This window comes from Bacillus cereus (assembly GCF_015071065.1).
Classification (GTDB): domain Bacteria; phylum Bacillota; class Bacilli; order Bacillales; family Bacillaceae_G; genus Bacillus_A; species Bacillus_A cereus_BA.
Window position 1 is genome coordinate 57,672 of record NZ_VOVA01000013.1, and the last position, 57,671, is coordinate 115,342.

Here is a 57,671-nt window from a genome sequence, read left to right on the forward strand (position 1 = left end):
CTAATTGCTGTGCAAGAATTTCAGTAACTACATCCATTAAATTATTTAGCTTATTCATATACTTAACCCCCGATTATTTAATTATTAATTAATTCCTAGTAGTTCTTGAGCAACTTCCCGTTTATGAATATTTGTTGATCCTTCCATAAACTCTATCATTCTTCCATCCCTTAGCCATTTTTCTAATAATGGATGGTCAATAATAGCTTCCGATCCTACAACCTGATTAATTCGTCTGGTTACTTCATATACCAAATTATTTGCCATCCATTTTCCCATGGAAGAAGTACCTGCATTATAAATACCCCTATCAACTTCTTTAGCTGCCCGATAAACTAATCTCCTAGTTCTTTCAATTTTCCACTGAAGTTCATCGAGTATAATTTCTTCATTTAAATTCAACTTAATATTTTCTCTCACGTAATCTACCATGGCTCTCGATGTTCCAATTGCAATCGAAGATGTCGAAGGTCGCATTCTAAAAAACACTTTCATAGCTCCCCGTAATCCTCTTTGAAGAGGTGGTTTATTTAAACCAATAATTTGAGATTTATCTACTTCTAAATTGTTATAGACTGTATGACCTAACCTAGCTGCATGCATTCCTAAAGTCCGACCATAATCTCTATTTACAGTATCCGAATTTTTAAATTGATCTTCATGTATTAAAAAACTTTGAATTGCAAACGTGTTATTTTTATGGCCCATCTTAGCAAAAGTAAGTGCCCATTGCGCTCTTTCTGCATTAGCTATATATTTTTTTTCTCCTTGTAATAGATACGTTCTATCATTTTTTTTGGTTGCAACCGTTTCAATAGCTGCTATATCTGATCCAGCATTAGGCTCCGTTAAATTGAAAGCCGTCCAAACCGGATTCCTCCCCATAAAGGAGTTGAAGAATTTATCCTGTTGTTCCTGAGTCCCTAGCTCTTTTAATATTGGTCCTAATAATTGTGGTCCAGGTAAAGATAACATCATCGCTGGATCTCCATATGCTAACTCCTCAGTCCATATCGCTAACTCCAAAGAGGAATCTCCATAATAGATTTGATTATCTCGTCCACTGATACCAGTATAACCATACTCCTTTGGGACACCTAAACGCCATAAAGGCTGGTAAAATGAGTCTTGCTGAAGATAAGTGGGTGGTAATCCTCGGCTCTTATCTGCTTCTAATGCAAATTCCCTTAATGATTCCCCGTATACTCTTAATTCAGTTCTAAGTGATTCAAACATATTAATTAGACCCCCTTCAACATTGAAATATGGTGTATTTTGAGAAAGTTTTTTATAATGAAAGGATCCTCTAATCCAAATGCCCCCAAAACAGGTAATATCTTATCTATAATTTGAGTACTATTTTCCAACATAAAATTAATCTGTTTAAAGAACTTACTATATTCTGCTTCATCTATACTAAATTTTGTTGATAGTTCCCTTAAAAACAGTATATTCCCTTCAATTTCACTACTTGCAATGACAAATGTATCATAAACCATTTGGTGTTTAGCTATTGGTACCCCAAAAGTTTTACGTTCTTTAATATAATCTTTACAAAATTGTAATATCAATTTACTGAATTTCAAAACAAAAGATGCTAAAATTATTTTATATCGAAGTCCATAAATCCATAGTTTCTTTTGTTGATGAGAGGGAACTTTTATAACGTTTTTATACTGTTCAACCTTTTTAAGGGACAACTCCTCCTCATCTAAACTGTAAACTTTCACACTATCTTCAAAACTCATTTTCCACCAGACATTGTTGTCTAGGTATAGAATAGAACCATCCTGATGCTTTCCGGCAAACAAATATAAATCTCGATTTTTCCATCCCAAGCTTACTTTGACTTCTTTTAATTCTTGTAATAATTTTTGTTCTTCTTTAAGTAGTTCATTATAAAGAGTATTTTCATCTATATTATCTATTATGCTATCTATTCTTGTTGAAAAAGATGGAGATTTCAGTGTTTTCATGTATAAACTACCTCCTATTAACTTTCAAATGTTTGTACTACTGGCAGATCATATTCTGTTTTCTTACGAATGACTATATACTTATCATCTTTCACCAATACTTCAGTAGGAAGGTGATGACTTAAAAATAATACAGGACTTGCAGTCAATCCATATGCTCCAGCATTCAAAATGCCAATATAATCACCGGGCTGGGATTTAGGAAGGCTTATCTTCTTTGCAATTAAATCGTTTGGGGTACATAAAGGGCCAGAAATATAATATTCGGTATTAGGTTCATCACTCCATTTATTAAGAACCTTGATTGGGAAATTTTTCTTTAGAGCATTCCCCATTCCACCAGCTGCCATATGGTGATGTGTTCCTCCATCTACCGTTAAAAAATCGCAATTTTTAGATTTTTTTTCATATAATACTTTTGTAACATAAATCCCACTTTCACCTACAACATATCTACCTGACTCTAAAAATATCGGGATTTCTTCACCAAAGCTACTATAAAACTCCTGAATCATAGCATGTAATCTATCAGAAATATCATCCAAATCAAGCGTACTTTCATTAGAAAAATACGGTATTCCCATTCCACCACCGATATCTATATAATCTAATTTAACATGAAATTGTTCTTGAACTTTCTTTGCCAAATTTAAAATATATGCTGTATTTTCTATGAACACATCACTAGATAGAATGCGTGTGCCATTATATACATGTATCCCTACAATCTTGAGATTTGATAATCTTTCTTCTAACTCAAATATATTTTCCAGCTGTTCTTCATCCATACCAAATTGCCTTGGTTTTCCACCCATAGTTAATTTTGAACCTTTTGCTGATACACTTGGATTAATTCTAATACCAACTCTAACGGTTACTTCTTTTTCTTGAGCTATATTATTTACTTTTTGCATCTCTTGTAGTGACTCTACAATAAAATATTTAACTCCGTACTCAAATACTTTTCTAATTTCTTCTTCAGTTTTTCCTGGTCCCAAATATAAAACTCGTTCAGGAGAAACTCCTATTTTTTTTATTATCTCTAATTCCTTTAGTGAACAAATCTCTAAATTGGCCCCTAAGTCATAAATTAACTTTACAATAGATGGATTAGGGTTTGCTTTTAGGGAATAAAATAGTTGAATTGCCTTGTGAAGGTTCAAGAGCTTGTATACTTGCTCTTGAATAACACTAGCATCATATACATAAGCTGGTGTACCTATCTTTTTTACCACTTCTAAAAGGTTATTTTTTTCAATATTCAGTTTGTTTGTGGTAATCATTTATATTAAACTCCCTTCTTCAACTGCAATAATTTTTCTGCATTTTTATAAAAAATCGGATCCCATTCTTCTTCTGTGATATGAACTCCTTGTTCTTCTAAGCGCTTTTTTATATTCTTAAAGCGATCAATGCTTTCCTCCATTGTACACATTGGATAATCCGTACCCCAAATTAACTTATTAATAACCCCCTGTTCTTTTGCCATCTTAAAAATATTACACATTTCATCAATTGGTTGATAAAAAGATACAATTGATAAATCAGTATATACATTTTTATAATTTTTAAGAAGAGATAATGTATCGTTAATCCACGGCCATCCCATATGAGCTATTATAATATTAAGATTTGGAAATTTAATTAGTACATCATTTAGTAGCATAGGGTGACAATAACGTAAACTTGCTTGTTTTATCGGAGTAAACCCCATATGAACTAAAACTGGTAGGCTACGCTCCTCTGCATCTTCATACAGAGGATACCAGCCCGGATCATTAGGTGAAATGCCCAAGTATCCAAAAGCTAATTTATATCCATGTAGGTTATAATTAGTTAACTCTTGTTCTAGACTCTTTTTACACAAGGATTTTTCATAAGCATCAAAGGAAGCAAAACCTACAAAATATTTTGGATATTTTGCGCACAATTTTGAAACATACTCATTTGTAACATGTACTCCTAATGTGCGTTTAGCATTAAAAGCAAGTAATACCGCTTTTTTTACTCCTACTCCTTCCATTTCTTTGATTAAATTTTCTATTCTTACTTCCATATTTGTATGAGATTTATTACATGAATCCATCATTTGTTGGGCAAACTCTTCAGTGTACTCACTTTTTAATTCTCCAACATGAACATGAAAATCAATCAAACAATCACCCCCTTTCCAAAAATATTTATTAATTATGTTCTAAAAATCCCTTTAAAAATTCCCCTGTAAGCGAACGGGGTACATTACATATTTCCTCAGGAGTCCCTGAAGCTACTACCTGTCCTCCATTTTTCCCTCCATTAGGCCCCATATCAATAATATAGTCTGCTGTTTTAATAACTTCTAAATTATGTTCTACTATCAAGACTGATGATCCCTTTTCTACTAGTTGATGTATAACTTTTAAAAGTCGGTTTATATCTTCTAAATGTAGACCTGTAGTAGGTTCATCAAGGATATATAAGGTTTTACTAGTAGATGTCCTTGATAATTCTGTAGCTAGTTTAATACGTTGTGCTTCTCCACCTGACAAAGTTGTTGCTGGTTGTCCAATTTTCATATAACCTAAACCAACTTTATTTAAGCTGTTTATATATTTTATTATTTTAGGATGATCTTTAAAAAATTCTGTTGCATCTGCTACAGTCATATTTAAAATATCGGAAATATTATTATTTCGATATTGAACATTTAAGGTTTCTTGATTATATCGATGCCCTTGGCAATCATCACAAACAACATAAACATCAGGTAAATAGTGCATTTCAATCTTAACTACCCCATCGCCCTTACAAGTATCACATCTTCCTCCAGGTACATTAAAACTAAATGCCTTTTTAGTTAATCCCCTTACTTTAGCATCTGGTGTCTTTGCAAATAAATCTCTAATTTCATCAAACATACCTGTATACGTCGCTGGATTAGATCTAGGTGATCTTCCTATCGGTGATTGATCAATATTAATTACTCTATCAATGTGCTCTAAACCACTTATCTCATCAAAATCACCTGGCAGCAATTTATATGCTCTGTGAATTTTTCTAGCTAAATGCTTATATAATATTTCATGGATTAGGGTACTTTTCCCTGAACCTGAAACACCAGTAATACAAGTCAGTAGCCCTAAGGGAATATCGACGTCAATATCTTTCAAATTATTTTCTTTAGCACCTCTAATAGATAAATATTTCCCATTTTCTTTTTTTCTTTCTTTAGGAATCTTTATTTCTTTAGCACCAGATAAATATTGACTAGTTAACGAACCATTTCCTTTTTTAAACGCTTCAGGAGTGTCGGCTGCTACAATTTCTCCACCTTGATTCCCTGCTCCAGGTCCTAGTTCAACTATATAATCCGCTGCTAACATTGTATCTGTATCATGTTCTACAACTATTACCATGTTACCTAATTCTCTTAACTTTTTTAGAGTATTTATTAAACGAATGTTATCTCTTTGATGCAATCCAATGCTGGGTTCATCTAAAACGTATATCACTCCAGATAAAGCCGACCCTATTTGAGTAGCTAATCTAATACGCTGAGCTTCTCCACCAGATAGTGTTTTTGCTTCCCTATCTAAGGTTAAATATTCTAAGCCTACATCCAATAAAAACTGTAATCTACTATTAATTTCCTTAAGTAACCTTTCGGAAATTTCTATTTGTTTTTCAGTAAGAATTTGATTGATATGCTTAAAAAAATTAGCTACATTATCAATAGACATGCTAGATAATTGTGCAATATTTGTATCACCAATATATACAGCTAAACTTGTTTGTTTTAATCTCTTACCACTACAAGATTGACATGTAATGCTAGACATTACTTCTTCTAATTTTTCCTTCACACTGTCCGAATTACTAGCATTGTATCTACGATTTATATTAGGAATTACTCCCTCAAAAGGCGCTGAATGTGTTCGTTGTTTACGCTCTGACTCATATTGAAATAGGATTTCCTCTGTTCCACTTCCATAAAGAAGAATATTCTTATGTTGATCAGAAAGGTTTTTAAATGGCGTTTCTTTAGAAATACCATAATGATTACACACGATATCAATTATATTGTGATACCATTTTGCAGTACTCGTAGCCCAATTTTCAAACACGCCTTCATTTATAGACTTATTCCAATCTGTTATTAACAGCCTTGGATTCACTTGTAAAGTAGCCCCTAACCCATGACATTGTTCACACGCGCCATATGGACTATTAAACGAGAAATTCCTAGGTGTTAGCTCATCAATAGAATAACCACATTCGGAACATGCTTGTAAGCTATTAAAAAAGTATCTGTTTGTTTTTCCATTTTGTTCTAACGTCTCTATTAATACTTGTCCTTTTGCTTCTAACGCAGCTTTTTTGATCGAATCTGTAACCCTTCTTTTATTAGCATGTGAAAAAGTGACCTTATCAATAAGAGCCTCTATTGTATGTTGTTTATTTTTATCTAAAACGATGGGACTAGTAATCTTTAATAATTCGCCATCAACCCTAATTCGAATAAATCTCTTCTGAATAGCTCTCTCAATTACACTCTTGAACTCTCCCTTTTTCCCCTTAATGAGAGGGGCATATATATACAACTCTGTCCCATCTTTTAAATCTTTAAGCTGATTCATCATTTGATCTATTGATTGGGGTTGTATAGGAATATTATGTTCTGGGCAATAAGGAATACCAATAGAAGCGAACAATATTCTCATGTAATCATATATCTCAGTTATCGTTCCAACTGTAGATCGAGGATTCTTATGTATAACTTTTTGCTCAATAGATACTGATGGTGTAAGGCCTTCAATAGAATCTACATCTGGTTTTTCCATTTGTCCTAAAAACTGCCTCGCATACGATGATAAAGAGTCAACATACCTACGATGTCCCTCTGCAAAGATTGTATCAAATGCTAAGGATGATTTTCCTGAGCCACTTAAACCTGAAAACACAGTAAGGCTATTAAAGTCTAAATCTATATCTACACTCTTAAGATTATTAGCCCTTGCTCCCCGAACTTTGATTACCCGGTCAGACATACCTTAATCCTCCTTGTTCCCACTTAACGCTCCTCAGGGATACCTAATAAATTTTTCAAAGAAACAGGTTCTTTTTTTACAATTGTTTTAGGTACAATATTGTTATCTTTGTTATATTGTATTTGAATATCTCTCCTACGCTCGGTCTCCTCAATAGCACCTTCAATATTATCTTTTATACTATCGGCAAACAGAAGTGCTCTTCCATTAATATTTCTAGCAGCACGACCAATTAGTTGTAATAATGCACTTTTAGATCGAAGGAATCCCCTTTGATCTGCTCCAATTACAGCTACTAGCGATACCTCTGGTAAATCTAACCCTTCTCTTAAAAGATTAATTCCTACAAGCACATCAAAATTACCCATTCTAAAATCTCTAATAATTTCTGATCTCTCTATATTCTCCACTTCAGAATGCAAGTATTCTGCTTTTATTTGTAAGTTATTAATTTCTTTCGTTATTTCTTCTGCTTGTTTTTTGGTTAACGCAATAACTAATACCTTTTCATTTCGACTAATAGTATTTTTTATTTCATTTATTAAAGTCTCAAAGTAATTTTCGCTACTCTTCACTTCAATAACTGGATCGATAAGCCCAGTAGGGCGTATTACTTGTTCCACAAAAACCTCTTTAGAATCTACTTCATGTTTTCCAGGAGTTGCCGACATAGACACCATACATTTCGTATTGTTCATAAATTCTTCAAACTTAGGTGGTCTATTATCTAGTGATGAAGGTAAACGATATCCATAGTCAATTAAATTTTTCTTTCTAGACTGATCTCCAGCATACATAGCGTGAAACTGCGGTAATGTTACATGAGATTCATCAACTACTGTTAAATATCCATCTTCAAAATAATCCGTCAAGTTAAAACATCTCGACCCTTTTTCTCTATTTTGCATATATAAAGAATAATTTTCGATTCCCATACAATGACCTGTATTCTTTAACAATTCCAGATCATATAATGTACGTTGTTCCAACCTTTCTGCCTCATGAAATTTACCTAAACCTCTTAAAAACTTTAACTGCTCAACTAAATCCTTTTTAATTAAAGGTAGAGCTGTTTCAATTTGTTTTGTTGTAGTAATAAAACTTGTAGCAGCAAAGATATGAACTTCCTCTAGACTATCCACTATCTCTTCAGTAACAGGATGAATAGTAAGGATCTCCTCTAGTTCATCTCCAAAAAATTGTAACCTGATAGCTTCCTGTTTACCCATCGGATAGATATCAATTGATCCCCCACGGATTCTAAATGTTCCAGGCTCAAACTCTATATCATTTCTTTTGTACTGATTATCAATTAGATGCTTAATAACTTGCTCATATGTGTAAACAAAATACCCATCTGGTTTTACAGATAAAACGAAAGAAGTACTATTAAAGTCCTCGGGGGCACTCATTGGATACAAACATGAAATACTGGCTACTACAATGACATCTGTTCGTTTTAATAGACTGGCCATAACAGAATGCCTCATTCTTTCAATTTCACTGTTAATTTTAGAGTCCTTTTCTATAAAGAGATCTTTATGTGGAACATAAGCCTCTGGTTGATAATAATCATAATAACTTACAAAATACTCTACTGCGTTATTAGGGAATAATTCCTTTAATTCGCTCCATAGTTGAGCCACTAATGTTTTATTATGAGCGATAATTAAAGTTTGACGATTAAGTTGATGAATTACATTAGCAATAGTAAATGTCTTTCCGGTACCTGTAGCCCCTTTTAATAACAACCTACTTTTGCCATTCTTTACTCCCGTTACTAGCTTTTCAATGGCTTGTGGCTGATCACCCATAGGTTCCATAGATGATTGGATCTGAAAATCTATCGATTTTCTCATATGTTATCTCCTTTTATTTCTCCTCTAAGTAACATTTAAATTTCCTAATTTATTCTTCAAAATTTTCACCATATCTTCACATTGATTGATAGTTTCACCAAATATAATTGTATATAGCCTCCCTTTCTTATTAATTCCCAAATTCAACGTAGAAAAACCATTAATAATTACACCATGCTCTTTTTCCTTGGTATATAAAATATCTTTTAGCTCCTCTTTAATTATTTTGAAAGGTACTGTTTTTTCCAAGACAACCTCAAAAGGTATAGCCATAAAGAACGCATGGGGATTGAAAAATCTTTCAATAATATTATTTTGGTATGTTGCCATGTTGAATCTAGCATTTATTTCGACACAAGGGTACAAAAATCCTTTCCTATCAATCATTGCATCAACACCAACTACACCATAAAATCCATCTCTCGCTAATGTTTTCCCAATAATTTCATAACTTTCTAGAAGTTCTTTTTCCTGAACTTTTGTTAATTGAACTGGTAATTTATGCCCCAAATGTACACCTTTATGTACCAACGCTTCTCGAACTGATGTAAATTTGACATTCCCTTTTTTATCTATGATGAATTGATAGTTAAGGTCTCTTTCTTTTTCAATCCAATTTTCTAAAATCATTTCTATATTTTCATGTCCCTTTTTTACGGACATCCTTTTTAATAAGTTTAAAATATTTTCAAATTTACTATCTGAATCAATTAGAACCATTCCTTTTCCAGATACTCCCATAGAGTCTTTTAAAACTAATGGATTTTCTAAATATCTTTTTCTAATTTCATGATAATTGAACTCAAGTTCTGAGATAGTATGACTCACTTTTCCTGCTACTTGGCGAAGAACAAATTCATCTGCTAACTTCCAGCTATAAATCTTGCTATTAACCTCACGACATATAGTTGATGCAGGAGTACATAAAGAAATTGAAGTTTGTTGAGATACCTTTTCCTCAATGTTTGATGTACCATATGGTAGTAATGAATACGAATTATCTCTATTAATATTTTGAAGCCTATTAATATTTTTAGTGCTAGATAAAATTGTTTCCGAAATATTATCTGCCGAGTTATCAGAATAGAAATTCAATACATTTGGAACAAATCCTCGAGTTTCTTCTATATATTGTACATAATCTTCATCAATGTCTTCTTTAAGACAAACAATGTCTTCTTTTCCAGCAAGAAATAATGCCATTTCACCTATTTTATTAACCAATGGTTGCGCTTTCGAAATATTACTACCCGGTATTGTAATGATGTTTTCTTTTTTCCAATGCTGTTCTACTTCAACATTACCCAACCATATAAAATTTTTTCCCGATTCACTAAGACTGTTCTTTAGTTCCTTATAGAAAGACATAGTTTCCTCCTAGACTAAATTTTGCAGTTCATTTTTTAAAACCTTTCCATTATTATTACGGGGAATAGCGGATACAAATTTAACAATTTGTGGTATTTTGTAACTAACTAATCTTTCCTCACAAAATTTCACTACAGTTTCCCTTTTTAAATAATCATTAGCAACTACAACTGCTGCTAAAATTTCCGTTCTTTTTTCTAGATTTTTTTTCCCAAATACAGATACATCATATATTTCGGGATGTTGTCGTAGGACATCCTCTACTTCAACTGGATCTACTTTTTTACCTGCTACATCTACAACATCACTTTTTCTTCCTCTTATATATACTTTCCCATCTAGCTCCATTTCACCTAAATCCCCAGTCAAATAATAATTTTGAGATAACCTTTTTTCTAACTCTCCTGGAAGATTATAATATCCCTTCGCCCTTGACTCCGTATATAACGCTACTTCTCCTACTTCTCCTTTTTGTAACTCTTCACCATCATTACCCAAAATTTTCACTTTAACATTATGGAGTGGATATCCTACACTGTTATAGTCATCCGTTTGATTTAAGATTGATAGTCCAGTTTCAGCTACACCATATAAGTCTGAAATATTAATACTAAACAGCCTTTTGAATTTTCTTTTTATACTTTCATGAAGAATTGTACCTGAAGATACACACATTCTTACATTTTTAAATTGCTTTGTATTTTTTATTCTAGTCATTAAATCATACAAAACTGGAAAAGCCACAAATATAGTAGGTTTCTTATCTAATATAATTTCAACTACTTTTCTTGGGGTTATATTATCATGGAGTAAAATTGTAGCACCAACTCTCAATGGAGCAAGTATTGAGGTATTAAAAGCTAAGCCGTGCGTTAAATATGCGGCACAATATACTATATCATTCGAATTTAAATTAACTGATTCTAACCAATTTGTAGATGCTGCGATTACATTTTTCTCTTCGTACATCATACATTTTGGAATACCTGTCGTTCCCGATGAATAACGGCATGATATTATATTTTCTAATCTCTCCGTCGCAATCTCATTAGACAAATATTTTTGTTGAAGAATAATTAGTGATATATTTCCATATTTATAAATATGTTTTATCTTTTCTACTAAAGGAAAATCATCTATTTCTTCCGTCCTAACAATAAATCCGCCAAGATGAACATGCTTTATTAAGTTGTCTAACTCATTCTCTCGCCATTTATGATCGACTAAATGAGCTACTTTCTTAGCTTTAATAAGTGCATAATAAGAAATGATGAAATCTGGATGATTTTTAATATAAATACCAATTGGATAAGAAAAACCACTTATATCTTGCTCTATTTTTTCACCAATACTATCAAATTCATTTACAAATTGTTTATAGCTTAATTTATAATCTTTATACATTAAAGCTTCTTTATCCGGAAACTTCTCTGCAGATTTATATATGTATTCCAATATCTCCACTTTCTAATCACCTCTGTCATATAATAATGTTATTGCATACATTCTAGATGAAGCGTCCCAATAGTACCTTTAGAACCAGCAAAGATTAGTAGAATATGCATCCCTTTTTTGATTTGTCCTTTTTGATGCATCTCTTTTAGACTATAATACGGATCTGAAGTAGTTAAGTTAGCAGTATTTCGATATTCACGTTGATAAAAATAAAAACCCTTACAATCTAATTTAATTTTATCTATAAAGTTCGAAGAGAAATTTTGTAAAATCACATGGTAGGGCATAATATTTAATTTTTCTTCTTTTATGTGCTTTAACTGTTCTTGAATATGTACAATTAGCTCATCTTCACAATTATTTTCTTCCCTAACATGCCATGAATGAAGATCCCATGAAACAATCTTAAATTGTCCAGTAGTTCTAGAAATTGTAAACGAAGCAGCTCCGTCGCCATAAGGAAATTGATTATGTTTAACACGCATTTGTGGAAGATTACATTTATCAGCACATACTATTTGAAATTCCTGCTTATTATCTTCTATAAACACTTTTGCAATATTTATAGCTGTTAAAGATACAACGGATCCCTGATCTTTGATAGCATAAGGTAGCGCTTGAGATAAATCCCCATGTCTTTTTATATTCATTGCTACAGTTATAGGTTGTGGGAGATTTAAAAATTCATGGCAGTAAACGAGATGTTTAATATTCTCCTTAGATTTTCCGTTTAAAGATTTTCTCACCACATCCCCTGACATTTCCGCAATATTATTATCACTAATTGGGATTGTATACATATATTTTTTAAAGGAATCTAGTCCCAAATCTCTGCTGTCTTGACTAGACTTCTTTTTATACGCTTCAAACATTCCATTAAAATCTGGATTAACCTCTGCTCCTTTTATATCGCACAAATAATCCTTTACAGTCTTATATTTATCTAGATAAAGTACTTCTAAGTTAGAAATATATAACTCCATTCTATAGTCTCTCCTAATTATTATTTTTTTCACTTTCCATTACTTCTTTAATTAAAGACATACCAAAATTAAATGCAGATAATCCTTTAAATAAGAATGCTAGCTTAGCTACATCAAATAACTCGTCCCAACTAGCGCCAGCTCTTCTTGAGGCAATTAAGTGCACCTTAGCCCCAGGTGCAGCTAGCATAAGTAACATACCAAATAACATTATTTGTACATATTTTTCTGGAATATACTTTGATTCCATGCTATTTTTTCTAAACATTTCATGTAATTCAAGCTCTTCTGGCCTAACTTGAAGAGTCACCTCATGCCTAGCCTCAGTTGGAGCTGGAATAAAACCAAATAGATTTTGATAAATTTGATTAATATCATTCATATTCATATAAAACCCTCCAAATTTTTAATAATTAGAAATAGATGAGTTGTATTTTTTATTATATTGGTATTAAATATTAATAAAACTATTTTATAGTGTTTATTTTTGAATATAGATATTTTCATTAATTGACTTAATTGCTCTATGGAGCTGTTCTTCTTCAACATTTAAGGAAATCCTTATAAATCCTTCTCCATAACCTCCAAATCCTACACCTGGAGTCATCAAAACCCCCGCCTTTTCTAATAACATCTTACAAAATTCCATAGAACTATTATTATTTGGTACTTTCACCCAAATAAAGTACCCTGCTTTAGGCACCTGAATTTCCCAACCAAGAGGCTCTAATCCTCTTTTAAGGATATTCATACGCTCTAAATAACGCTCTTTGATTTCTTTAGGAACTTCGTTATAAGAATCTAGTGCAAATGAAGCTGCTTTTTGGATAGCTCCAAATACACCTGAATCTACAAATGCTTTCGTTTTGGCTATATTATCTATAACTTCTGCATTCCCAACCACCATTCCAATGCGCCAACCAGTCATACAAAATGTTTTTGAAAAGGAATGAAATTCCACCCCTATCTCCTTAGCTCCTTTTGCTTTTAAAAAACTAGGCGCTACATAATTACCAAAAGAAACTTCTGAGTATGCAGCATCATGTGCGACTATGATATTATTTTTCTTTGCAAACTCTACTGCTCGCTCAAAATCCTCAACACTTGCCACCGCACCAGTAGGATTATTAGGATAGTTTAAAAACATTAATTTTGCTTTTTTAGCTACCCTAGGAGAAACGTTAGAGAAATCCGGAAAAAAATTATTCTTTTCTAGTAAAGGTATCTCCTCTACTTCCCCTCCAGCAAGAGCCACTCCACCTGCATATGCTGGATAACCAGGATTAGGAACTAATGCTATTTCTCCCGGATCTATATATGAAAGCGATATATGAGATAATCCTTCCTTTGAACCCACTAAAATCAATACTTCTTTCTCCGGATCTATATCCACACCAAACCGCCTTTTATACCACTCGGAAATTGTGATTTTTAACTGATCAATACCGCGAAATGGAGGATATCGATGCGTTTCATATTCAGATAAAACTTCTTTCATTTTTTCGACAATGTGACTTTGTGTTGGAAAACTAGGATCTCCCACACTTAGATCGATAACAGGATATCCTTCCTTTACTCTCTTTTGTTTCATATTCTCAAGATGTGCAAATAAATAACTAGGTAAATTAGATACTCTATTCGAAATTTTGAAATTCATCTAACTCCTCCGAATTTTTAGATTTTTTATGTTATTTTAGTAAAATTATAATAGTATATTTTACCAAAATACATAAAATCTATGTTAATCCCACGTGATTTATATATTAATATTATTTTTTCATTAGAACACTACCATAAGCACCTCCAAGGCCCACACTTAACATTAAATAATATGAATCCTTTGGGATATCAAATTCATATAAGGAATCCTGAAGATTAAGTAATAAGTCACAACCGCTAACATGCCCTAATTTAGCTATATTGTTTGTATATATATTTTCAAACGGAATATTTAAAGAACGTGAGGCTAACTCCCAAGTATCAAAATTCACATTATGCGGGATTATGAGTTTAATATCTTGTAAATTAATATTGGATTTTTTCTCTGTCAATTTAAGTATTTTCTTTATACCCAAAAAATATGACATTTGAAACCAACGGTATGATTGATCATCCCATTCCCCAAAGCTTGATACTTTAGAGTCTACAAATTGATTAACACATATGATTTTATTACTATCACCCTGAGAAGATATTAAACATGCTGCTGCCCCATCGGAGAATACAGTCATGTCCTCAATTTTGCGCATTGAATCAGTATACATCTTCTCAGCAAATAGTAGCAAAATATATTTTTTGTTAGAATTTTCAAGTAATTTAGTCGCTATTTCAATAGCTGTTATTGGTGTTACACAATTCAAATCTGAAATTGTAAATGCTGGGATATCCCCTAAATCAAATTCTTTTTTTAACTTCTCTAAAAACACGTTACCATCAGGATGACTTTGCATGGCATGTCCATATATAATTCCCCCTAAATCATCAGGGATTATTTTGTTAGTTTCAAATAAATCTTTAACTGATTTTTTCACCATACTATATGACGTCTCTGTACCAGAATCCATAATATATCTTAACTTATGAAAATCCGTTATTCTCTCATATTCTTTATCACTTAGTCCAACTGATTCTTTAATATCATAAATATCTACTCTCTTTTCTGGTCTATACGTGGAAATCTTATGCAAATACATTTAATACACCTCTTTTAATAAATTTTAAACTTATAATAACTCAATAAATGTATTTTTTTAAGAATATTCAGTATTTTTAACATGTCATTAACTTTAGATTGATGTAGTTAAATATGGTATTTATTGTACCTTAGCTTTAATAATAAATACTATTAGGAGGAACTAGATGAGGATAGGCATTCAGGGAATCGGTATTTACGTTCCTAACAATCGCGTAAATTTAAAAGAATTAGCAAGTACCTTATATTTATCTGAAAATGAACTTGATGTACTAATGAATACTCATCACTTAAAAGAAGTAGCTGTTGAAACTGAAAAAAATGCTAATGAGATGTTAATTGCGGCTATAGAGAACCTTATGTTGCACAATAAAATTGATTCAACAGATGTTGGGTTAATTTTATTTACCCATACAATCTTGCAATTTTCACCTTTTCTATCTGAACCACTTCTAGCTATTAAAGATCAATTTGGCTTTCATAATGCACACAGTATGTCAGTAGCAAATCTGAATTGTGCAGGAATGGATTTTTTACTATCTCTCTCCCATAAATGGCTACTAAATAATAATCACGCAAAAAGTGTCTTAATTTTAACAAGTGATAAAACATTTGTAGAAGACTTTAGGTATCTCAAGGAAAGTTCTGTAATGGGAGATGCTGCTTGTGCCGTCTTGGTTTCAAAAGGTTCACAGCAAAATCAAATCATCGCATCTAATATTAATGTAGATGCTACTATTTTTAATGGGGAAGCATCTGCTCCAGAGGAATTTGATTGGTTTCTAAAAAGTGTCTCAAAAGGAATAATAAAAAATCTAAAGTCCCTTTTAAAAGACGCTAATTTCAATTCAAATGATATCACTCTAATTATTCCAAGTAATATAAACTTCCCAACTTGGAGTAACATAGGAAAAATTTTAAAAATACCTATTGAGAAATTCTATTTCCCTACTTTATCTAATACTGGACATGCACATAATTCTGATCCTATTCTTAATCTTCACCATGCAATATATTCAAAAAAAATTCATCCAGGAGATTATTATGTAACATTAACTGCTGGAATAGGTGGTACTTTTGGATGTACCTTATTCAAATGTTAATCAAGAGGTGTAATTCATGAACTCAAATATATTCATTTCGAACATAACAACTTATGTTCCCAATTCTCGCAAAATACAAAAAAACAATCTTATAAATCAAGAGAATACTATTAAGAAATTTGAATCTCAAAAACGGAAATTCCCATTATATTCTTTGAACAAAGAATACGAATTAGATAATAATTATGATGGAACAAATTTACAGTTTATTCTTCCAAATAATTCACTGCCAATATCTTTAAATGAAACTTCTTCTGATTTGGCATTAGAAGCAACAAAAAAATTAGTGGATAAAACATCAAAAAGAGACCCCTTATACTTTGCATATTGTCATGATACAAACGAGCCTAGTATCTATTTAACTCCTGCTTTAAAAGTGAAAAAAAAACTGAAGTTAAAAGGTTCTATACCCTTCTCGATAAGTCACCAAGGTTCTGCTGCTTTTACTAGTTCTATATTTCTGTTAGATACTTTGCACAAGCAAAATTCAAAAAAGTCATTTTCTATCATTACTACTACTGATCAAGTATGTCCACCCCACCCTAGAATTTTTTTCAACTCTTATCCTAAGGGAGATAGTTCTGCTTCCTGTATTTTTAGTAAAGACAATGGACAGTATCGCATTATTGACTACACTTTACATTCTTTTTCTTCAACTCCTACACCGCTAAGGTGGAGTATAACAGATTATAATTTATTTGAAGAAAAATTGATTTCTATTACAAGCAAATTATTAGATGAATTTATTAATACCCATGCTATAAAATGGATAATCGCACAAAATTTGAGTGAATATTTCATTGAAGCATTAGAAATGTATACTCAAAAAAACGAACTGAAACTCTTCAAAAGGACCATTGCTACTAGCAGTAATCTTCTGACTAGTGATTGTTTAGTTTCATTAGAGCAAGCTGAACAAACTGGCGTTTTAGATGCTAATGATAACATTTTATTACTACAAGTTGGTCCGCTTTCACATATTGGACTATTACTATTAAAAAAAGAGAGAGCTGATAATTTTGTCTATCTTAAATAATTTAGATTTAATTCCAATAGATTCTTTACGATTTCATGAAGATCACGACCCACATAGATTGAAACGTATTACAAATGACATTCATAGCCTAAAATATTTAAATAATCCTCCTATGGTAACTGTCTGTCATGATAATACCTATTTAATATTAGATGGATTACACAGGGCTAAATCTTTAATAGAGATGAATATCAATAACATTATAGTACAAAAAGTAGACTTGGATCATCCTAAACTTAAAATTCTATCATGGACACATGTCATACCTGATTATATAGAAATCATTAATAATAATTATTATGCTAAAGAGGTTCCGATGTTTACTTTATTTCGTTCTAATCAAACTACAGTATTTCTAGGACCAAAATCTTTAAAATTACGTTTAGAAATACTTCACAAAATATCTTCAAGTTATTTAAATAAAGATGAAATTGAAAGACTTCCAGAACCGCCAGACTTTTTAGAACCTGGTAAACAGTATCTTTCTTTTCAGCCTTTTACATTAGAAGAATTTAAGGAATTGAGAGACTATCATTATATTACCCCACCAGGAATGACTCGATTATTAATTCCAGATCGATTATTAAACCTAAAAATGCCCTTACATCTTTTAGATCAAAAAGATGACGAATCTTTCCAAAAGAAAATACTTTCTTATAAACATCGCCTAAGAAAATATACAGAAGATGTCTATATACTCGAATAGAATTACTTTTACATTTCTTAATTAAATAATACGCTAACGTTTTCTTAACAAATGATTTATGGTCCACATAGACAAAAGTATTATAAGCTCATGTTAATAACTATTGTAAAAAGTGAGGGATTTATATTGAAAGACTACCACCTTAATTTAAGTGATTTATTTAATAATCATGGTATTCTTGGTGAAAATGAACCTATTAATGATAGTAGTTTTAGCTTAGGAATTTCATTTTATCCAGCAGAACATCTCCCTAAATACGGAGAAAAATTCCATTGGGAAAATACTTCATTTCTTTTTCCAACGAAGACTAGTGAGGGTTTCGATAATTTAACTTTAGATTATCAAACTATTCAAGTTCCTAAAGGGAAATTTACTGACCTCTATATACTTGGTTCTTCAAATAATGGTAACTTTTATGATGATGTTCAACTCCTATTTAATAACAAAACAGTTTATACATTTAAATTAGCATTAACAGAATTTGTTTCAGAAACCTCCTGGTTTGGGGATCCAATTATTTTAGAATGTCCTTTTACTAGAAACAAAAATCTTGATTTATTCAGCTTACAACCCAAGATATATTGTCATCAGGAACAACTGCCTTCTAATATTGCTTTCGATGAAATTAAATTAGGTAGCAATCCCTTTATCCATATATTCTCAATTACATTAAGAGGTGAAACAATTGAATAAATCCAAACTATTTACTCATCCCTATCATAATTGCTTAACTATGACGGTTACAGGAGTAATTCATGAAGAGGTAGAAATTGAAGGCCTGTGGTTTCTTAGTCAACTCTATACTATTAAACGTCCAGATAACTCGGTAAGGTTTATACCTAGAATGAGTTTTTTTAACGAAGAGATTTCTGAATTTTCCAACCTAGTACCTGAACATAAAACATTTTCCAACTTTAATGATTACAGGGAAAGTTTAGATTCTACCCTCGATAAGGGGATACAAGTAATTGCGCCAGTCGATACTTTCTTTCTCCCTTACTCATCTAGATACCAAGTTCAACATAATTTTCACTGGATGGAAATTTGGAAAAAAGAAGAGTCTAATTATAAATTAATCGATCATTACTATCATTTCGTAGGCGATCTGAGTGAAGAAGATCTTCAAAAAGCTGTCGAAGGATCTAAAGAACTGTTACAACCATCAAGTTATCAGTATTATTCTTTAAGTACTAAAAATTATAAGTCTTTTGCTAAGCAATCATATCAAAAATCTATAAATATAAACCTAACGAGCCTTCTTTCTACTGACCAAGTTGGTTTGCCCGTGTCATATAAGATTTTTGATGAATCCTATATCTTCTCACAAGGATTAGACGTCTTTAAAGATATTTATCATAAGTTAAATTCAATCAATCAAGATATGGACGAAGAATTACGTCAAGCAACTCTCGAGGAGCTCTATGAAGACTTTAATGAATTGGGAAATTCTAGATATGTATTTGGAGAATTTCTCGAGAAATATGATACCTCAAAAGAAACAACTACTCTGGTACAAATCCTTACAGATTTAGCACAAGAATACAAGATTTGTGCTAACCTAGCACTTCGTAATGTTGTACGTAATGATCACTTCTCACAAAAGGTTTTTGATAGGGTATCTCAATTGAAAGAAAAAGAAGAACAATATATTAAACAGCTTATAAAATTATCCAGTAGTATTAATTAGTACTATATATTTGATTACTTAGTTCTCTATCCCTCTTCATTAAAACTATCTAATATGACTAAGCTGTAAAAGGAGTATAAAATGAAGAAATTAAAAATAGCACATATGGATAATCAGCTCGCAGATTGTATTACAGTATATTGTATGGCTGCCTTAAAAGGTTTGGGTAAAGTTAATTTTCAAGAAGTAACAGGATCTTTTTGGCGTTTTAATTATAAAAAAGATCCCCTGATTTTCTTCTCATTAAGTCTATTTAATTCACCATTTGAAAGAAATAGACTTCTTAATGATTATTTTAATATTCAACTTACGGCTATAGAGGAACCTATAGTAGACTATCATCAAATGATTATTTCCTCTCTTAGTAAAACTAAATTACCAATGGTTTTTATTGATAGGTTTGACTTGCCACATGATAATATATGCTTTCAAAAGTTTCATGAAAATCACTTTTTACTTATTAGAGGATATGATCCTATTAATCAGGAGTATCATATTGTAGATTTTTTCACTACACCTTCCTTTACTAAAGTTAATCGTAATATTATTGAAGAATCTATAAAAAAGGCATTCCATATAGAACACCCTATGATTATTGCTAGCATCGAAAAAATTGAACATACTTTTAACCAAAATACACTAACTGAATTAATTCAATCAAACTACAAACATATGACACAAAAAATTTCTAACTCTTCTGGCTTATTAGGAGTTGAAAGTTTATATACGGATTTGGAGAAAAGAGATGACTATTTGCAAGATTATATAAAGGTAATAAATCTTTTTTCTAAACTAAAGCATATGGGATCTTATAGAGCTCAACATGCAGATTTTATTAATACTTATTTTGGACATCCTGTATTAGAAAATGCATTCCACGAATTAGATCAAAAATGGAAATTGGTTGCAAATTATATATTAAAAGCCCATCTGACTAAGAACGATACACTAATTAGTCGTTCATTAAATACTTTGCAAGAAATCATCCAAATAAAAAAAGAAATATTACCCTTATATGAACAACTAACTAAAGGAGAGTAATTATAAATGAAGGATCTTATTATCATTGGAGCTGGCCCCTGTGGTCTTGCTGCAGCTGTAGAAGCTCATAAATCTAAACTTGATTACCTAGTTATTGAAAAAGGCTGTATTGTAAACACTATTTCTAAATTCCCTACATATGTTACGCTTTTTGGACCTCCTGAAGATTTTGAAATAGATTCTATTCCTTTCTCTTTAAAGTATGGTCCCCCAACAAAACAAGACTCGATGAGATATTACTATAAGGTTTCCAAATATTTTAATTTGAATATTAAACAATATGAAGAGGTTTTAGATGTCTCTTCAGTTAATAAAATGACTCAAACGTCTTATGAAATCCGTACGGATAAAGGAATCTATCATACAAAAAATGTTGTTTTTGCCACAGGCTTCTTTGATAATCCTAGAAATTTAAATATCCCTGGAGAAGACTTGAACAAAGTAAAAAACTATTTTACAGAATCTCATCCATATTCTAATCAAAATGTTGTTGTTGTTGGAACAGGACACTCTGGTTTGGAGGCCATAATGGATTTACTAACTGTGGATGCAAAGGTTACTCTTGTCCACAGAGGATCGAATCTCAGTTATACACCAAAAAGGTGGATGTTGGCATCTGTACGAAAGGCTATAGATGAAGGAAAAGTTACTGCCTATTTTAATTCTAACATACAAGAGGTTACAGAAAAAACTGTAACTATCAATACTCCAGATGGCGTAAAACATATTAAAAATGATTTTGTGTTAAAGCTCATTGGATTCCAACCTAACTATGTTCCACTCCAATCACTTGGGGTTGAGTTCGACGAAGTTACAAATATACCAAAATACAACAAAGACTCTTTAGAAACAAATATCCAAGGTATATATTGTTGTGGTGTGGTCGCTGGAGGATCCGATGTTAATACTATCACTATTTCAGACGGACGCTTTCATGGCGAAAAAATAATTCAGAGTATCTTAAATAAAAATAAATTATATATTTAAAATTAGGGAGAAGATTTTATGCGAGATTCTATTATTGAGTTGCTTCAAAAACAAATTCACATTGATAGTAATACAGACGATGATCAAGACTTATTATTCGTTGGTTTCAACTCTATTGCATTTATGCATTTTATTGTAGACTTAGAAGTTTATTTTGAATTTGAAGTATTTGATGAAGAATTAACACTAGATAATTTTACTACTATTAATAAAATAATAACTTTTGTACAAAATAAAAAAGGAGTTGTTTTGAAATGAATGAGCTAATTATTGATAATTTCACAAAAAATGAAGAAGAATTCCAACAATTCCAGTACCTGCTTCGTTTTTTAAATAATAATATTATCTCTTGTAAAATTGATCATGATAAAATTAAGATTGATCATACTGAAAAAATTACTATTCATCTAGAAAAACTAGTCCACAAGTTAACAGAAAGAATTTCAGGAGGAAGGAATCTTCCTTTTAAAAGTCAAATTATTCATGAGCATTCGGTACAACCACCTTATATAAATGACATATTTACACAACTTATAGATCAAAATATTATTGTGAAAAATCATGAGGGAATCTTCACATTCCGTCCCCCTTTCTCAGACTTAATCCTTTTTTTAGACCAATTAATTGTTGATTATGTTGCAAAACCACTAGGTGCTGTAAATGAATATTATCCTACATTAATTTCAATGGATACTTTAAATAAAACCAATCACTTCACTTCTTTCCCGCATCATGTACTATTTACTCAACATTTAGAAGAAGAGTTAACGAATATAGATAAGTTCACAGAAAATGTAAGAGCGAACGATGGTTTGAATGCAGATATGATTAAACCTAATGACGTCAGAACAACTAGCCTTGTTAAAAATCCAGCTGTTTGCTACCATTGTTATCAAAGTTTAGAAAATAAAGAAGTCCCTGATGAGGGGAGTACAATAACATCTGTTGGAAGATGTAGCCGATATGAATCAAATAATCATTCAGATTTTGGCAGATTACTTGATTTTTCAATGAGAGAAATTATCTTTATCGGTAGTGACGAATACGTAAAATCAATGCGTGAAAAATCAATTATATTATTGAAAGAATTTCTTAACATATGGGAAATTGATTCTTTCCTTGAAAATGCTAATGATCCATTTTTTACAAATGATTATAAAGTTAAATCTTTTTTCCAAAGAGATCTGGATATGAAGTATGAGTTAAAATTCAAGATTCCTTATCTAAATAGTTCTATTTCAGTAAGTTCATCTAATTACCATGGTAATGTTTTTGGACAAGCTTTTTCAATTAAAAATAATAATGAATTTGCCTCTACGAGTTGTATGGCATTTGGTTTAGAGAGATGGATATTTGCATTCTTGGCTCAGTATGGTTTAGATACCCAACTATGGCCCGAAAAAATTAAAGAATTATTTTCAAAGTATTTAAAGGGATAATAATGCATTTTAAATATTTATCATTACAACCTTATCATTCTCAATATAAAAATGAGCATTAATATATTTTTACAAACATAACAAATACCAATCTAAGTTTAGATTGGTATTTGTTATGTTTGTACTTAACTAAAAAATTTCCTCCTTAGTAATTATCTATCTAGCTATTCCTTCTCTTTTCCAAAAACTTCCTTACACTTGCCTCTTGTCCAACATCCCATGGTGTAAAAAATACTCTGTTTTTACACGATTCAGGCAGAAAAGGAGTGTCTATTTCCCCCGCTTTTTTATTTCCTTTATAATAGTTCAACAAATATTCTGGCACACTCGGTAAATATCCACTTTCAATTTCCTTAAATGTTGTTTGTACAGCTTCAACAATACTTCTTGATTTTGGAATTAAAGAAAGATACACTACCAAATTTGCTAATATTAATATTGAGTCGTATTCTTCATCGCCTAGATTATTATATAATTGTTGCGCACTTGCAATAGACTGCATAACATCAGGTTTTGCAAGTCCTACATCTTCAGCTGCAAAAATAGACAGCCTTCTAAATATTTGGCTACCTGGAACTCCAACGCGTATCATACGACATAGATAGTAGAGTGAAGCATTCTCATCACTCCCACGTAGAGATTTAATAAAAGCTGACATTAACTTTGAAGGATCATCCCCTTGAGTAATTCCTAAAACTGATTGTACATCCTCTAAGGTTATAATATTCTCTTCTATATTAAATAATAAATCTAAGGTCGTTATAAACTTTCTAACATCATTCTCATACGCACCCATTATTAATTCTTCTGCTTCAGGCTCAATCTCAATATTATTAAAAATTTTTTTTATTTTCTGGATTAATAACTTCACTTCTGTTCTGTTTGGAGGATATACTTTTGTTAAAAACATTCTGGACCGAATAGCATCCGCGATTGTTTTATATGGATTTTCAGTTGTTGTACCAATACAAATAACTTTCCCTTCTTCCATATACGATAATAAAATACTTTGCAACCTTTTATTTAAATAGTGAATCTCATCTAATATCAGCACAAAAGAACTGGAGTGCTTTTCGATTACTTCTCGAATATCACCAGTTGAATTTACTGTTGCATTCATCTCTTCAAAAGGCAGATCCGATGATTTTGCTAAAATCTTTGCTAAACTCGATTTACCTGTACCTGGGGGACCATATAGTAAGATAGATTTAAGATTTTTATTCTCTAGCATTTTCATAATAGGATGATTTTTCTTTTTTAAATGCGACTGTCCTAGGACCTCTTCCATACTTTTAGGTCTAAGGAATTCTGTTAATATTTTTACCATTACTTTTTCCCCCACTCTAACTCTCTCACATTTTTTCTAAAACTACCCCTGCAATCCCATGATCAATGCTTGCAGATACAAGCAATATATCATCTCCTGGTTTTAATTTCTTATTAGACTCTAAATCTATTAGTGATAAAAAAACATCACTACTTAATAGATTTATCTCTTGAGATTTTATTCGATTCCAAGAATTTAATCCTTTGTTAAATCCTATCTCTTTAAACATATTATCTAATCTATTGGATACGTTCTGATATACTGTCCATTTAATTGAATGTTCTTTATTATTAATATCATCCAATAATTCTCTATATTTTGCAACTAGTAAATCCTCAGCAGTTAAATAATCATTGATACTCCAATGCGCAGGACTTATATTATGGCAGGTAGGATATACTTTAAAATATTTAATTTTGTAATCACCATTCTGGTTATTTAATAGCAAAGAAATTGCCACATCCCCTTTTGTATAGCCATTAAAAGCAGAACGTGAAAAAGGAGCATGCATCGAATCTACAATAGTAGCCAGAAAATTATTATACCCATTGTTCAATAGAGCTTTCGCTATGTCCATAGCCATAATACTACTTAAGCTGCCTGCTTGCCCAATTGAAAATGGCAAAGCTTTTTTTAATTTTAATTCCTTCTTAGCCTTAAGTACAGGTAACATACTATGACTTTGTTCTAACGTTTCATGACAGTAACATAATACATCTATTTCATCAGCGGGTATATTAGATTCACTTATTAATTTTAGTAAAATATCTGAATGAGGAGCATTAAATGTAGGTACTTTGATTGTTTTTGAAAGAAACTCTTCTTGTTTTTTTGAATCATGAATTGACGGTATGTTATGAATATTATCCTCGAACAGCCAATCCAAAGCGCTGTCTACGTTCGTTTGCTTTTTATTAAAATCTTGCAAATAGTCTGCCTTATTAGCATATAAGGGATTTTCAACATTTAAAATTGATAAAAAAAAACTATTCACACTATGACCTCCTTATAGATACTGGTGTAAAGCACAACCATATGTACCTCCTAGCCCCACTGTAATAGTTAGATAATAAGAACCTGGTTTTATTTTTTTTTCTATATCAATCATTTGTAAATTAAATAGAATATCTGAACAGTATAAATGTCCTACCTTATCTATAGTGTCCGTATAGAATTTTTCTATAGGAAAATCAAGTATTTCTGATACTTTTAACCACGTCTTATAGTTAGCATTGCTCCCAATTATAAGGCTGATCTGTTCTAATGTAAGATTTGCCTCTTTTAATACTTCCCTCACTATTTGTCTAATAGCAAAATAGTACGTTGTATTAAACCATTCTAACTGATTTGGGGTAGAATTCACGCCATTATACGTTACCGCATCAACATTATTTTTTATAATTTGAATTGTATGGTGGTTCCCTTTAAGATTTTTACTCAAATAACAACAACTAGCACTATCACCTAATAATGAATCAGGGATACGTCGTAGGCTTGGATGAAAGGCTTTATCTCCACTTACTAATAATATCCCTTCCATTTCTTCATTGGAATTAAGTAATTGTTGTGCTAATAATAAAGAAGTATGAATAGAAGCGCAATTTTGTTGAGCAACAGAAAATGTGGGTATGTCCAATAAATCATAATCATGCATCAGTTTACGAAATATATTTTGCTCATGCCAATATATCTGAGAAGTCCTAGTCAATATTATTCTATCTATCGCTTTACCCTCTTTTTGTAATTTACATATTGTTGGAGTACAAGCCTTGTAAAGCATCTCCTCCAAACTTAATTTTTCCTCTATTGGTACACATTTAAAACCTAAATTGCTGTCAAATCTATCAATATCGCTTTTACTAAACGGATAATCAACAGCATTTATCATTCTTGCAACTTCAGGAATATCAATTTTCTTACTAGGTATATAACTAGATATATGTGATAAGGCAATAGGATTCATAGTCTTACAACCTACCATTCATCATTTTATTTTTGATATCCATTTTCAATATATTGGTTGAACCCTCCATAAACTCTATCATTCTTGCATCTCTTAACCACTTTTCCAAAAGAGGATGCTCTATCAATCCGTAGTCCCCCATTAATTTTGAGCATTCTCTAACTACCTTTACTACTACACCATTCATATACTGCTTTGCCATTGATGAATAATATGAGTTAAAATTACCAGCATCACATGTAATAGCTGCTTGCAATGTTAATACTCTTCCTCTTTCAACTTCCCATTTCAACCTGTCTAAAATAAATTTATTATATTCATGATTCACGCATGTTTGTACATAATCTATAATAGCTTTACTTAATCCAATAGCAATTGCAGCTGTTGCCGGTCTCATGTGTAAAAATGTTTCCATCGCTCCTCTTATCCCTCTTTTTAACGAACTCTTGTCATGTCCCAAAATATCTTGCTCTGTTACTAGAAAATCAGTAAACTCAATCTTTCCTAAACGAGCCGATTTTAATCCGAGTGTATTATCGACACTCTGTTTAATATTGGATAAATTATTATTTTTATTAATTAAAAAAGCATCTAAAAAAATACTTTTATTTTTTGGTAAATCTTTCTTTGTCTTTTTAGCAAAAACAACCATATAATCTGCAATAGCCCCATTTCCTACATATCTTTTTTGACCATTTAATAAATAAGTATTGTTTTCTCCTTTTTCTGCAGTCATTAGCATATTGGCTACATCAGACCCCGCGGTTGGCTCTGTTAATGCAAAGGCTGACCAAGAATTATTATTGATGAAATATTCAAAAAAATCATCCCTTTGTTCTTGCGTTCCTATTTTATCCACTATTGTTCCCGAAAGATTCGGACCTGGAAGGGATAAATATAAACTTGGATCTCCATAAGCTATTTCTTCTACAAAGATGACATTCTCTAATGCCGTTGTACCGAATACTTTATTTCCATCCTTTAAAGTGATTCCATCCCAATATCTAGAAGGTGTTTTAAAAAAATGAAGAGGCTTGAAATAGGAATCCTCAACAAAAGTATTAACAGGTTTACCAGCCCTATCACTTTCTAAAGCCAGATCTCTTACAACTGTTGCATATGGGTTTAACCATTTTTTAAATAAGTCTATTTTCATCCTTAAGCCCCCCTTTAAACTGATTTAGTATATGTTGAACCATAGAAATTTTATATTTTTTATATTTCGAGATGCTAGTATAATCAAATAACTCAGTAATATTAGTTCTATATAAATCTATTATTATTGGATACTCATTAATTCCTGTAATAGCAGCTTTTTCATTAACAATGGTGACACCAAGCATTTGCCTACTCTTTAAGTAAAATTTAATATATAGACTATTATGTATTTTAGGAATTTCTATTCCCAAAATAAGTTCATCTGATTTTAAATATAATTTATTTTGTCCCTTTACTAATTCTTTTATAGGTACCTTCTTCAAGTTATTTTTAGATCTTATCCAAACTAAAGCATTAGTAAGGTACCATCCCCCCCAATAATCTCCTGACAAATTAGCATCACAAATTGTTCCACCAATTGTTGCTCTATTCCGGACTTGTAAATCTCCTATAGTGCCCGCTGCTTGATAAAAAGCTGGAAGAGATTCTACTACTATGTGATTATTTAAAATATCGGTATGTGTAAGACACGCCCCTAAAAACACACCATTTTCTTCTACTCTAATTTCTTTAAGTTCCGGAATTCTTGTTATATCTAAAACCGTATCTGGGAAGAGAGTTCCTTTTACTATTTGGTTTGTTACAACTTGTCCACCGCTTAATATTACTTTTTTTCCCTTTTTTTCAGTTAATGCTTTTATTGCATCCTCAAGACTTTTAGGTGCCATGTATTCCACCATTGTTAGCCTCCTGTATTAATGACCAAATTTTATCTGATGTTGCAGGCATATCAATATGCTCTATACCAAATATAGTTATTGCATCTACGATTGCATTTATTATAGCCGGTGGACTTCCTATTGTACCTGCTTCACCTACTCCTTTAACTTTTAAAGGGTTTACGGGAGATGGGGTGATTGTCTTTTCTAGTGTGATTTTAGGAATATCCATCGCTCTTGGTAATTGGTATGTTCGAAAAGATTGTGAAAAAGGGACTTCATTATCTTCGTCATTACATACTTCTTCTAATAGTGCTTGTCCCATCCCCTGGACTATACCTCCTTTAATCTGCCCTTCAACAAGCTCTTCATGAAGTATATGTCCACAGTCATCCACTGCAAAATACTCTAATATTTTGGGTTCACCAGTTAAAATATTAATTTCGACAATGCATAAATGCGAACCAAAAGGAAATGTAAGGCTAGAGGGTTCAAAAAATACCGTTGCCTCTAAACCTGGATCAACACCTTCTGGAAGATCATGGGCTAAGTATAATTTTTGTGTCACTTCTTCAATCCTCATAGTCTGTTTTTCATTAATGAAGAATAATCCTTTTTCAAATTGAATGGAACGAATATCTTTGTCCCAAATCGCAGATAAGTATATCTTTGATTTATTAATAATTTGCTGACACGCCTTGTATATAGCACTTCCACCAACAGCAGCACTCCTACTACCATAAGTCCCTCCCCCCCAAGGTACATTGCTTGTCTCACCGGTAATTACCTCAATATCTTCAAAATTTATTCCTAGTTCTTGTGATACTATTAATGACCATGCAGTTTCATGTCCTTGACCAGCCGGGCATGATCCAGAAATAACAGTTACAGAACCTAAAGGATGAATCCTAACAACAGCAGATTCAAAACCACTCGTCATCAAACCGATTGCCTTATGTTCCTTAGATGGACCAGTTCCACAAAATTCTACATAACTCGAAAGGCCTATACCTAACTGATAGTTACTTTTATTTTCCCTTCTCATTAACTGCTCTTTTTTCCATTTTTCATATTCACTAATTTTTATTAATTTTATTAAAGATTTATGGTAGTCACCACTATCATAAGTCAATCCAGTAACTACACTTTTAGGAAATTCATAGGATTTTATGAAATTTCTCATTCTTATTTCTACAGGATTTATACCACATTTTAGAGCTATGATATCTATAATTCTTTCTAATAAATAGATTGCTTCAGGCCTTCCTGCTCCCCTATATGCATCTATGGCTACTTGATTAGTATAATATGCTTTTATATCAACATTTATATAAGGAATATTGTAGCACCCTGATAACATCTTTGAAGTATAGATAGGCATTCCCGGTGTAGCTACTTGCAAATATGCTCCCATATTTGCATGTAATAATAAATCTATTCCTAGGATTTTTCCTGCAGGATTATAGTAGACCTTTACATCATGTATTTGATCTCTACCATGGGTAGTCGTACAAAAATTTTCATTTCTTGTCTCTATAAACTTAAGAGGCCTTTTTATTTTCTTAGCAAAGTAAGCTAACAGAACTTCTTCCCTATAAACATTCATTTTTGAACCAAATGCCCCACCTACATCAGGACATTTCACATACAAACGATTTTCCGGATGTCCTAAAGCAATTGATAAAGATAATCGTAAAGCATGGGGAAGTTGAGTAGAAGTCCACATTGTTAGCGTATCCTGATACTCATCATAGTAAGTTACTACTCCTCTAGTCTCCATTGGTAGAGGTGCTACCCTTGGAATTATGATTCTCTGTTCAAAAGAATGTACTGCATTTTCAATCTCTTTCTTATTTCCAAATGTTTTTTTTATATTGTAAGCTACGTTTTCCTTAATATTTTCATGTACAGATACATCTTTGTTATCTATTGCTTCCAATAGATTTGTAATAGCTTTTAATTTTTTATATCTTACCTTAACTTTACTAGCTGCTAATAAAGCTATTTCTCTACTTACAGCAATTATTATGACAATAGGCTCTCCTACGAATCTTACCTTTTCTTTTGCTAACAAGGGATGTCCTGGATTTTTCAGGTTCTCTACAGGCCATACAATTGAAATCTCCCCCAGGTTAGGATCTAAATCCTCACTTGTAAATATACCAATTACCCCTTCTATGAGGGCATCTGTTTTATCAATTTCTTCAATAAACGCATGCGGGACTGTACTTCTGACAAAAGTAACATAATGCATATCAGGAAGGTTAATATCGCATACGTATCTCCCCTTACCAGTAATAAATCTATTATCTTCTTTCCGCAGAGGTTTAGTATTCAAATAACCACCTCATTCCCCCCATTTAATTTGTAAAAGTTAGAAAGTAAAACCACGTATTTTACTTTCTAACTTTTTCCAATTCTTCCAACACTTCTTTTGCGTGATTACTTGGATTAACATCCGTAAAAATTTTTTGGATAATACCTTTTTTATCTAAAATAAATGTGGTTCGATTAATTGATTTAATAACCTTATTAAGAAACTTTTTCTCTTCAAACACACCATATCGTTTAGCAACTTCAAAATTCTCATCACTTAATAACTGAAATGGTAATTTGTAATCATCACTAAATTTTTGATGAGATTCTAAATTATCTGCGCTAATTCCAAATAGCTCTACATCCTCGAGTTGTTGAAACTCACTATAATTATCCCTAAATGAACAAGCTTCTTTTGTACAACCTGGTGTTCCATTTTTAGGATAGAAAAACAAAACAATATATTTACCTAAATAATCATTTAAACGTAGCTCTTTCCCATTCGAAGTTAAAAGTTTAAAATCTAGAATTCTATTTTCCAGTATCATAATTAAACAGCCTCCCCATTAACTTTTGTATTTATATACTTTGTTATTTTTTCAAATGACCAAATTAATTTATTTTCTAGTAATACCTTTTCCATATCTAACTCAATATTAAATTCCTCCTCCATACTTACCAACCATCTAATAATAGTTAACGAATTTAAAGATAAAGCACTTATATCATCCTTAACTTCCATAATAGTTTCTTTATCTAATGCTCCTTCAGAAGCTTCAATTAAAGTTTTTACTATTCTCTCTTTAATTTGATCCATTTTATTACCTCCATGTATTTGTTTGATCATTATAGTAATTTATAATTTCTCCTAAAATGCTTATTGCAATTTCTTCAGGTGTTTGTGCAGCTATATTTATCCCAATTGGACAATGAATAGAATTGGTTTCCGTAGCATCAATTTCTGTCATTAAATTATTTAATCTATGTCTTGGTCCCATTACACCAATGTACTTAAACCCTAGATCAATAGCACTTTTTAAACATAAACAGTCAAACGAAAAATTATGACTCATAATAACAACTGGTGTATTCTTACTCATATTTGTTAAATAGGATTCAACATTCTCTATGTTATTAGAAAGTAAAGTAACTTCTTTGCATCTGTTAGTAAATCTTTTAATTAAGCTCTCCCTAAAATCATTTATTCTTAGTTCAAAATTTAATTTTTTTGCTATTTCCATAATAGGAAATACATCATTTCCTGCCCCCATAACAATTATTTCTTTTTGGGGATAAAACGCTTGAATAAATATGCCTACCTTATTGTTCTCATCATGATACAAACCTGTTTTAATTTCTACATTATTCAAAGCCTCTTTGATTTTGGGATCTAGTAAATCAGACTTATTCAGAATTTTCAGATCCGAATTTTCATATTTGATAAAACTCTCCCCTACTAGCCTAAAATCAATATGATTAATAATGGTACCAACTAGTACAGTCTCGTTTTTATTTAAACTATTATATATAGTATGAAGATGTGGTTGTAATTGCTTAGTATCTAAAATCAGAATATCCATGTCGCCTTTACAACCTTTATCAAAACCAAAAATAGGATCTGGTTGTGAAAGATTTAAATAACTGCCAATATCAAAACCTGTTTGATTATTCATTACGTCTAAGGATTTATCAATTATGTTATTTTCTATGCACCCCCCACTTAACTGGCTATATCCTATTCCTTTATCATTAATAACCATTTGAGCTCCCCGCTTACGGTACGTTGAACCCTTAGTATTTATAACTGTAGCTAATGCAGTTTTTCGCCCCTTTATTGTTTCACTTAATAATTTCTCTATGGTTTCCATCTATTAACCCCTTAAAAATTTTTCATTAGATAAATACATGAAATTATTTTATTAGAACAAAACATAAATAGTATTAAATGCATAATCCATTCTTTAACGGTCCCGTATTTATTTAATTTTTAAAATACAAACTTCACTCTCGTTATCATACACATCCTGTAGCAAGAATATATTTAAGTTCTATACTATATATCTGTCAGCATCCTCACTTTCGGAAGAGTGTTATCTATTCTTTCCCTAAACTTTCTTTTATTGCTTTGATAATAGGAGTATAGCCAGTACATCTACAATAATTCCCTCTTAATAGCTCTGCGATTTCTTCATCCTTTAATTCTGTAAAATTTTTAGTAATATAAGTACCAATCATCAAAAAACCTGGCGTGCAATATCCACATTGGAGAGCATATTGCTGTTGGAAACTTTTCTGTAATATACTATATCCCTGATCTGTCTCCAAACCTTCTACTGTAGTTATTTGTTTTTGGTTACACTGTGCTGCTAAGATAGCACATGATTTTACGGGTTCATCATCCAGTAGCACCGTGCAAGCACCACATGAAACACAATCACAGCCTATATGAGTACCTGTTAGTTTTAGATTATCTCTTAAAAAATGTACTAACGGTTGAATAGAAGAAACAGCAGTATTAATTTTTTCCCCATTCACCATTATTTCAATAGGGACTTTATTGGTCACATTCATACCCCTCTTTTAATTTTATAAATTTAAAATAGTCTTCTTGAGTATCAATATCTATTATTGGAAAATCATTTGAATTATCTATATTTTTAACCGATATCTTATTTTTATTTATTAAAGTGTTGAATCCCTTGTCACCTTCTAGTTCATCAACTTTTTTAAGTAATTTTGGTCCTAACAACACGGGATGTGCAGGGGTATTATTATAATTATTACGTATCGCATCGTATTGATACTTGAGATAGCATGTTTTCATCTCAAGTATCAATTTTTGAGAAATTATAGGCTGATCTCCTAAGAAAATAAAAACAGGTATGTCACCTTTAAAGCTACCTATACCTATTTTTATTGATGATGAGATTCCTTTTTTGTATTGATCATTTCGAACAATTTCAACTTTCTTTCTTATCTTTATTGAAATGCTCTTCTCTACTGTCTTGTCCATAAAACCTAACACTAAAATAATTTGATTGAATCCTGCTTGTACTACTTGTTTTATGACATGCTGTATCATAGTTTCATTATTTATTGATAAAAGTTGCTTAGGTTTTCCCATTCTACTTGATTCACCCGCAGCTAAAATTAATGCACCAAACCTCTTGGATTTATTAATTTTTTTCAAGACCTATTTCCATGTTCAATATATTGAACTAGATGTTCAATCGTATTACTATGTTCATCAAAAGTTTCTCGATAGTCTAACTCAATATTAAATTCATTCTCTAAATCAACCATTAATTTCATAAATTTGATAGAATCAATTTTTAATTTTCCATAGCCAATCCTATCCTCCATCTTTAATTCCTGTGTAAAAATATTATTATCTGATAATACGAGTTTTAACTTCGTTAAAATCTCTTCTCTACTCATTTTTCATACCCTCGATTCTCCTAGACTTAAAACAATTTTCAAAGCTTCTTGACTCTCGAACATTTTATAAGCTGTTTCAATGTTCCCAAAAGACATACGATGGGAAATAATAACACTAGGGTCTAGTTCCCCATCTTTGATTTTTTCTAAAAGTAACTCTCCATATTTTAAAGGGTCCCCAACCACAAATTTTAATGATAACTCTTTTGCAAAAGACTTCTCAGTATTAAATGGCATAGCCTTTGAATGATGCGCTCCTACACATACTACATTACCTTTAGGACGTACTAGATCTAAAGCTGTTTGAAGTGTATTATCTGTCCCTACGGCCTCAAGTATCACATCGGCACCTCTTTGATTTGTAAAATTATAAATTTGATTTAACTCATTCGGCTTGAGAGGTATCGCTCCTAATTTCTTAGCAATTAAATGTCTATTTTCATTAGGTTCAATTAAAAAGACTTTTGACTTTGTAAACATCTTTGAACACAAAATTGTCATTAGTCCTACAGGTCCACCACCGATAACTACTACGCAATCATCTTCTTTTATTTGTCCCTCCATAGCACAGGCGTATCCGGTAGATAATATATCACCAACAAAAATAGCCTTTTCGTCAGATACATTCCCTGGAACTTTTAATAAAAGCTTATCAGCGTATGGGACTCTAACTTTTTCAGCCTGTCCACCTGGGATATACTCTCCCACAACTTCGCCATAGCCAAATAATGAAACATGTTCACAATGGTAATGCATATCTTTTTGACAGTACCAACAATCTCCACACGCAACAATATCAGAGACGACAACTCTATCCCCTACTTGGATATTTTCAACTTCATTACCTACAGATTCTACAATTCCTGTAAATTCATGTCCCATTATTGTATTATGTATAAAGTCATTAAGTTCTCCTCTATACGGATGCATATCTGTACCACAAATAGAAGTTAAAGTAACTTTTATAACAGCATCTTTAGGATGTAAAATACTTGGAACTGGAACATCTTGAATCTGGATGAGTCTAGGTCCTCTTAACAGAGCTGCTTTCATCGCCATTCTCCTTATTCTTGAATACTTTTATTTCTTTTACTGACTTAGGTTGCATTTTTATATCTATATAAGTGTTATTAATAAATAACTTCCCATTTTGCTCTCTTGGGGAATGATTAATTAAAACGCAATCATTATGGTTATGATAATTTAAAATGTGTACATCAACAAAAGGCGATGAGAATTGTGCTGGTGCATCAATTCCTTCTGCATAAAGGATATTTTTATAAATTTTATAAAAATTTTCTTTTTCCATAGCGTAAGGCTTATTTAATAGCGACTCTATTGGGATATTAATATAGTAAACTTTCCCTTTTCCATATGAATTTCTTGTTATAATAGGCTTCTTCGATTCATTAAATCTTGCTAACACTTCTGCTTGATTTTCTCTTATAATTGGAATTTGATTATCTTTTAAATTTTCCCATTCGACGTAATATGAAGTCCCTTCATATTCAAAACTTCTAAAATCCTCATTGTTTAATGTATAATCTTCTAATTCTATTCCAAATAGGTCAGATATCCCATGTCCGTATAAGTAATTCCCTGTACTATAGATCAATATTCCACCTTGGTATACATATTTTTTCAAATTTTCTAAATCTTCATTTGTCAAATGTAGGTTTGAAGGGAATAGAATTGCTTTATACTGTTCTAGATTTCCCCTACAAAATTCTGTTGGGATTTGCGTCTTTTTTAGCAATAAAAACGCGTAGAATTGAGATATTGATTTTTGTGTAAAATCTAAATTCTTATCATTTTCTTTAAACTGCTCTTCTGGTAAAAAAATCCCTACCTTTTTTTCACTCAACTTTCCATCTCGTATCTTATTGGAAATTTTTACACATTCTTTCAAACTGTATACACTCTTTTTAGGCTTTCCAGAAGAGCTATAAAAACCAACAAACCTTTCTCCCGGTCTTAAATTAAAAGGCTCTTTAACAGTCTCAAAATCTTTCCAACACCATGAAATAATTCCTGTTGCTCCATGTAAAATACTACTTAATCCACTCGTCAACATATAATCAGCTCTTATATCATCGGAACAACCATACAAACCAAATTCATCAACTAAGGGCTTACCATATAATTTTGCTATTGAAACTAGAAATGATACATATAATGATGATTTCCATGAATTATTGGATTCAATATTGAATTTTGTCCATAGAGGAAATCCATGTATTGCAACCGCATCCAATTTATTAGAAATATTAGATAAAACAAAGGGATGTTCTCCTACTACTGATAAATGATCACTTGCCATAATTACACTACTTTGTGGATTCCCCTTTTTTAATGCAGTAATCATATCTCTTAACCATATATTTGCTTCTTCACTTTTCAGCGATAAAACCGCTTTTTCATTTGCATATATTATTTCATCACCTATGTCAAAATATAAAATATTTTTATACTCTCTTAGTTCCTTACCTATAAACTCTAGAAAACACTCTGCTCTAGTTTTAAATTTAATATTTCCCCATACATCCGTTGAATTATCCCAAGGTAGTTTAAATATTTGTCCATTCATCCATATTGTTAAAATTGAAGGAATACAATACAAATTAGCCTCATCTGCTAATTTAATAAACTGATGTAACCGCTCTACAACAAGATAATCATAGACTCCTTCATGAGGTTCGAAATCTTTCCAAAACAAGAAAAACCTGACTACATTAAACCCTTCACGAGACATTTTTAACAAATCAGTTCTTACTTCATCTTCATCCCATTCATGCCAATATTGACAGCCACTTTTGGATGGATGATAGTTGAAACCTATATACATAACTTATATATTCTCCTTTAATGTGTGCTCTAAAACACAACAAACTCTATGAATATCACTTACATTCAGGTTAGGATGTAAAGGTAAAGTTAGTTCTCTATCTGAAATTTCTTCAGCTATAGGACAATCACCTATTTTTGTTCCTTGTGTCTGTCTATATAGTGTAAATAAATGACATGGGGGATAGTGTACACTTGTTTGAATTCCTTCCTCTTTTAACTTACTAATAACGAGATCCCTATTTATATTTTCAGGCAATATTACAGGAAAAATATGGTGACTACTTTTTGAGACACTTACGGATTCAAAAGGTATTGTCACATCCTTTATTTGTCTTAGATTTATCCTATATTCTGAAGCTAGTGCTTCTCTTATTTTTTGATTGTCTTTGTACTTATATATCTGTTGAATCCCTATCGCAGATGCTAAATCTGTAGTCCTATAATTCATACCTACTTCCTTAACATCGTATGTTGTAGGTCTCCCTTTATGTTTTTCCCATGAGCTAACGCTCATAGAATGGGATCTAAATAAGCGTGCTCTCTCATGTAAGTTAGAGTCGGAAGTAACAAGCATTCCACCCTCACCTGTAGTTATGTTTTTTGTTGAAAAGAAACTAAAGCATCCTATGTCTCCAATGGTTCCTAAAAATCCCTTAGGAGTCTTTACAAATGGTCCATGTGCTACGTCTTCAACGACCTTTATTCCATAACTATGTGCTATCTGCATAATTCTATCCATATCTGCACTATAACCACCATAATGCACCACAATTATAGCTTTTGTTTTTGAAGTTATTTTTCTCTCTATTACTTCCGGATCTAAATTAAAATCATAGTGGCTTGTAGAATCTATAAAAACTGGTGTAGCCCCCACCATCTTTACTGCATTAGCTGACGCCACAAATGTCATTGAAGGTACTAAAACTTCGTCACCTGGCCCAATATCTAAAATTTTCATAGCTGTATGTAGAGCAGCCGTCCCACTATTTACAGCTAATCCTGGCAAACTAATATTTAAGTTTTCAGAAAATAGAACCTCGAATTTTTTAGTCTCTTCCCCCATAGATATCCATTGAGATTTTAATACTTTAGTTATAGCCGATATTTCTTCTTTACCAATTGTTAAATCATATAAAGGTATTTTCCAATCCATAATTTATACAACCCTATCTTTTTCTATTAAATTTTCTTTACTTAAATTCAATAATTGATTTTTATTTTTTTGAAAGAAATCGGTAGCTAAGTCTAACCCTCTTTTTGTCCCAATATCCATCCATACACCTTCATGAATATATGATTTAACTATTTTTTGTGATTTAATTAATTTTTTTAAAAATTCAGGTGCACCTATTTCTTCATCTTTATTTAAATAAAATATTGATTCAGGGTTTAGCATATAAATCCCTGAAGAAATTAGTAGATCGTGAGACGGCTTTTCAAGGTAATCGGTAATCTCACCAATAGAATTTCTTTCTACCACACCAAAATCAACATTTAATGAATGGTTATATAACATGACCGTACCAATTGCATTGGAATCAATATGTTCTTTATAAAATTTTCCAAAGTCCAAATCTGTTAATATATCTGCATTCATTAATAAAAAAGGCTCATTCAAATTTTCTATTAATGTTAGTGGTCCAATTGTTCCCATTTCTTTATCTTCAACTGTATAGTCAATATTTAACCCTAACTCTTTTCCATCTCCAAAATAAGTTTGAATTAAACGAGCCTTATAATTTAAAGTTAGAGTCACATGTGTAAATCCATGGTATTGAAGTTGTCTCAAAATAACTTCTAAGATTGGTATTTCATTCAAAGGAATAAGTGGTTTAGGGATGATTTTAGTATATGGGTGTAATCTAATCCCTTTCCCCCCTGCCATTATTACTGCTCTCATATGTTTCTACCTCCCTTTCAATAATTTTCTCATATAACACTTGAATATTTTCTGCTACCTTTTCCCATGAATATTGATTGATAACCTTCTGATACCCATTTTCCCCATACAACTGAGCGAGATACTTATTTTCTAATAAAAACTGTATATTCGCTGAGATAGATTGTATTTCCGTATTTGTTATCAGCCCATTTTCCCCATGGTTAACGATATTCTTAACACCTGGAAAGTTAGCTGAAACTACTGGCTTCTTACACAGCCATGCTTCTAGGAATGTCAATGGGAATACATCTGCAGTAGAAGGTAAACATAGTAAATTACAAGCTTGTAATGCAGAAAGTTTTTCTCTTTCTGAAACTTGACCTAAATCTAATATTGCTTTATTACCTTTATACCTTTCGAATATCAATTTAGATCCTTTATAATGAGGTCCAATGAAAATAAATTTACTATTAGGATGTTTCTTTATTATGTCACTACTTGCTTTCAATAAAAGATGATAGCCTTTTGATTTTATTTTTCTTCCAAGAAATAAAATTATTTGATCATCCATTGAAATATTATATTTTTCCCGAAAATCAAATATTTCTTCATCACTTATTACAGGAGCCTGGGAAATCCTAACAATATTATTGAGATATTTTGATCCCAATTCTTGTATAAGATTCTTTTCTTCGTACTCTGTTAAAGTAACTATATTTTTTGCAAGTCGACATATATTAAGCCCTTTCCTTCGATTTTCCCATAAGCGAATATCTGTTGCAGGAGTTACTACAACTGGAGCTTTATAACTTAACTTTTGAACAACATCACAAAACTCTTCATCTACTAAATCCACTAAATGTATTAAATCTGGTTCCAGTTTTTCTAAATAATCAATATAATCGTCAAGGGATGATGAACTAGGGATAAAAATCCTTGTTCCTAGTTCATCTCTTATTATTTTATATTTTTTATGCGCATCGCTTTTTTGTACCAGTATTATATCTACCTCATTGTGTTTAGATAAAAATTTGGCAGTATAACTTGCCATGTTATCAGCACCTGATACCATTGGATAACTACTTCTAAACAACATCAATATTTTTTTTATATTCTTGTTTGTACCATTCATAAGTTCGGAACAATCCTTCTTCTAATGAGACTTTAGGCATATAGTTAATTATTCTTTTAAGTTCTTCTGTACTTGGGCATCTTCTCGCAGGTGAACCTGCTGGTGCTGGAAGATTTTCAATTTCCACATCATAATTAGCTATCTTAAATATTTTTTTACATAAATCTTTAATTTCGATTTCTTCTTCTGAGTTACCAACATGAACTATCTGACATTTTTCATCTTCTAGTAAAGCCACCTCATATGTTGCTTCCACTGCATCTGTAATAAAGCAAAACGCTCTTGTTTGTTCAGCACCATATAGTTTAAAAGGGGTTTCTTTACTGAAAATTCTTTCAATTAAAGCTGGAACTACATGGTCTTTTCCCATTCTTGGTCCATAAATATTATGATAGCGAACAATTTTCCCTGCAAAATTATATTTATTTGCGTAATGAATAGTTAATAATTCACCAGTAATCTTCGAACCCGCATAAGAATTTCTTGGTAAAGTTACATCACTAATTGCTACAGGTACGCCCTCGGATGTCGGGATTGGTATATCAAAACATTCTTTTGACCCATTATACGTTTCGCTAGATGAAGAAAAAACAAATGACTTAGGTGGATGCTTTGCACACCAATCTAAAACATTAATCGTGCTCAAAATATTGGTCCTTAATACTTTTTCAGGCATTTCATTCGCATATTTAACACCATTTATAGCAGCTAAATGAAATACATAGTCGAATGACTTATCCATTAGTAGATCATCTAAAGGTTTAGTTAGATCACCTTGTATAAAGTTAAATTTAGATTCATGCTTTCTAAATTCATCATCTTCTTTAATTCTAAAAAAGTTATCAATAACCGTTACATTATGTTCTTGGGATAGTAAATACTTTACTAAATGAAAACCTATAAAACCTGCTCCACCAGTTACCAAAATTTTAGCCATTAAATCCCACTCCTAAGTAATCACATTTTTTATTTGTCACATTTTTGAGAACCTCTTTATAAATACCCCATACATCATAAATAATTTTCTGTTTCTTCTCATGAGTATCAATTATATTATCTGAATATAATTGATACTGAGGGTGATTATTTAAAATAATCACAATATCTGTTTCTTTCATTCCAGCTTCGAATGTAACAGCCTTTAGTCCAAATTCCTCTTCAATTTTTTGAGCATCAATCACAAAATCATGTAACATGATTTCTTTAACTTTCTTTCCTTTTAAAAGGTTAAGGAGCTCCCATATTGCACTTCCTCTTAAATCATCTGTTTCAGGCCGTCCCTTGTATGCCAACCCTGAAACAAAAATTTTAGTGGTATTCCAATCCAACCCTTTACTCTCCAAAATATCATTTATTTGTAACATAATACCTTTAAGCAAATTCTCATTTGTATCTCTTGCTGCTTTTACTAAATGCGGCATATATCCTTTTTGCTTAGCAGAATAAATTAAGTGATAAGGGTCTTTAGTTAAACATGATCCCCCTACATAACCCGGAGTCGCAATATCTGGTCTAGGATAATTATGATTTGCAGCTTCTATCATCTCATGTATATCTATATTAAATTTTGTTGAAATATTGGACATCTCATTCCCAAAGCTATATAAAATATCTGTATGTGCATTGCACATTAACTTCAGCATCTCTGCTGTTTCAAACGATCGTACCCTGACTACTTCTACGCCTAGCTTCTCAAAAAGTCGTTTAGCTTGCTCAAAATGTTCATCATTGGATGTTCCAATAACCTGTGGTAAATTTAATAACTCTTCTAATGCTTTACCTTGAATTGTTCTTTCTGGTGCAAATACAACTTTAGGATTTTTAATTTTATTTTGAAGTATAGGTAAAACAAATTCCCTAGTGACACCAATTGGTAATGTACTTCGAATAACTATTAAAGTATCGGATGTCATTTTATCTTTTACAGCCTCAATAGCTTCCTTGAGATATCTTAAATCTGGCTTATTATCTTTTTGTGAGTACGGAGTACCTACACAAATAATTACACTCTTTAAATTATCCGGAATATATTGTTGAACTGTAAGTCTATTATTAATTTCCTCTTTTAATATACTTTCTATTCCAGGTTCAAATAGATGTATATCCCCTCTACTCAATTGATCCCTAACCTCTTTTTTCACCTCAATACCTACAACATTCTGTTTTTTAGCAAGAAATGCACTAGCTAGTGTAACACCAACATAACCTAATCCGATTATACAAATACTATCGTTTTGTTCTTTCTCTTCTACGTATCTCATTAGTATCTATCCCCTTCTATATATTTTTCCTTCCAACTTTTCGAAATTTCTTGTACAATTTTAATTTGGTGGGGTAACTTATATTCTGCTAATCTTCTTTCTAAAAATTCTTTAACACATTCAATAGTTAGATACTCACTTTGTGCTTGAACATAGGCAACAATTCTCTCTCCATATAATGTATCCACTTCTCCTAAAACTTTACAATCTGTAATATAAGGATGATTTACTAAAGCACGTTCAATTTCGGTTGGATTTATTTTTCTACCTCCAACATTTATAAATGTTTTTGCCCGTCCTTTTAAAAAAACCTCTCCATTTTTAACGTATCCATAGTCTCCTGTTTCGAATGTTCTGTTAATAACAAACGAATGCTCACCGACTTCAGTTAAATATCCATTAAAAACCGTATGACTTTGCACTTTTAAACAACCATTATTACTTGTTTCTACTTTAACGTGAGGTAATATGTAACCCACCGCATTTAAACTTGATTTTCTAACAGGATGTGTCGCTGCTATGGCACCTGTTTCTGTACTTCCATATACTTGTTGAATAGGCAGACCGAACTTTTGGAAAAATTCCCCCTTAACTATCTTATCTAGAGGACCTCCTGATGAAATTATTAATCTTAGCGTTTCTAAATCTATTTTTGTTATTTTTTGGGCTTGAGTAAGTATGTTATAAAATACAGGTACTCCAAATAAAATTGTAGATTTTGATGCATGAACTGCATTAATGACTTTTCTGGGGGTAGGGTTTTTACATAGATACAGAGTAGCTTGACTAAAAATTGAAGTTAAACATGCACCTATTAAACCGTATGAGTGAGTTAATGGAACGGTTGAAATTATAGTATCGGTATTTTTAATATCAAACCAATCTCGATAGCTTTCCGCACCTCTCCATAAACTATGGTAAGGAATCTTGGCAATTTTAGTAATACCACTTGTTCCAGAAGTAAGCATATATAAGGATTTACTTTCTGCTTCATAGTTATTATTTGGTCTTTTCAATTGTTCACTATAAACTTCCGAGTAAGTGTAACAGCTGCTGGTTGATATAGATTCATAGTTATAGGTATCTGGTATAATCCATACACTTGTTTCTGTAATTTTTTTAACTCTTTCTATTTCAGAAACTGTACATTTACTATCCAATGGTAGTAAACTATATTCTTGCTCTATAATTGTTAACAATATCATCAATGATCGTAAAGAATGATCTACTACTAAACCAATTTTTTCTCCCTTTTTGAAATGCTTAAAGTTATTACTAATAACGTTCATTTCCTTTATTACCTTTGTAGGAGAATATATAAATTCTTCATTGATAACTGCTGCTTCTTTTTTTAACGCTATTTGTTTTTTTAACAAAGTTTTAATATAACCCACATTTATCAAACCCTCTTAGTTATACGTAGTTAATGTAGTGGAATACAGAACCAATTCCATGAATTTCTAAAAACCTGCTATTTATACCTGCTTCTTCAATTAATCCATATGCGCCAGTTGTAGGAACTAACTTATCTACAATTTCTTGTTGACTCTCTATAAGAAATATTATTGATCTAACACATTCTTTCATGGTAATTAATTTCTTATCTAATTTCTTTGCTAGTTCTATTAATAATAATTTATTGGTTGTATACTCTGTAAAACTATCTGCTAATGTTTGGCCCACTAATTGATGTTTATGAATAGGTACATCAAAAGCAACGCGTTTTTTCGAGTAGTCAATACAAATTTCTAGTACTTGCTTTAAAGATAATAATTGTAACACTGGTATAAGGAAATAATTTATTCTTTGGTAAAGTATTGATTCATTATCTATTTCTAATTCCTTTAATATTCTCGCATATTTCAGATTGATCTCTATTACCACAATTTGATAATGAGTCAATTCAAGTCGCTGCGTAATGTAACTAGACTCTATTTCATAAATTAAATTCTGGTGTATAAATTTTACACTTTGTTCAAGATTAGCATTCTTTTCTACTATACTTATATACCGATGTCTATTTACACCTGTTGAAAATAAAAAATTAACATTCTCTATTTGAGTTAAATCATACCCAACTTCATGTACCATTTTAATAATCTGCTCAACATCAGTAGTATTTCTATTACAAAAATACTCAATCATTTGAACCATATTAGATTTATTTTTATTCATTATCATTAAACTCACCTCCTTGATTAAAACAGATTATGTTCTTTGAGCCATTCATCATTAAAAATTGTGTCTAAATATTTGGTCCCATTATCAGGACAAACTGCTAAAACTCCACCTGATTCTTTTAATTGATCGGCAATTTTGATAGCAGCATATACTACAGCTCCCGAAGATCCTCCTAATAATAAACCTTCTTTAGTAGCTAAATCCCTTGTTGTTTTAAAGGCATTATAGTCATTAACCTTTTCATGATTATCTACATGTACTGTATTAAATATTTTAGGCTTAAAATAATTTCCAGGACCTTGTTGTAAATATGGGCCTTTTTCCCCACCAAATAAAGTAGATCCAACTGGCTCCACCCCATATATTAGCAAATCTGGCCTTTTATCTTTGATACCTTTAGAGACACCCGTTATTGTTCCACCTGTGCCAACACTAATAACTATCGCTTTAATATCTTGATTAATTTGTTTTAATATTTCTTCTGCAGTATGTATTTCATGAGTATGAGGATTCATCACATTATCATATTGACTCAAATTAATATAATCTTTATTATCTGCAATTAAATTACGAATGTATTTTATACGATATTCTGTTAAATCTGCATTTTTCAAATTTATGGTTCCTTCCACCATCTCTACCTCTGCACCATATGCTTTAAGTAAGTTAAGCTTTTCTCTCGGGATATTTTCATCTGCTACACATATAACTCTGTAACCTTTTTTCTTCCCATATAAAGCTAACGCTATGCCAGTATTACCCGAAGTGGATTCGACAATAGTCATCCCTGCCCTCAATCTGCCCGAATCCTCCGCATCTTTCAGCATTTCTATAACAGGTCGATCCTTGACACTCTTACCAGGGTTAAAGCTTTCAAGCTTTAAAAATACATTCTGATATTTAGCCATTCTATTTAGTTGTACAATTGGGGTATCGCCACATAAATCAAATACAGATCTTACATAATCCATTGTTAGCTTCCTTTCATTGCTAATAAGCTAGATTTTCAATATTTACTTTCCGATTACTTTTTGAACAAAATACATCCAATAAACCATCCAAATATCTATCGCCATTATCAGGAAATATTACTACTATATTTTTTTTACCTTTTATATTTCCCTTTAACTTAAGTGCTGTAAAAAGTGCCGCTCCTGAAGATGGACCAACAAGAAGACTTTCATTTTTAATAATTTGCTCACACATTTGAACACTCTCATCGTCATTCACATGAAATACTTCATCTATAAGTTCTCTTTTTAAATTAGGAGGTGTTACATTCCCACCAATTCCCGTCATCCTACGAGCAGAAGGACAGCCACCAAAAATAGTTGATCCTTTTGCATCAACCGCTATAATTTTTGTTTTTTTCATATGCTTTTTAACAAATAAACCACAACCTGTTACTAATCCTGCGGAGCTAACAGGTATTACTAAGTAATCAATATCTTCTCCTAACGCATTATAGATTTCAAAAGCTGTTCCTTTATAATGTGCCTCTGGATTCCCCTTATTGTCATATTGATTCGGCCAGTAAGCATCTTCATATACTTCTAATAATTCCTTTACCCTATCAATCCTTGCTTGTTGATAGCCACCATAGTTATCTGGTCGAGAGACCATATCTATTGTTGCTCCATACGCTCGCATAATCTTTAAGTTAGTCGTACTAATTCTAGGATCGACTACACAATGTACCTGATATCCCTTAACTGCACCAATCATAGCTAGAGCAATTCCTAAGTTCCCTGAGCTTGACTCAATAATTCTTCCACCCGGCTTTAATATACCTTTTTTTTCAGCAATATTAATCATATTTAATCCTGGACGATCTTTCATACTTCCCCCAGGGTTAAACCCTTCTATCTTCGCAAAAATTCTCACATCATTATCAGAAAATGCTTCTAATAACATTAATGGTGTACTACCTACCAAGTCTAGTATTGAATTGTTAACTTTATAATTTTTCATCTTTTTCTTCTCCATATTTTTTATTCCTTAAATAAAAGAATACAAATTGATTAAAAGTAATGACATAAATACACAGTTAATTTTGCGTTATTTACAGAAAAAACATTAAAGTATGAATTTTTTATTAAATAAAAAATCCTTAGTAGTAGGCCTAAGGATTTTTCGGAGAAATTAAAGTGTTTAACATAATCAATGTAAAAATTTATAGTAAGAGCTTAGTGGGGAAAAGTAGGCACTATACATGGAAATAATTTAACCTTTTCATAATGCATATTAATAAAATAAATTAAGTATGGTTCACATAGCTTTAACTACTAAAGTAAAAAAGAAGGCATTTTAAACATTTCTATATGTCTGTTATTACTGAAACAATTAAATAACTTTAATCACCAGAACTTTTGATATTCCATCTCGCATATTTATCACCTCCTTTATACAGTTATAATCATATATATACTTGTACTGTCCCATCAATTTAGAGTTCTTAACATGTTAATACCATGTTAAGAACTACTAACATATTCCTTTTAAAGTTTTTTCATAAACCATATCCAAATAACATTTAAGTATTAATACATAGTTATACTAGGTTGAATTAACATATAAAATAAAACCACTCAGAAATACTAGTAAAGTAAGTCTAAATGGCTCTACCTAAAAAATTAGAACAATATTACGCGTTTACGCCTCCAACAAGAACTTTTGGGTTTGTCATATTAACCACCTCCTTTATATACTTATTTTCTTATTTCATAGTTATCATCTCATATACACTTGTACTGTCCCATTACTTTAAAATCATTAACATGTTAACGTCATGTTAATGACTTCCTGTACCTTCCTTCTGATCTTCTTCAGAAGATACATCTAAAAAACATTAGTAAATTAATATAAAATAATGATTTCTTATATAAAAAAATAGAACCACCCAGAAGTACTAAAAAAGTACATCTGAATAGTTCTACCCAAAAAATTAGAACAATATTACGCGTTTACGCCTCCAACAAGAACTTTTGGGTTTGTCATATTAATCACCTCCTTTATATACTTATTTTCTTATTTCATAGTTATCATCTCATATACACTTGTACTGTTCCATTACTTTAAAATCATTAACATGTTAACGTCATGTTAATGACTTCTAGTGCCTTCCTTATGACTTTTTTATACAATACGTCTAAAAAATATTTGTACATTAATATAAAATAATGATTTCTTATATAAAAAAATAGAACCATCCAGAAGTACTAAAAAAGTACATCTGAATAGTTCTACCTGAAAAATTAGAACAATATTAAATCTTTACGCCACCAACAAACATTTTTGTATTTGAATCTGTCATGTCTTTCCCTCCTCTCATAATATATTGCCGCTTGGCATATTTATAATATAATAATCTACTCTTATCATTCCATTATTTAATAGTAATTTTGTTGTTAACAGTACGTTAAAGAACCATCCCATATTGTTTATTTTCATATAATTCCCTTAATACTTGCTCTATTTCAGGTGTTTCAATTTCTATTTTAATTAACCTGAATTGTTTAGATAATTCATTAATAATCTTTGGTACTTCTTCATGATCACTAAATTCAAAGTACATTTTATTATCTTCTTTTTTTAGAGGAATCAAAGATGGTATCTTATTCATGTCTTCTAGCGCAATTTCCACGATTAACGTATCTTTTTTTGTGGTCATTTTCTTTAAATTATTTTTTGCACCATCAAACATAATCTTTCCTTGATCAATAAGAACAATTCTATCACATAATTTTTCAATATCGTCCATGTTATGAGATGTTATTAATACCGTTGTTTTTTCTTCTTTATTTAAAAATTTAAGAAACTCCTGTATCTTATTTTTAGCCAAAACATCTAAGCCAATAGTTGGTTCATCTAAAAATAAAATTGGTGGTGAATGCAGTAGTGTAGCAACCATTTCTCCTCTCATTCTCTGCCCTAAAGATAATTGTCGGACTGGTCGATTTATAAATTCCTCCATATCTAATATTTCAATAAAGTTATCTAATCTTTTTTTATATACCTTAGAATCAACTTTATATATCGCTTTTAATAGTTCAAAGGAATCTTTTAATTTTAGATCCCACCATAACTGTGTTCTCTGTCCATATAGAACGCCAATATCTTTAGCATTTTCTTTACGATACTTCCCTGGTTCCCTACCCAGAACTTTTAACTCTCCTGAAGTAGGTGTTAAAACTCCTGAAAGCATTTTTATTGTTGTAGATTTCCCTGCCCCATTGGGTCCTAAATACCCTACCATTTCACCTTCAGCAATGTCCATATTTATATTATCTACAACCTTTTTCTTAGTTCCTTTCCTTCCTAAAATTTGATTCAACATAAAGAAAGAACCATTTTCTTTAGAATATACTGTAAATTCTCTCGATAAATTTTTTGCTTCAATAATCAATACAGACACCCCCGAAATTTTTTAAAAATTAAGAACCGGCTCCCGAATAAAACTTAATAGACACGTGCCAAATAATATAACTTAAAATAGATAAAATAAGTGAGACTGCCAAACAGATCAAAATAAGATTTTCATTTAATAAATAAGAACCTTTTCCTAATAAACCGGCACTTGGATAGAAGCCTATAAACCCAATAGGAAGTATAAAAGTTAAGAAAAATTGTACCCATTTCGGAAAAATTGTGACTGGATAGTTATCAACATTCGTATAGATATTGTCTAACATTTGAAACAATCCTCCACTTTGTAAAGTAATAAAGGCTGTTGATCCTATTATTAAATGGATAGATATAGAAACTATAGTTCCACAAATAATTAGTAACACGGTATATAAAATTGATACAGCACTCCATCCACTAATATGGACACCTGCGTAAATTAACGCACTTACTGCATAAATTACTGTTCCTAAACTGTTAATATTAATTTGCTTACTTGCAAACTGTAAAAGTGCGTTCATTGGTCGGACAAGGATTCTATCAAACTCCGCATTTCTTACATAATGATCAATGTCCATAATGTGTATAAATAATAGTAAGCCCAACGAATAGGAAAGCATGTTAAAAGACGAAATGAATAAAATTTCGTAAAAATTCCATCCGGCTATACTTGGAAAGTTTCTTGTTAGTACCCATATAAATAGGGTAGAAAATATTCCGAAACATGTAACACAAATAATGCCTAAGAAAAAATTAAATGGATATGCCATTCTAGAACGAATATTAGCTTTCTGCATTTTTAAATAAAGTCTTAAGTATTCCATATACTTCTCTCCTTTCTTAACCACCAGCAACTACAAGCACTCTTTGAAAATATCTAACAACTAAACGGATGATTATTATTAAGCCAACAGCCCACATTATTTGAAAAGCCAATAAACCTAAAACATTCTGAAAATTAACTTGCCCTGTTATAATAGATAATGGAATATCGTACATTCCTCTAAAAGGTAGAAATTGAGCGATTTTTTGCAAAAACTCTGGGAAAAACCACAGTGGTATTAATTGTCCGGATAAAAACGAAGTAGCTAATCCTATAACAATCTCAAATCCCCAAACTTCTACAAAAACAAATGCAAGAAGAGAAATAAAAAACTGAACACAAAAATTTATTATAATACCAGCAAAAATACTAAATAAAAAAGCACACCACATTATCCATGAGCTACTAATACTAATTGGGAAAATAAACACGGTAATAACTCCAATAGGAATAACAACCGTCATAACATTCGCAAGAATCAGTCCGAACGAACGCGAAAGCATTGCAAACTCAAAATTCCATGGACGTTGAAATTCTTGTGCTATTTGTCCATTTTGAATTTTTTGACTTACTTCCCATACAATTGTAGGAGTATATAGAGATTGTAGTACAATTGAGATTGTCATATATGTTAACATTACGTCTAAAGTAACATTAACCCCATTCGCTGGGGGATTCTCATATAAGACGGTCCAAACCTGCCTTACAGCAAACACGGCTATAAGCGTTGCTATAATCTTTGTTAATACATTAAACTTGTATACTGTTGCACTCTTAAAGGTAGTTCGCATCAATTTACTGTACATATATTCGCCTCCATTCCTTATTTGAACAACTTAATCGTAACATTTAATAGTGACAATTTTTGTCATGTATAAAAGAAAAATTTTTAAAAAGGATGAAAACTGATGAGCAAGATAAATAGACTTTTTAATATATTGCTGCAAATCAACACAAAAAATAAATTTACTGTGCAAGAGCTTGCAGATGAATTTAATGTATCTAAACGTACGATTCTACGGGATTTAGAAGAATTATCTACCCTTGGAATTCCACTTTATTCTGAACGAGGTCCTCATGGGGGGTATCGTTTAATAAATAAAAATGGCTTATTACCCCCCATTACATTCTCTGAAAATGAAGCAATCTCCTTGTTTTTCGCTTGTCAATCTTTACAATATTATGATTCCATACCATTTGAACATGAATCTAAATCCGCTCTAAATAAATTTTATAATTATCTTCCACAAGAACTAAAAAAGAAAATTGATTCAATGAGTGAAAGGGTGCTCTTTATCACTCCAACAAGACAGGAAAAGACCCCTCTTTTAAAAAATATAATGGATGCTGCTATTGATCAAGAAGTGATACAAATTGAGTATGAATCAAAAAGAGGCTTCTCAAAACGAATTATACAGCCCATAGGTATTTATTCGTCTAATGGGTATTGGTATATGCCCGCATATTGCTTTAATAGGCAACAAAATAGATTGTTTCGAATAGATAGAATAAGGATGCTAGAAGTTAAAAATAACTTCCCGCAAAAGAAAGATTTTTCTAATTTAACTTTAAATACATGGTTTGAAAAAACAGAAGAAAAACCCAAAGAACTTATAAAATTATATGTAATTTTAACAAGAGAAGGTATTCTTAAATGTGATTTTAACATCTGGTTACGTGAAAAAATTAAAATACTTGATGATGGAACAGGTCTAATTGATACATACCTAAATAAAAATGAAATTGGATATATGAGTGAGTTTTTTTTAGGTTTGGGAGATGACGTTGAAGTTAAACATCCTATTGAAATAGTTACACTAATCAAAGAAAAGGCTTCAGCTATATTAAATAAATATGCGTAAAGTATATACAAGGATATTCTAACATTCCATCAGTTTTGTTAGTCATAAATTTTAATATATATTCCAATTCAATTAGAATTAAGATACTTTTATAAAGACATAATTTTCAAAAAAACATAGAGACAAACCTTAAACAAGCCTCTAAAAAACTTTTGCTTAAAGGGATTTCATTTACACTGTTTCACTTAATCGGTATAATGAACAATTGAAATTTTTCATTATACCGATTAAAAACTTTATCAATTCGTGAGTGGGATTACCCTACTTGTGGCGCACATCACGATAGAGATTGAAATGCAGCGCTCAATCTTAGAAACCAAGCAATTCGTCTCTTAACCGTAGGAACTACGGGATCGCCTAATGAATTAGAAACCGTTAGGTTTCCGTACTTAGGAATCTCCCACTTCAAACAGTCCGTGAGGATGTTAAGTGGTGAGTAGTTCAATAAAATAGATATTCTTTCTTTACATTTTTTCAATAATAATTTGTCTATTGTACCAGTGACTTAATTTGTCTCTAGCATTTTCAGAAAGACGCTTTGTTTTTCGATTATAGAATCTGGAAAGAGTAGGTTGCGAAATATCTATTTCTTCCGAAAGTTCTCTCATTTTTATGTTCTTTTTAGTATGAAAAAAAACTAGTTTCTCTCGAATCAATTTTTCATTCTCATCTGTATTCAAAGGTTTACTATTTATTTTTACAATTTGATTTTCCCCTTGTATTACATCTATATTTTTTCTTGTTTTCATTTTCCCCACAGAATTAATTAATTCTTCTGGTGGTAAAATCACTATTCCTAACTGTGAATAATAATTTTCAAACCAATACTTCTTTGTAAACTGTGTCTCATCTAAATCTTTAGTGTACGCCCAATGTGAAATAACTTTTTCTTTTTCTAAATCTATTAACACATTTTCTAATTGCTCACGAATACGGTGTGGACGCCCCTTAGCTATATTAATCCCTATAACAGATAATAGTCCTTTTTCTCCACCAATCGAATATGGTCTTTTTAAATTACTGTACTGTTGTCGAATTCTCCACTGCCAAGATAAGTAGCGAATGAGTCGCTTATGGAATTTGTGGCGATAACTATTATACTCCAATGCTTTTTTAGATAATAACGCTGTTGTGCTACTAGATTCGTATAAATACATCGATAAAAAGCTACCTGGCTTTATTCTACAAGATTCAATACCTACGTAATCATTGGTATTTTTATCTCTCCAAAGAACTACAGAATCTAAAACGAAAAGTCTTTTAATTATTTCACGTTTCATTTCAAATTGCTTACCAGTTTCTGCACGATCATTTAAAACCACGACCTCATTATCATCATTTAAATAAATAAAGATACTCGCCAAGGCAGCTATCCGTTGTGCAATTTTAATTTTATCTTCTGCACGATAATACTCTATACCGTTTGCTGTTGCTTTTGGCATATTACACATATCTAGTACATTTTCATAGCTGAAATCAATAAAATCGTCTGGAGATTTTGCTTGATTCAACCACTGTATTGTAATTGTATCTAAACAGTCTGCGGTAAGATCGTCCATATTACTCATTACACCATCAATTAATGTATTCCATCGAGCTGCTTCTTCAATGTTCGCTAACCTTAAATCTTCATCTTTGTGAGAAGAGAGTTTTGCTACTCCATTACTATCTTTCGTTTCAATTAGACACGACTGTAATTTTGTATTTTCATCTTCTTCAAATTGATTCTTTGCTATTCCATCCCTTAACTTATAATAAACTGCAGAGTTATTCACTTCAAGGTAGTTTTCAAGCACGTTTTTGTGAGTAGATTCAAATAAAATTTTAGGTATTATATTATTAACTTTGTTGTCTTTCGGAAATTCTTGTTCAACAAATCTACCAATAGTTTCGTTGATTTCAATTTTATATTTCTCTATACTTGTGAATATTTGCAAAGAAGAGAGGCCACTTCCTTGCTTTTGTTCAAGCCACTTCACAAGCATTGAAAATGAAGGAGAATAATAAAACGAGGTTACAATCTTACTATTATTTTCTTTAACTTCTTCATAATAAGAATTCCATTTTTGCCACAACTCCGCATTATTTTTATAGAGCGGCTCTGATATCAATATTGCATCTCGAAATAATTGTAGAACATTCTCCATGTATACCCTCCTTCATTGTAAATTTTAGTCGAGGATTAATAAAAGTGAAATTTTAATTGCTACATGAACTCCCCTCCTAACAAAATTTGAGGATTTATTAGATGATTTTTAAATTATAGATTTATAATCTTGGAAAATCACCTTTTTTTATCATAGATGTTTACATATATTGATAGCGATCTCTGACATTGATTATATAAAACCAAATTAATTTTTAACATAAAATTAGCGTTAAATAAACATACTGTCGTAATATCAAATGATTTTCAACATATTTAAAGTAAAAGCCCACTGCTTTTGAAGTGAACCCCGAAAGCGGGACACATATCAAAACACCTAAACCATCTGTTCCCTAAATTTTTTAGGGGATAGGTGGTTTAATTTTTCTTGAATTCGTACACAATTGTAGTAATGAATGTATTCTAGCACAATCTTTCGCACAGTTGTGTTGGATACTTTTGTTATCTTTTTTGAGTAGAAAGCTTCACTTTTTAAATGACCAAAGAAGCTTTCCATGACGGCATTATCATGGAAATTTCCTCTCCGGGACATGCTGGTGATAATGCCGTTTTCTTTGGAACATGCTTGAAATTCCTTCGCTGTATAAATACTCCCTTGATCCGAGTGAAGGATGACATCTTTTACTTTTCGTCCTCTCATTGCTTGTTTTAATGTCTTCATGACTAATGTCAGTGTTTGTGACTCACTGACGACATAACTAATAATTTCACGATTAAAGGCATCCATAATCGTTGATAAATACAAGGTACGCTCCCAAAATAATGAGTAAGTCACATCTGTAAACCACTTTTCATTTGGGGCTGATGCTTCAAATTGACGTTCCAATCGATGAGGAGCTACCACTGGTTCCGCACCATTCATATATTTCTTTTTCTTTCGACGCACCTTTGAGAGTATATGATATTGTCTCATAATCCGTAATACTTTTTTATGATTCACACACAGTCCCATTTTTCGAAGAGTGGCGGTCACTCTTCGATATCCATACCGTAATTTATGCCTAAGACAGACGGCCTTTATCTTCTCTTCTATATCATCTTTAAGACGTTCCGTTCGTTGTAACCAGCGATAAAATGTGGAACGGGGTAATTCTAATACGCTACATAATTCTCTTACAGTTATTTTTGTTTTTACATCTCTCCATAAAGTAACTACAGTTTCTGGTTTCAACTCCTTTCGATTTCCAGATACTTTCCCCATACAAGTAATTTTGTTTTTAAATGTTTATTTTCTAAACGTAGTTGTTCTAATTCACTTAGCTCTTTTGGCCCTTTTCCATAAGAATATTGTTTTCCTACAGGTTGTTGAAAACGATACGTTTGATCTGTACGATACTATTTCATCCATGTCTTAATTTGGGAAACATTTTTAATACCGAGCTTCTCCATAATGGTGTGATTTGAATAACCATCCTTTTTCATTTCAATCACTTTCCACTTTATTTCTTCTGGGTAATGAACTCTTGTCTTCAAACGAAAAACACCTCCATTGAATTTGCATACTTAGTATGCGAATTCAATGGAGGTGTTTTTTTCATGTACCACTATTCGGGTTCACTTCATTTTCAAGAAAAATTTGGGGCTTTTTTTGTTTTGGTGGCGTTTATTCTTCTTAAGTTGATGGATGTGTGGTGCTACCCCATCTCCATCAACTTAAGAAACTTTAATACCCCCAAGTACAAAAAAACGTTATTCTTTCTAAACAAGCTAGATTAGAAAGAATAACGTTTTCTTATTAATCTCTCGATTCAAAATGAACTACAACCATTTGCGAAAGAATTAAAACGATATGTGACACTTGTATTTTTAGAAGAACTTGCAAGATTCAAAGAATGAAAGAAATAGTAAAAGAAAATGGTTTTCTTGATGTATTAAAAGTGGGAACATCTAATATTTATATTATAAATCCTAATTTAATATGGACAGATTATAATTCTAAAAAGAAATCCATTAAATTTCATGAGAGTTTCTCCTTTAATTACTTTATATTTGCACCAAAACCAAAATTCCCAAGAATCTTTGCTTCGAACAAAGGGTTCTTGGGAATTTTATAGTTTAATTTTCTAGTTTTTTCTTAAAGAGATTTATCTTGTGTTTTTGTTTCATATTTTTCATATGACATTGTTTGTTTTGGTTTATCTTGATCGAATGGAATAAATTCCGCTTGTGCCGCTGTACTATAACCCATTTCTCCTGTATAGTCAAAAGTTACGTTTTTCACTAAGACTTTTTTACCATTGTCATCAAAACTTAAATATTCTGGTAATGGTATATATGGGACATTTTTGAAAATAGTATATATGTCTTGTGAAGTTAGAGTAACTTCTTCAGTATGAACTACAGTTTGGTTACTATTATTTTTAACTATAGGCAGTTTCAATTTTAGTTCAGCTAAAGCCGCGTCAGTTTGGAATGACCCCGAAAATTTCGCTTTTCCAACCCTCGTAAAATAATTCGTTGTTCCACCTGGGGCAGCAAGTACTTCTTGTGCCTTAAATGTAACAGTCTCCTCATTAGTAACGGTATTTGTATCTGTATGTGAAAAATTAAATTCAGCACTAGCTTTAAATGATTGTGTAGCTGAAGCTACAAGAGCATCAACTTTAAATTCAGTGTTAGACTCAAATCCTAATTTAAACCCATATTGGTTTGTCGCAGTAACAGTATCTACACGTTTCATTTGTTTTTCTGTTGTAAACTGTTTTTGTGTGAGAGGTGTGTCATTCCTATAACTTAATAGCTCAATTTTACCCGCTTCTACTTCAGTAACTGTAGTTGGATTAACCGTAATATTTGTTCCAGTACTTGCAACAGTCACTTTACTCAATTGATCTCTTAAACCATAATCAGTGGCAGGATATTTTGTAGTATTACCGTTAGGGTCAGTAAAGGACGAACCACCTTGTTCGACTTGTATCCTTTCATCATCTGCTAATTTAAATTTCTGACGTAATTCAGGTGAAGCCTCTATACCGTCGCGCAACCTATTCTTTAAGACCTGTGTTATGTTTTCTGTAGAGTAAGTATTACCCTCACGATATACATCATTAAATACTGATGCTACTGGTGCTGCATCTGCATGAGATGCAGTTGGGAAAGTAACAACTCCTGTTCCTAGCATACATGCAAGTGGAGCAACCATTAACAATTTTTTGTATTTTTTCATTTTTATTTCTCCTATTCTATTGAAATTTTTGAGCCTGCTTGTAAATTATTATAAAAACTAGAATACTAATTTTTATGATTGTGATACTCTTGAGAGTTTAGAACACTTTAATACAAGAACATTATGAATTTTCAGATTCAAAACATTTTAAACCTATAAGGAGATCAAACTTCACAAGTGGTATCTGCTATATTTTTAATGGTCATACCATTTGTGGTTTTATTAAAACACGAATTTTTCGACGCGTAAATAGTAGAATTTTGTCGATTGTATTTATTAATTTAAATAAAATGTATTAATGTAAGTTAAAATATTATACTAATAAAATTACTATTTAACTTTAACTTAGTAATTATAATAGTTACAACTTGATATATCCGATAAAAAAATAACCATTTCATTTTATCGAAATAATTAAATATAGTTTAATAAACTATTAATATAACTTAATCATACTCTGCATATAGTTTCCCTTTATTTGGATATGTAAAATTGCATCAGAATATAAATTTAAATAAGATGCGCTCTTATAAATAACTAGCTATAAGGGATCACTATATATGCCCATCAACTTAAGAGGTTTTAATATCTTCAAATACCAAAAAACGTTATCCTTTTTAAACAAGTTAAATTAGAAAGGATGACGTTTTCTTATGAATCTCTCGA

53 protein-coding genes and 2 pseudogenes (2 of these 55 cut by a window edge) are annotated in these 57,671 nt (G+C 31.4%); 13 read left to right on the forward strand and 42 right to left on the reverse strand.

Features of this window, described 5'->3' with window-relative positions:
- The 13 genes from FT637_RS22575 to FT637_RS22635 form a co-directional block, all read right to left on the reverse strand.
- Window positions 1–58 carry the beginning of an acyl carrier protein gene (locus tag FT637_RS22575; protein WP_088031179.1) on the reverse strand. The gene continues 197 nt to the left of window position 1, outside the view, so only the first 58 of its 255 coding nucleotides appear in the window; its start codon is at window positions 56–58; its stop codon lies off the left edge, out of view.
- Window positions 59–84: 26 nt separating this feature from the next.
- On the reverse strand, window positions 85–1,236 hold the full coding sequence (locus FT637_RS22580; protein ID WP_149191258.1) for an acyl-CoA dehydrogenase family protein: 1,152 nt from the start codon (window positions 1,234–1,236) through the stop codon (window positions 85–87).
- 5 nt (window positions 1,237–1,241) lie between these two features.
- Window positions 1,242–1,976, reverse strand: coding sequence for a hypothetical protein (locus FT637_RS22585; RefSeq protein ID WP_149191259.1), 735 nt, complete (start codon window positions 1,974–1,976; stop codon window positions 1,242–1,244).
- Between the two features lie 17 nt (window positions 1,977–1,993).
- Window positions 1,994–3,259, reverse strand: a complete 1,266-nt coding sequence (lysA, locus tag FT637_RS22590) for a diaminopimelate decarboxylase (protein WP_088031182.1) — start codon at window positions 3,257–3,259, stop codon at window positions 1,994–1,996.
- Between the two features lie 5 nt (window positions 3,260–3,264).
- Window positions 3,265–4,131, reverse strand: coding sequence for an amidohydrolase family protein (locus tag FT637_RS22595; RefSeq protein WP_193648198.1), 867 nt, complete (start codon window positions 4,129–4,131; stop codon window positions 3,265–3,267).
- Window positions 4,132–4,159: 28 nt separating this feature from the next.
- On the reverse strand, window positions 4,160–7,003 hold the full coding sequence (uvrA, locus tag FT637_RS22600) for an excinuclease ABC subunit UvrA (protein ID WP_193648199.1): 2,844 nt from the start codon (window positions 7,001–7,003) through the stop codon (window positions 4,160–4,162).
- A 23-nt stretch (window positions 7,004–7,026) separates the two neighbouring features.
- Complete coding sequence (gene uvrB / locus FT637_RS22605; RefSeq protein WP_193648200.1) at window positions 7,027–8,862, reverse strand: excinuclease ABC subunit UvrB; 1,836 nt, start codon at window positions 8,860–8,862, stop codon at window positions 7,027–7,029.
- Window positions 8,863–8,886: 24 nt separating this feature from the next.
- A complete protein-coding gene (locus tag FT637_RS22610; protein WP_193648201.1) occupies window positions 8,887–10,230 on the reverse strand; it encodes an ATP-grasp domain-containing protein in 1,344 nt (447 codons plus the stop codon).
- A gap of 9 nt (window positions 10,231–10,239) precedes the next feature.
- Window positions 10,240–11,694: a class I adenylate-forming enzyme family protein gene (locus FT637_RS22615; protein ID WP_088031187.1), complete on the reverse strand. Its 1,455-nt coding sequence runs from the start codon at window positions 11,692–11,694 to the stop codon at window positions 10,240–10,242.
- Between the two features lie 29 nt (window positions 11,695–11,723).
- Window positions 11,724–12,668 (reverse strand): hypothetical protein, encoded by a 945-nt coding sequence (locus FT637_RS22620; protein WP_193648202.1) that lies wholly within the window; start codon window positions 12,666–12,668, stop codon window positions 11,724–11,726.
- A gap of 13 nt (window positions 12,669–12,681) precedes the next feature.
- Window positions 12,682–13,056: a carboxymuconolactone decarboxylase family protein gene (locus FT637_RS22625; RefSeq protein WP_088031189.1), complete on the reverse strand. Its 375-nt coding sequence runs from the start codon at window positions 13,054–13,056 to the stop codon at window positions 12,682–12,684.
- A gap of 93 nt (window positions 13,057–13,149) precedes the next feature.
- Complete coding sequence (locus FT637_RS22630) at window positions 13,150–14,325, reverse strand: LL-diaminopimelate aminotransferase (protein WP_193648203.1); 1,176 nt, start codon at window positions 14,323–14,325, stop codon at window positions 13,150–13,152.
- A gap of 112 nt (window positions 14,326–14,437) precedes the next feature.
- Window positions 14,438–15,361, reverse strand: a complete 924-nt coding sequence (locus FT637_RS22635) for a 3-oxoacyl-[acyl-carrier-protein] synthase III C-terminal domain-containing protein (RefSeq protein ID WP_088031191.1) — start codon at window positions 15,359–15,361, stop codon at window positions 14,438–14,440.
- Between the two features lie 166 nt (window positions 15,362–15,527).
- On the opposite strand from FT637_RS22635, the gene FT637_RS22640 reads away from it, so the two are divergent.
- From FT637_RS22640 to FT637_RS22680, 9 genes are all read left to right on the forward strand, one after another.
- The gene (locus FT637_RS22640; RefSeq protein WP_193648204.1) at window positions 15,528–16,463 is read left to right on the forward strand and encodes a 3-oxoacyl-[acyl-carrier-protein] synthase III C-terminal domain-containing protein; all 936 of its coding nucleotides are present in this window, start codon (window positions 15,528–15,530) and stop codon (window positions 16,461–16,463) included.
- A gap of 16 nt (window positions 16,464–16,479) precedes the next feature.
- Window positions 16,480–17,499, forward strand: a complete 1,020-nt coding sequence (locus FT637_RS22645; RefSeq protein WP_193648205.1) for a hypothetical protein — start codon at window positions 16,480–16,482, stop codon at window positions 17,497–17,499.
- 58 nt (window positions 17,500–17,557) lie between these two features.
- Complete coding sequence (locus tag FT637_RS22650) at window positions 17,558–18,205, forward strand: hypothetical protein (RefSeq protein ID WP_193648206.1); 648 nt, start codon at window positions 17,558–17,560, stop codon at window positions 18,203–18,205.
- A 51-nt stretch (window positions 18,206–18,256) separates the two neighbouring features.
- Window positions 18,257–18,898 (forward strand): hypothetical protein, encoded by a 642-nt coding sequence (locus tag FT637_RS22655; protein ID WP_193648207.1) that lies wholly within the window; start codon window positions 18,257–18,259, stop codon window positions 18,896–18,898.
- On the forward strand, window positions 18,891–19,892 hold the full coding sequence (locus tag FT637_RS22660) for a BtrH N-terminal domain-containing protein (protein ID WP_088031196.1): 1,002 nt from the start codon (window positions 18,891–18,893) through the stop codon (window positions 19,890–19,892). Before FT637_RS22655 ends, FT637_RS22660 begins: the two co-directional genes overlap by 8 nt.
- Before the next feature lie 81 nt (window positions 19,893–19,973).
- Window positions 19,974–20,933 carry a hypothetical protein gene (locus FT637_RS22665; protein ID WP_193648208.1) on the forward strand — a complete coding sequence of 320 codons (960 nt, stop codon included), beginning with the start codon at window positions 19,974–19,976 and terminating at the stop codon, window positions 20,931–20,933.
- A gap of 6 nt (window positions 20,934–20,939) precedes the next feature.
- Entirely contained in the window at window positions 20,940–21,920 is a 981-nt protein-coding gene (locus tag FT637_RS22670) for a YpdA family putative bacillithiol disulfide reductase (RefSeq protein ID WP_193648209.1), read from the forward strand.
- An 18-nt stretch (window positions 21,921–21,938) separates the two neighbouring features.
- Window positions 21,939–22,178, forward strand: a complete 240-nt coding sequence (locus tag FT637_RS22675) for an acyl carrier protein (protein ID WP_088031199.1) — start codon at window positions 21,939–21,941, stop codon at window positions 22,176–22,178.
- On the forward strand, window positions 22,175–23,359 hold the full coding sequence (locus FT637_RS22680; RefSeq protein WP_193648210.1) for a hypothetical protein: 1,185 nt from the start codon (window positions 22,175–22,177) through the stop codon (window positions 23,357–23,359). The genes FT637_RS22675 and FT637_RS22680 overlap by 4 nt, the downstream gene beginning before the upstream one ends.
- Window positions 23,360–23,519: 160 nt before the next feature.
- On the opposite strand, the gene FT637_RS22685 is transcribed toward FT637_RS22680, so the two are convergent.
- The 26 genes from FT637_RS22685 to FT637_RS22810 all read right to left on the reverse strand — a co-directional run bounded on the left by FT637_RS22685 (window position 23,520) and on the right by FT637_RS22810 (window position 50,616).
- On the reverse strand, window positions 23,520–24,686 hold the full coding sequence (locus tag FT637_RS22685; protein WP_149191273.1) for an AAA family ATPase: 1,167 nt from the start codon (window positions 24,684–24,686) through the stop codon (window positions 23,520–23,522).
- A 25-nt stretch (window positions 24,687–24,711) separates the two neighbouring features.
- Window positions 24,712–25,680 carry a hypothetical protein gene (locus FT637_RS22690; RefSeq protein ID WP_193648211.1) on the reverse strand — a complete coding sequence of 323 codons (969 nt, stop codon included), beginning with the start codon at window positions 25,678–25,680 and terminating at the stop codon, window positions 24,712–24,714.
- A gap of 12 nt (window positions 25,681–25,692) precedes the next feature.
- On the reverse strand, window positions 25,693–26,649 hold the full coding sequence (locus FT637_RS22695) for a 3-oxoacyl-[acyl-carrier-protein] synthase III C-terminal domain-containing protein (protein WP_176280901.1): 957 nt from the start codon (window positions 26,647–26,649) through the stop codon (window positions 25,693–25,695).
- Window positions 26,650–26,653: 4 nt separating this feature from the next.
- Window positions 26,654–27,805 carry an acyl-CoA dehydrogenase family protein gene (locus tag FT637_RS22700; protein WP_149191275.1) on the reverse strand — a complete coding sequence of 384 codons (1,152 nt, stop codon included), beginning with the start codon at window positions 27,803–27,805 and terminating at the stop codon, window positions 26,654–26,656.
- Window positions 27,786–28,547, reverse strand: a complete 762-nt coding sequence (locus tag FT637_RS22705) for an FAD binding domain-containing protein (protein ID WP_193648212.1) — start codon at window positions 28,545–28,547, stop codon at window positions 27,786–27,788. The genes FT637_RS22700 and FT637_RS22705 overlap by 20 nt, the downstream gene beginning before the upstream one ends.
- A complete protein-coding gene (locus FT637_RS22710; RefSeq protein ID WP_193648213.1) occupies window positions 28,525–30,864 on the reverse strand; it encodes a xanthine dehydrogenase family protein molybdopterin-binding subunit in 2,340 nt (779 codons plus the stop codon). Before FT637_RS22710 ends, FT637_RS22705 begins: the two co-directional genes overlap by 23 nt.
- 58 nt (window positions 30,865–30,922) lie before the next feature.
- The gene (locus FT637_RS22715; RefSeq protein WP_193648214.1) at window positions 30,923–31,390 is read right to left on the reverse strand and encodes a peroxiredoxin; all 468 of its coding nucleotides are present in this window, start codon (window positions 31,388–31,390) and stop codon (window positions 30,923–30,925) included.
- A gap of 2 nt (window positions 31,391–31,392) precedes the next feature.
- Complete coding sequence (locus tag FT637_RS22720; RefSeq protein WP_168388009.1) at window positions 31,393–31,659, reverse strand: phosphopantetheine-binding protein; 267 nt, start codon at window positions 31,657–31,659, stop codon at window positions 31,393–31,395.
- A 4-nt stretch (window positions 31,660–31,663) separates the two neighbouring features.
- Window positions 31,664–32,710 carry an XdhC family protein gene (locus tag FT637_RS22725; protein ID WP_193648215.1) on the reverse strand — a complete coding sequence of 349 codons (1,047 nt, stop codon included), beginning with the start codon at window positions 32,708–32,710 and terminating at the stop codon, window positions 31,664–31,666.
- A 226-nt stretch (window positions 32,711–32,936) separates the two neighbouring features.
- Window positions 32,937–33,407 (reverse strand): (2Fe-2S)-binding protein, encoded by a 471-nt coding sequence (locus FT637_RS22730; RefSeq protein WP_088031210.1) that lies wholly within the window; start codon window positions 33,405–33,407, stop codon window positions 32,937–32,939.
- Complete coding sequence (locus FT637_RS22735; protein WP_193648216.1) at window positions 33,397–34,032, reverse strand: NTP transferase domain-containing protein; 636 nt, start codon at window positions 34,030–34,032, stop codon at window positions 33,397–33,399. Before FT637_RS22735 ends, FT637_RS22730 begins: the two co-directional genes overlap by 11 nt.
- Complete coding sequence (locus tag FT637_RS22740; protein ID WP_193648217.1) at window positions 34,029–34,280, reverse strand: acyl carrier protein; 252 nt, start codon at window positions 34,278–34,280, stop codon at window positions 34,029–34,031. Before FT637_RS22740 ends, FT637_RS22735 begins: the two co-directional genes overlap by 4 nt.
- A 3-nt stretch (window positions 34,281–34,283) precedes the next feature.
- Window positions 34,284–35,339 (reverse strand): alcohol dehydrogenase catalytic domain-containing protein, encoded by a 1,056-nt coding sequence (locus FT637_RS22745; protein ID WP_227493919.1) that lies wholly within the window; start codon window positions 35,337–35,339, stop codon window positions 34,284–34,286.
- Entirely contained in the window at window positions 35,305–37,125 is a 1,821-nt protein-coding gene (locus tag FT637_RS22750; protein WP_193648219.1) for a beta-galactosidase trimerization domain-containing protein, read from the reverse strand. Before FT637_RS22750 ends, FT637_RS22745 begins: the two co-directional genes overlap by 35 nt.
- 3 nt (window positions 37,126–37,128) lie before the next feature.
- Window positions 37,129–38,280 carry a DegT/DnrJ/EryC1/StrS family aminotransferase gene (locus FT637_RS22755; RefSeq protein ID WP_193648220.1) on the reverse strand — a complete coding sequence of 384 codons (1,152 nt, stop codon included), beginning with the start codon at window positions 38,278–38,280 and terminating at the stop codon, window positions 37,129–37,131.
- A gap of 3 nt (window positions 38,281–38,283) precedes the next feature.
- On the reverse strand, window positions 38,284–39,027 hold the full coding sequence (locus FT637_RS22760; RefSeq protein WP_088031216.1) for a sugar phosphate nucleotidyltransferase: 744 nt from the start codon (window positions 39,025–39,027) through the stop codon (window positions 38,284–38,286).
- Complete coding sequence (locus FT637_RS22765) at window positions 38,990–40,141, reverse strand: glycosyltransferase family 4 protein (protein WP_227493920.1); 1,152 nt, start codon at window positions 40,139–40,141, stop codon at window positions 38,990–38,992. Before FT637_RS22765 ends, FT637_RS22760 begins: the two co-directional genes overlap by 38 nt.
- Window positions 40,095–41,078, reverse strand: a complete 984-nt coding sequence (locus FT637_RS22770) for an NAD-dependent epimerase/dehydratase family protein (protein ID WP_149191284.1) — start codon at window positions 41,076–41,078, stop codon at window positions 40,095–40,097. The genes FT637_RS22765 and FT637_RS22770 overlap by 47 nt, the downstream gene beginning before the upstream one ends.
- Window positions 41,071–42,402 (reverse strand): nucleotide sugar dehydrogenase, encoded by a 1,332-nt coding sequence (locus tag FT637_RS22775; protein ID WP_193648222.1) that lies wholly within the window; start codon window positions 42,400–42,402, stop codon window positions 41,071–41,073. Before FT637_RS22775 ends, FT637_RS22770 begins: the two co-directional genes overlap by 8 nt.
- Complete coding sequence (locus FT637_RS22780; RefSeq protein WP_193648223.1) at window positions 42,402–43,796, reverse strand: class I adenylate-forming enzyme family protein; 1,395 nt, start codon at window positions 43,794–43,796, stop codon at window positions 42,402–42,404. Before FT637_RS22780 ends, FT637_RS22775 begins: the two co-directional genes overlap by 1 nt.
- Before the next feature lie 19 nt (window positions 43,797–43,815).
- Window positions 43,816–44,583 carry an acyl-CoA dehydrogenase family protein gene (locus FT637_RS22785; RefSeq protein WP_149191287.1) on the reverse strand — a complete coding sequence of 256 codons (768 nt, stop codon included), beginning with the start codon at window positions 44,581–44,583 and terminating at the stop codon, window positions 43,816–43,818.
- Window positions 44,584–44,600: 17 nt separating this feature from the next.
- Window positions 44,601–45,554, reverse strand: a complete 954-nt coding sequence (locus tag FT637_RS22790) for a PLP-dependent cysteine synthase family protein (RefSeq protein WP_193648224.1) — start codon at window positions 45,552–45,554, stop codon at window positions 44,601–44,603.
- 19 nt (window positions 45,555–45,573) lie between these two features.
- Window positions 45,574–46,554: a 2,3-diaminopropionate biosynthesis protein SbnA gene (sbnA, locus tag FT637_RS22795; RefSeq protein WP_193648225.1), complete on the reverse strand. Its 981-nt coding sequence runs from the start codon at window positions 46,552–46,554 to the stop codon at window positions 45,574–45,576.
- Between the two features lie 1,447 nt (window positions 46,555–48,001).
- Complete coding sequence (locus tag FT637_RS22800) at window positions 48,002–48,988, reverse strand: ATP-binding cassette domain-containing protein (RefSeq protein WP_088031224.1); 987 nt, start codon at window positions 48,986–48,988, stop codon at window positions 48,002–48,004.
- 28 nt (window positions 48,989–49,016) lie between these two features.
- Window positions 49,017–49,811, reverse strand: a complete 795-nt coding sequence (locus FT637_RS22805) for an ABC transporter permease (protein WP_193648226.1) — start codon at window positions 49,809–49,811, stop codon at window positions 49,017–49,019.
- 16 nt (window positions 49,812–49,827) lie between these two features.
- Window positions 49,828–50,616, reverse strand: coding sequence for an ABC transporter permease (locus FT637_RS22810; RefSeq protein ID WP_193648227.1), 789 nt, complete (start codon window positions 50,614–50,616; stop codon window positions 49,828–49,830).
- 102 nt (window positions 50,617–50,718) lie between these two features.
- On the opposite strand from FT637_RS22810, the gene FT637_RS22815 reads away from it, so the two are divergent.
- Window positions 50,719–51,672 carry a helix-turn-helix transcriptional regulator gene (locus FT637_RS22815; protein WP_193648228.1) on the forward strand — a complete coding sequence of 318 codons (954 nt, stop codon included), beginning with the start codon at window positions 50,719–50,721 and terminating at the stop codon, window positions 51,670–51,672.
- Between the two features lie 227 nt (window positions 51,673–51,899).
- Window positions 51,900–52,025, forward strand: a pseudogene (locus tag FT637_RS30045) (zinc ribbon domain-containing protein); the annotation flags it as partial.
- A 111-nt stretch (window positions 52,026–52,136) separates the two neighbouring features.
- Here FT637_RS30045 and FT637_RS22825 read toward each other — a convergent pair.
- Window positions 52,137–53,819, reverse strand: coding sequence for a helix-turn-helix domain-containing protein (locus tag FT637_RS22825; protein WP_193648229.1), 1,683 nt, complete (start codon window positions 53,817–53,819; stop codon window positions 52,137–52,139).
- 336 nt (window positions 53,820–54,155) lie between these two features.
- A pseudogene (locus tag FT637_RS22830) lies at window positions 54,156–55,312 on the reverse strand (IS3 family transposase).
- 359 nt (window positions 55,313–55,671) lie between these two features.
- Here FT637_RS22830 and FT637_RS22835 point away from each other — a divergent pair.
- Entirely contained in the window at window positions 55,672–55,893 is a 222-nt protein-coding gene (locus FT637_RS22835) for a hypothetical protein (protein WP_193648230.1), read from the forward strand.
- Between the two features lie 20 nt (window positions 55,894–55,913).
- On the opposite strand, the gene FT637_RS22840 is transcribed toward FT637_RS22835, so the two are convergent.
- Complete coding sequence (locus tag FT637_RS22840; RefSeq protein WP_193648231.1) at window positions 55,914–57,005, reverse strand: ETX/MTX2 family pore-forming toxin; 1,092 nt, start codon at window positions 57,003–57,005, stop codon at window positions 55,914–55,916.
- Between the two features lie 653 nt (window positions 57,006–57,658).
- Between FT637_RS22840 and FT637_RS22845 the strand changes: the two genes are divergently transcribed.
- Window positions 57,659–57,671, forward strand: partial view of an IS4 family transposase gene (locus FT637_RS22845; RefSeq protein ID WP_193648232.1) — the beginning only. The gene runs 1,424 nt beyond the window's last position; 13 of the gene's 1,437 nt are visible here — the first part of the coding sequence; it begins with the start codon at window positions 57,659–57,661; its stop codon lies off the right edge, out of view.

Bases quoted from the DNA above. Each gene is read 5' to 3' on its own strand.
- FT637_RS22580 (WP_149191258.1), bottom strand. From the start codon at position 1,236: ATGTTTGAATCACTTAGAACTGAATTAAGAGTATACGGGGAATCATTA.
- FT637_RS22585 (WP_149191259.1), bottom strand. From the start codon at position 1,976: ATGAAAACACTGAAATCTCCATCTTTTTCAACAAGAATAGATAGCATA.
- lysA (WP_088031182.1), bottom strand. From the start codon at position 3,259: ATGATTACCACAAACAAACTGAATATTGAAAAAAATAACCTTTTAGAA.
- uvrA (WP_193648199.1), bottom strand. From the start codon at position 7,003: ATGTCTGACCGGGTAATCAAAGTTCGGGGAGCAAGGGCTAATAATCTT.
- uvrB (WP_193648200.1), bottom strand. From the start codon at position 8,862: ATGAGAAAATCGATAGATTTTCAGATCCAATCATCTATGGAACCTATG.
- FT637_RS22610 (WP_193648201.1), bottom strand. From the start codon at position 10,230: ATGTCTTTCTATAAGGAACTAAAGAACAGTCTTAGTGAATCGGGAAAA.
- FT637_RS22620 (WP_193648202.1), bottom strand. From the start codon at position 12,668: ATGGAGTTATATATTTCTAACTTAGAAGTACTTTATCTAGATAAATAT.
- FT637_RS22625 (WP_088031189.1), bottom strand. From the start codon at position 13,056: ATGAATATGAATGATATTAATCAAATTTATCAAAATCTATTTGGTTTT.
- FT637_RS22630 (WP_193648203.1), bottom strand. From the start codon at position 14,325: ATGAATTTCAAAATTTCGAATAGAGTATCTAATTTACCTAGTTATTTA.
- FT637_RS22635 (WP_088031191.1), bottom strand. From the start codon at position 15,361: ATGTATTTGCATAAGATTTCCACGTATAGACCAGAAAAGAGAGTAGAT.
- FT637_RS22640 (WP_193648204.1), top strand. From the start codon at position 15,528: ATGAGGATAGGCATTCAGGGAATCGGTATTTACGTTCCTAACAATCGC.
- FT637_RS22645 (WP_193648205.1), top strand. From the start codon at position 16,480: ATGAACTCAAATATATTCATTTCGAACATAACAACTTATGTTCCCAAT.
- FT637_RS22655 (WP_193648207.1), top strand. From the start codon at position 18,257: ATGATTTATGGTCCACATAGACAAAAGTATTATAAGCTCATGTTAATA.
- FT637_RS22665 (WP_193648208.1), top strand. From the start codon at position 19,974: ATGAAGAAATTAAAAATAGCACATATGGATAATCAGCTCGCAGATTGT.
- FT637_RS22670 (WP_193648209.1), top strand. From the start codon at position 20,940: ATGAAGGATCTTATTATCATTGGAGCTGGCCCCTGTGGTCTTGCTGCA.
- FT637_RS22675 (WP_088031199.1), top strand. From the start codon at position 21,939: ATGCGAGATTCTATTATTGAGTTGCTTCAAAAACAAATTCACATTGAT.
- FT637_RS22680 (WP_193648210.1), top strand. From the start codon at position 22,175: ATGAATGAGCTAATTATTGATAATTTCACAAAAAATGAAGAAGAATTC.
- FT637_RS22685 (WP_149191273.1), bottom strand. From the start codon at position 24,686: ATGGTAAAAATATTAACAGAATTCCTTAGACCTAAAAGTATGGAAGAG.
- FT637_RS22695 (WP_176280901.1), bottom strand. From the start codon at position 26,649: ATGAATCCTATTGCCTTATCACATATATCTAGTTATATACCTAGTAAG.
- FT637_RS22700 (WP_149191275.1), bottom strand. From the start codon at position 27,805: ATGAAAATAGACTTATTTAAAAAATGGTTAAACCCATATGCAACAGTT.
- FT637_RS22705 (WP_193648212.1), bottom strand. From the start codon at position 28,547: ATGGTGGAATACATGGCACCTAAAAGTCTTGAGGATGCAATAAAAGCA.
- FT637_RS22715 (WP_193648214.1), bottom strand. From the start codon at position 31,390: ATGATACTGGAAAATAGAATTCTAGATTTTAAACTTTTAACTTCGAAT.
- FT637_RS22720 (WP_168388009.1), bottom strand. From the start codon at position 31,659: ATGGATCAAATTAAAGAGAGAATAGTAAAAACTTTAATTGAAGCTTCT.
- FT637_RS22725 (WP_193648215.1), bottom strand. From the start codon at position 32,710: ATGGAAACCATAGAGAAATTATTAAGTGAAACAATAAAGGGGCGAAAA.
- FT637_RS22740 (WP_193648217.1), bottom strand. From the start codon at position 34,280: ATGAGTAGAGAAGAGATTTTAACGAAGTTAAAACTCGTATTATCAGAT.
- FT637_RS22745 (WP_227493919.1), bottom strand. From the start codon at position 35,339: ATGGCGATGAAAGCAGCTCTGTTAAGAGGACCTAGACTCATCCAGATT.
- FT637_RS22750 (WP_193648219.1), bottom strand. From the start codon at position 37,125: ATGTATATAGGTTTCAACTATCATCCATCCAAAAGTGGCTGTCAATAT.
- FT637_RS22755 (WP_193648220.1), bottom strand. From the start codon at position 38,280: ATGGATTGGAAAATACCTTTATATGATTTAACAATTGGTAAAGAAGAA.
- FT637_RS22760 (WP_088031216.1), bottom strand. From the start codon at position 39,027: ATGAGAGCAGTAATAATGGCAGGGGGGAAAGGGATTAGATTACACCCA.
- FT637_RS22765 (WP_227493920.1), bottom strand. From the start codon at position 40,141: ATGAATGGTACAAACAAGAATATAAAAAAAATATTGATGTTGTTTAGA.
- FT637_RS22770 (WP_149191284.1), bottom strand. From the start codon at position 41,078: ATGGCTAAAATTTTGGTAACTGGTGGAGCAGGTTTTATAGGTTTTCAT.
- FT637_RS22775 (WP_193648222.1), bottom strand. From the start codon at position 42,402: ATGAGATACGTAGAAGAGAAAGAACAAAACGATAGTATTTGTATAATC.
- FT637_RS22785 (WP_149191287.1), bottom strand. From the start codon at position 44,583: ATGATAATGAATAAAAATAAATCTAATATGGTTCAAATGATTGAGTAT.
- FT637_RS22790 (WP_193648224.1), bottom strand. From the start codon at position 45,554: ATGGATTATGTAAGATCTGTATTTGATTTATGTGGCGATACCCCAATT.
- sbnA (WP_193648225.1), bottom strand. From the start codon at position 46,554: ATGAAAAATTATAAAGTTAACAATTCAATACTAGACTTGGTAGGTAGT.
- FT637_RS22805 (WP_193648226.1), bottom strand. From the start codon at position 49,811: ATGGAATACTTAAGACTTTATTTAAAAATGCAGAAAGCTAATATTCGT.
- FT637_RS22810 (WP_193648227.1), bottom strand. From the start codon at position 50,616: ATGTACAGTAAATTGATGCGAACTACCTTTAAGAGTGCAACAGTATAC.
- FT637_RS22815 (WP_193648228.1), top strand. From the start codon at position 50,719: ATGAGCAAGATAAATAGACTTTTTAATATATTGCTGCAAATCAACACA.
- FT637_RS22825 (WP_193648229.1), bottom strand. From the start codon at position 53,819: ATGGAGAATGTTCTACAATTATTTCGAGATGCAATATTGATATCAGAG.
- FT637_RS22835 (WP_193648230.1), top strand. From the start codon at position 55,672: ATGAAAGAAATAGTAAAAGAAAATGGTTTTCTTGATGTATTAAAAGTG.
- FT637_RS22840 (WP_193648231.1), bottom strand. From the start codon at position 57,005: ATGAAAAAATACAAAAAATTGTTAATGGTTGCTCCACTTGCATGTATG.